Origin of the sequence: Actinotalea ferrariae (assembly GCF_019733465.1) — a bacterium.
GTDB classification, from domain to species: domain Bacteria; phylum Actinomycetota; class Actinomycetes; order Actinomycetales; family Cellulomonadaceae; genus Actinotalea; species Actinotalea ferrariae_A.
Genome location: NZ_JACVQL010000053.1, coordinates 1 through 42,224, shown reverse-complemented (window position 1 = coordinate 42,224; position 42,224 = coordinate 1). Strand labels below are relative to the sequence as shown.

Annotated in this window: 34 protein-coding genes and 1 pseudogene; 21 read left to right on the top strand and 14 right to left on the bottom strand. The window is 73.0% G+C overall.

Going from position 1 to position 42,224, the window contains the following annotated elements; genetic code table 11:
- A pseudogene (locus ICW40_RS05115) lies at positions 1-197 on the top strand (energy-coupling factor transporter transmembrane protein EcfT); the annotation flags it as partial.
- 52 nt (positions 198-249) lie between these two features.
- Here ICW40_RS05115 and trhA read toward each other — a convergent pair.
- Positions 250-909 carry a PAQR family membrane homeostasis protein TrhA gene (gene trhA / locus ICW40_RS05110; RefSeq protein WP_221652752.1) on the bottom strand — a complete coding sequence of 220 codons (660 nt, stop codon included), beginning with the start codon at positions 907-909 and terminating at the stop codon, positions 250-252.
- Between the two features lie 247 nt (positions 910-1,156).
- Between trhA and ICW40_RS05105 the strand changes: the two genes are divergently transcribed.
- On the top strand, positions 1,157-1,918 hold the full coding sequence (locus tag ICW40_RS05105) for an isoprenyl transferase (RefSeq protein WP_221652751.1): 762 nt from the start codon (positions 1,157-1,159) through the stop codon (positions 1,916-1,918).
- A gap of 283 nt (positions 1,919-2,201) precedes the next feature.
- Positions 2,202-3,512 carry a PhoH family protein gene (locus tag ICW40_RS05100; RefSeq protein WP_221652750.1) on the top strand — a complete coding sequence of 437 codons (1,311 nt, stop codon included), beginning with the start codon at positions 2,202-2,204 and terminating at the stop codon, positions 3,510-3,512.
- A 175-nt stretch (positions 3,513-3,687) separates the two neighbouring features.
- On the opposite strand, the gene ICW40_RS05095 is transcribed toward ICW40_RS05100, so the two are convergent.
- From ICW40_RS05095 to ICW40_RS05085, 3 genes are read right to left on the bottom strand one after another with little or no spacing between them, the layout of a single operon-like run.
- Complete coding sequence (locus ICW40_RS05095) at positions 3,688-5,148, bottom strand: class II fumarate hydratase (RefSeq protein WP_221652749.1); 1,461 nt, start codon at positions 5,146-5,148, stop codon at positions 3,688-3,690.
- A 42-nt stretch (positions 5,149-5,190) separates the two neighbouring features.
- Positions 5,191-5,847 (bottom strand): carbonic anhydrase, encoded by a 657-nt coding sequence (locus tag ICW40_RS05090; protein ID WP_221652748.1) that lies wholly within the window; start codon positions 5,845-5,847, stop codon positions 5,191-5,193.
- 43 nt (positions 5,848-5,890) lie between these two features.
- Positions 5,891-6,310 (bottom strand): DUF1761 domain-containing protein, encoded by a 420-nt coding sequence (locus ICW40_RS05085; protein ID WP_221652759.1) that lies wholly within the window; start codon positions 6,308-6,310, stop codon positions 5,891-5,893.
- A 295-nt stretch (positions 6,311-6,605) separates the two neighbouring features.
- Between ICW40_RS05085 and ICW40_RS05080 the strand changes: the two genes are divergently transcribed.
- Positions 6,606-8,120, top strand: coding sequence for a hypothetical protein (locus ICW40_RS05080; RefSeq protein ID WP_221652747.1), 1,515 nt, complete (start codon positions 6,606-6,608; stop codon positions 8,118-8,120).
- Between the two features lie 195 nt (positions 8,121-8,315).
- Here the strand turns inward: ICW40_RS05080 and ICW40_RS05075 are convergent, their stop codons facing one another.
- From ICW40_RS05075 to xseA, 3 genes are all read right to left on the bottom strand, one after another.
- Positions 8,316-9,377, bottom strand: a complete 1,062-nt coding sequence (locus ICW40_RS05075) for a carbohydrate kinase family protein (RefSeq protein WP_221652746.1) — start codon at positions 9,375-9,377, stop codon at positions 8,316-8,318.
- A complete protein-coding gene (locus ICW40_RS05070) occupies positions 9,374-9,658 on the bottom strand; it encodes an exodeoxyribonuclease VII small subunit (RefSeq protein ID WP_221652745.1) in 285 nt (94 codons plus the stop codon). Before ICW40_RS05070 ends, ICW40_RS05075 begins: the two co-directional genes overlap by 4 nt.
- Before the next feature lie 140 nt (positions 9,659-9,798).
- Positions 9,799-11,382: an exodeoxyribonuclease VII large subunit gene (gene xseA / locus ICW40_RS05065; RefSeq protein WP_308121636.1), complete on the bottom strand. Its 1,584-nt coding sequence runs from the start codon at positions 11,380-11,382 to the stop codon at positions 9,799-9,801.
- Positions 11,383-11,545: 163 nt separating this feature from the next.
- Between xseA and ICW40_RS05060 the strand changes: the two genes are divergently transcribed.
- A complete protein-coding gene (locus ICW40_RS05060; protein WP_221652744.1) occupies positions 11,546-12,574 on the top strand; it encodes a 4-hydroxy-3-methylbut-2-enyl diphosphate reductase in 1,029 nt (342 codons plus the stop codon).
- A 49-nt stretch (positions 12,575-12,623) separates the two neighbouring features.
- Here ICW40_RS05060 and ICW40_RS05055 read toward each other — a convergent pair whose 3' ends face one another.
- Together ICW40_RS05055 and ICW40_RS05050 are read right to left on the bottom strand one after the other, a co-directional pair.
- Positions 12,624-13,940 carry a DNA recombination protein RmuC gene (locus ICW40_RS05055; RefSeq protein ID WP_221652743.1) on the bottom strand — a complete coding sequence of 439 codons (1,317 nt, stop codon included), beginning with the start codon at positions 13,938-13,940 and terminating at the stop codon, positions 12,624-12,626.
- Complete coding sequence (locus tag ICW40_RS05050; RefSeq protein ID WP_221652742.1) at positions 13,928-15,487, bottom strand: HNH endonuclease signature motif containing protein; 1,560 nt, start codon at positions 15,485-15,487, stop codon at positions 13,928-13,930. Before ICW40_RS05050 ends, ICW40_RS05055 begins: the two co-directional genes overlap by 13 nt.
- A 237-nt stretch (positions 15,488-15,724) precedes the next feature.
- On the opposite strand from ICW40_RS05050, the gene ychF reads away from it, so the two are divergent.
- Positions 15,725-16,819, top strand: coding sequence for a redox-regulated ATPase YchF (gene ychF, locus ICW40_RS05045; RefSeq protein ID WP_221652741.1), 1,095 nt, complete (start codon positions 15,725-15,727; stop codon positions 16,817-16,819).
- A 25-nt stretch (positions 16,820-16,844) separates the two neighbouring features.
- On the opposite strand, the gene ICW40_RS05040 is transcribed toward ychF, so the two are convergent.
- A complete protein-coding gene (locus ICW40_RS05040) occupies positions 16,845-17,192 on the bottom strand; it encodes a DUF952 domain-containing protein (protein ID WP_221652740.1) in 348 nt (115 codons plus the stop codon).
- Positions 17,193-17,300: 108 nt separating this feature from the next.
- Here ICW40_RS05040 and ICW40_RS05035 point away from each other — a divergent pair, with 108 nt between their 5' ends.
- From ICW40_RS05035 to ICW40_RS05005, 6 genes are all read left to right on the top strand, one after another.
- The gene (locus ICW40_RS05035) at positions 17,301-18,032 is read left to right on the top strand and encodes a class I SAM-dependent methyltransferase (protein ID WP_221652739.1); all 732 of its coding nucleotides are present in this window, start codon (positions 17,301-17,303) and stop codon (positions 18,030-18,032) included.
- A gap of 47 nt (positions 18,033-18,079) precedes the next feature.
- Positions 18,080-18,325: a hypothetical protein gene (locus tag ICW40_RS05030; RefSeq protein WP_221652738.1), complete on the top strand. Its 246-nt coding sequence runs from the start codon at positions 18,080-18,082 to the stop codon at positions 18,323-18,325.
- A 56-nt stretch (positions 18,326-18,381) separates the two neighbouring features.
- On the top strand, positions 18,382-19,506 hold the full coding sequence (locus tag ICW40_RS20775) for a GNAT family N-acetyltransferase (RefSeq protein WP_308121635.1): 1,125 nt from the start codon (positions 18,382-18,384) through the stop codon (positions 19,504-19,506).
- Positions 19,507-19,924: 418 nt separating this feature from the next.
- Positions 19,925-21,757 (top strand): ABC transporter family substrate-binding protein, encoded by a 1,833-nt coding sequence (locus ICW40_RS05015; protein ID WP_308121634.1) that lies wholly within the window; start codon positions 19,925-19,927, stop codon positions 21,755-21,757.
- A gap of 201 nt (positions 21,758-21,958) precedes the next feature.
- Positions 21,959-23,488: an ABC transporter permease gene (locus tag ICW40_RS05010; protein WP_221652737.1), complete on the top strand. Its 1,530-nt coding sequence runs from the start codon at positions 21,959-21,961 to the stop codon at positions 23,486-23,488.
- Positions 23,485-24,498 carry an ABC transporter permease gene (locus tag ICW40_RS05005; protein ID WP_221652736.1) on the top strand — a complete coding sequence of 338 codons (1,014 nt, stop codon included), beginning with the start codon at positions 23,485-23,487 and terminating at the stop codon, positions 24,496-24,498. Before ICW40_RS05010 ends, ICW40_RS05005 begins: the two co-directional genes overlap by 4 nt.
- Here the strand turns inward: ICW40_RS05005 and ICW40_RS05000 are convergent.
- Positions 24,489-25,118 (bottom strand): PH domain-containing protein, encoded by a 630-nt coding sequence (locus ICW40_RS05000; protein ID WP_308121633.1) that lies wholly within the window; start codon positions 25,116-25,118, stop codon positions 24,489-24,491. The genes ICW40_RS05005 and ICW40_RS05000 overlap by 10 nt on opposite strands.
- A 97-nt stretch (positions 25,119-25,215) precedes the next feature.
- Here ICW40_RS05000 and ICW40_RS04995 point away from each other — a divergent pair, with 97 nt between their 5' ends.
- A complete protein-coding gene (locus ICW40_RS04995; RefSeq protein ID WP_221652735.1) occupies positions 25,216-27,033 on the top strand; it encodes an ABC transporter ATP-binding protein in 1,818 nt (605 codons plus the stop codon).
- Positions 27,034-28,524: 1,491 nt separating this feature from the next.
- Here ICW40_RS04995 and ICW40_RS04990 read toward each other — a convergent pair.
- The gene (locus tag ICW40_RS04990; RefSeq protein ID WP_221652734.1) at positions 28,525-28,803 is read right to left on the bottom strand and encodes a hypothetical protein; all 279 of its coding nucleotides are present in this window, start codon (positions 28,801-28,803) and stop codon (positions 28,525-28,527) included.
- A gap of 660 nt (positions 28,804-29,463) precedes the next feature.
- Between ICW40_RS04990 and typA the strand changes: the two genes are divergently transcribed.
- From typA to ICW40_RS04965, 5 genes are all read left to right on the top strand, one after another.
- Positions 29,464-31,374 carry a translational GTPase TypA gene (gene typA / locus ICW40_RS04985; RefSeq protein ID WP_221652733.1) on the top strand — a complete coding sequence of 637 codons (1,911 nt, stop codon included), beginning with the start codon at positions 29,464-29,466 and terminating at the stop codon, positions 31,372-31,374.
- Between the two features lie 81 nt (positions 31,375-31,455).
- The gene (locus ICW40_RS04980) at positions 31,456-33,225 is read left to right on the top strand and encodes a BCCT family transporter (protein WP_221652732.1); all 1,770 of its coding nucleotides are present in this window, start codon (positions 31,456-31,458) and stop codon (positions 33,223-33,225) included.
- Complete coding sequence (locus ICW40_RS04975; protein WP_221652731.1) at positions 33,222-34,130, top strand: PIG-L family deacetylase; 909 nt, start codon at positions 33,222-33,224, stop codon at positions 34,128-34,130. Before ICW40_RS04980 ends, ICW40_RS04975 begins: the two co-directional genes overlap by 4 nt.
- Positions 34,131-34,139: 9 nt before the next feature.
- The gene (locus ICW40_RS04970) at positions 34,140-34,514 is read left to right on the top strand and encodes a hypothetical protein (protein ID WP_221652730.1); all 375 of its coding nucleotides are present in this window, start codon (positions 34,140-34,142) and stop codon (positions 34,512-34,514) included.
- A 70-nt stretch (positions 34,515-34,584) separates the two neighbouring features.
- Positions 34,585-37,707, top strand: coding sequence for a VanW family protein (locus ICW40_RS04965; RefSeq protein WP_221652729.1), 3,123 nt, complete (start codon positions 34,585-34,587; stop codon positions 37,705-37,707).
- A 103-nt stretch (positions 37,708-37,810) separates the two neighbouring features.
- Here ICW40_RS04965 and ICW40_RS04960 read toward each other — a convergent pair whose 3' ends face one another.
- Positions 37,811-38,068 carry a putative acetyltransferase gene (locus tag ICW40_RS04960; protein WP_221652728.1) on the bottom strand — a complete coding sequence of 86 codons (258 nt, stop codon included), beginning with the start codon at positions 38,066-38,068 and terminating at the stop codon, positions 37,811-37,813.
- A 126-nt stretch (positions 38,069-38,194) separates the two neighbouring features.
- On the opposite strand from ICW40_RS04960, the gene fdxA reads away from it, so the two are divergent.
- The 3 genes from fdxA (at position 38,195) to ICW40_RS04945 (ending at position 41,293) form a co-directional block, all read left to right on the top strand.
- Positions 38,195-38,521, top strand: coding sequence for a ferredoxin (gene fdxA / locus ICW40_RS04955; protein ID WP_221652727.1), 327 nt, complete (start codon positions 38,195-38,197; stop codon positions 38,519-38,521).
- A 59-nt stretch (positions 38,522-38,580) separates the two neighbouring features.
- Positions 38,581-39,708 (top strand): succinyldiaminopimelate transaminase, encoded by a 1,128-nt coding sequence (dapC, locus tag ICW40_RS04950; protein ID WP_221652726.1) that lies wholly within the window; start codon positions 38,581-38,583, stop codon positions 39,706-39,708.
- A 286-nt stretch (positions 39,709-39,994) separates the two neighbouring features.
- Positions 39,995-41,293, top strand: a complete 1,299-nt coding sequence (locus tag ICW40_RS04945) for a citrate synthase (protein ID WP_221652725.1) — start codon at positions 39,995-39,997, stop codon at positions 41,291-41,293.
- Between the two features lie 43 nt (positions 41,294-41,336).
- Here the strand turns inward: ICW40_RS04945 and ICW40_RS04940 are convergent.
- The coding region (locus ICW40_RS04940; RefSeq protein WP_260458804.1) for a hypothetical protein at positions 41,337-42,224 on the bottom strand (888 nt) is incomplete at its 5' end.

Here is a 42,224-nt window from a genome sequence, read left to right as displayed (position 1 = left end):
CGGCGTTCGCGCTCCTCGCGACGAGCGTGCGCCGCGCCGAGCGGGTCGCCGTCGCGCTCGAGACGCGCGGGCTCGGCGCGTTGGCGCGCGGGGAGCGGACCGTCTGGGTGCCCGCGCGCGTGGGCCCGCGGGACGCGGTGCTCGTGCTCACCGTCGCCGCGGTCCTCGTGGTGGTGCTGCTCGGCGGGCCGAGCTGATCGAAGGACGGGCCTGGTCGGCCGGCCGGTCTGAACGGGCGGGCCTGTCCGGTCAGCCGGCCGCGGTCGTCGCGAGCAGCACCGCGGCGTAGTGGCAGCCGAAGCCGATGACGGTGAGCACGTGGAAGATCTCGTGGAAGCCGAACCAGCGCGGGCTCGGATTCGGTCGCTTGGTGCCGTAGACGACGGCGCCGGCGGTGTACGCGAGACCGCCGAGCGCGACGAGCCACACGATCGCGGGACCGTGCGTGCTCTGCCAGAACTGCGGCATGAAGCCCACCGACACCCAGCCGAGCGCGATGTAGACCGGGACGTACAGCCACCGCGGGGCGTCGAGCCAGAACACGCGCGCGAGCGTCCCGAGGATCGCGCCCGTCCAGGACACGATCAGCAGGACGCGCGCGAGGCCCGGCTCGAGGAGGAGCACGGCGAGCGGCGTGCCGGTCCCGGCGATGATGAGGAAGATGTTCGTGTGGTCCAGGCGGCGCAGCACGGCCGCGACGCGTGGCGACCACGTGCCGCGGTGGTAGACGGCACTCGTGCCGAACAGGAGGATCGCGCTGAGCCCGAACACCGCCGTGGACAGGCGCGCCTCGCGGGTCGGCGACAGCAGCACGAGCACGACGGCGCCGACGACGGCGATCGGCGCGGTCCCGGCGTGCACCCATCCGCGCAGGCGCGGCTTGACGGCGTCGGCGACCTCGGCGGCCATCGGTCCTCCTTCGGGGTGCGTCGCCCGGGCGGACGACGAGGTGGTTCGGTGGGTGCCACCGTGGCGAAACCTACGCTAGCGTAAGTTACTACTGCGTAGGTACGGCTCCGACCGCTCCGCGCGCCCTGCGGGCGGTCGCTCGTGGCGGCGCTGTACCGTGACGTCGACGCTACGCCCACCGTGCACCGTCGACCGCCCGCGCGGCGCGACGGCCCACGGTCCCGCCACCACGCCGACGAGGAACCGCATGCGCCTGCCGCACCCGTTGTACGGGCTGTACGAGCGTCGGCTCGCGGCATCCCTGCCGCGGGACGCCGTGCCGCGGCACATCGGGGTGATCCTCGACGGCAACCGCCGCTGGGCGCGCAGCCTCGGCGAGAAGGCGTCGACCGGGCACCGCCGCGGCGCGGACAAGATCTCGGAGCTCCTGCGCTGGTCCGAGGACGCCGGCGTCGAGGTCGTCACGCTCTGGATGCTCTCGACCGACAACCTCTCGCGCTCGCCCGAGGAGCTCGCGGAGCTCGTCGCGATCATCCAGGGTGCCGTGGCCGACCTGGCCGCGACCGGTCGCTGGCGCCTGCAGGTGATGGGCTCGCTCGACCTGCTGCCCGCCGCGGCGGCCGCGGCGCTCAAGGACGCGCAGGCGGCGACGGCGGACGTCGTCGGGCTGCACGTCAACGTCGCCGTGGGCTACGGCGGGCGACGGGAGATCGCCGACGCCGTGCGGTCGCTGCTGCGCGAGCACGCCGAGAGCGGCACGTCGCTCGAGGAGCTCGCGGACACGTTCGACGTCGAGCACATCGCCGCGCACCTCTACACCAAGGGCCAGCCGGACCCGGACCTGGTCATCCGGACGTCGGGGGAGCAGCGGCTCGGCGGCTTCCTGCTGTGGCAGAGCGCGCACAGCGAGTTCTACTTCTGCGAGGCGTACTGGCCGGACTTCCGGCGGGTCGACTTCCTGCGCGCGCTGCGCTCGTACGCGGCGCGCGAGCGACGCCTCGGGCGCTGACGGGCCGCCGAGGCGCCCGCCGCACCCGCCCGGGTGACGTCCTGGTGAACGCTTCGTGCGGCGGCGTGTCGCGACGCGCCCGTGTCGGCGGCCGGGCGTAGCGTCCGCGACATCGGACGACGCCTGTCGTCCCTCGGGAGGCCAGCCCATGGAGCACACGCTCCGGGAGGAGGGCCCGCGACCGGCCCTCGGGCCGGCCGACCGGGCCCGTCCAGCAGGGCGCCGGTCCGCGACCGGCGCCAGGCAGCCACAACGGCGCTGACCTGCGCCGGGAGGAGCTCCCGTGAGCCGTGTGTTCGTGCTCGACACCTCCGTCCTGCTGTCCGACCCGCGCGCGATCCTGCGCTTCGCCGAGCACGACGTCGTGCTCCCCGTCGTGGTGATCACCGAGCTCGAGGCCAAGCGGCACCACGCCGAGCTCGGCTACTTCGCGCGCAGCGCCCTGCGCATGCTGGACGACCTGCGCGTGCAGCACGGCCGGCTCGACGAGGCGGTTCCCATCGGGGAGGTGGGCGGGACGCTGCGGGTCGAGCTCAACCACGTCGACCCGGCCTGCCTGCCCGCCGGCTTCCGGCTGGGCGACAACGACACCCGGATCCTCGCGGTCGCCAAGAACCTCGCCGACGAGGGTGGTGACGTCACCCTCGTCTCGAAGGACCTGCCGCTGCGCGTCAAGGCGTCCGCCGTCGGGCTCACCGCCGAGGAGTACCGGGCCGAGCTCGCGGTCGACTCGGGCTGGACGGGCATGACCGAGCTGCAGGTCGCCGAGCAGCAGATGGCGTCGCTGTGGGAGCACGAGCGGTTGGACCTCGCCGACGTCGACCTCACGGGGCAGGACGTCGGGCCCCTCCTCGTGCACACGGGCGCCGTCGTCCACTCGCCGCGCGGCTCGGCCCTCGCGCGCGTGACGGCCGACAAGCAGCTGCGGCTCGTGCGCGGGGACCAGGACGTGTTCGGGCTGCACGGTCGCAGCGCGGAGCAGCGCATCGCGATCGACCTGCTGCTCGACGAGGAGATCGGCATCGTGTCCCTCGGCGGGCGCGCCGGGACGGGCAAGTCGGCGCTCGCGCTGTGCGCGGGCCTCGAGGCGGTGCTCGAGCGGCGTCAGCACCGCAAGGTCATGGTGTTCCGGCCGCTGTACGCGGTCGGGGGGCAGGACCTCGGGTACCTGCCCGGGTCCGAGTCCGAGAAGATGGGGCCCTGGGCGCAGGCCGTCTTCGACACTCTCGGGGCGCTCGTGTCCCAGGAGGTCGTCGAGGAGGTCATGGACCGCGGCATGCTCGAGGTGCTGCCCCTCACGCACATCCGCGGCCGGTCCCTGCACGACGCGTTCGTCATCGTCGACGAGGCGCAGTCGCTCGAGCGCAACGTGCTGCTCACCGTGCTCTCGCGGATCGGGCAGAGCTCGCGCGTGGTCCTGACGCACGACGTCGCGCAGCGCGACAACCTCCGCGTCGGGCGGCACGACGGCGTGGCGGCCGTGATCGAGGCGCTCAAGGGCCACCCGCTGTTCGCGCACACGACGCTCACGCGCTCCGAGCGGTCGCCCGTCGCCGCGCTCGTCACCGAGCTGCTCGAGGGCATCGAGGTCTGAGGGTCGGTCGGGCGACGGGCCGGCCCGCGAGCGCGATGCTGCTCGAGCACAGCCCGTCGCCGCCGTCGGGCAGCCCGTCCCCGCCGTCGGCCGCACCCCCGCGCACGAGCACGGGGACGCGGCCGACGGGTGGTGCGTGCGTGATCAGGCCGGGGCCCAGCCGCGTCGTGCGTCGTCAGGCCTGCGGCGGCCGCGTCATCGACATGACGTCGAGCGCCTCGTCGAGCTGCGCCTCGGTGACCTCGCCGCGCTCGACGAAGCCCAGGTCGACCACCGCCTGACGCACGGTGATGCCCTGCTTCACCGCGTGCTTGGCGACCTTGGCCGCGGCCTCGTAGCCGATGACGCGGTTGAGCGGCGTGACGATCGACGGCGAGGACTCGGCGTAGGCACGCGCGCGCTCCTCGTTCGCGACGATGCCGTCGACCGTCCGGTCGGCCAGCAGCCGCGAGGCGTTGGCGAGCAGCCGGACCGACTCGAGGACGCCCTGCGCGATGACGGGGATCTGCACGTTGAGCTCGAAGGAGCCGCTCGCACCGGCCCAGGCGACCGTCGCGTCGTTCCCGACCACACGAGCCGCGACCATGAGCAAGGCCTCGGGCACGACGGGGTTGACCTTGCCGGGCATGATCGACGACCCCGGCTGGAGGTCGGGCAGGAAGATCTCGCCGAGACCCGTGTTGGGGCCGGAACCCATCCAGCGCAGGTCGTTGCAGATCTTGGTGAGGCTCACGGCGATGGTGCGCAGGGCGCCCGACAGCTCGACGAGACCGTCCCGCGCGCTCTGCGCCTCGAAGTGGTCGCGCGCCTCGGTGAGGGGCAGGCCTGTGTCCTCGCGCAGCAGCTCGATGACGCGCTGCGGAAACCCGGCCGGGGTGTTGATCCCCGTGCCGACCGCGGTGCCGCCGAGGGGTACCTCCGCCGCGCGGGGCAGGGCCGCCTGCAGGCGCTCGACCCCGTAGCGGACGGCGGCCGCGTAGCCGCCGAACTCCTGGCCGAGGGTCACCGGCGTCGCGTCCATGAGGTGCGTCCGGCCGGACTTCACGACGTGCGCGAAGGCCTCGGCCTTGCGGTCGAGCGCACCGGCGAGGTGCTCCAGCGCGGGGACCAGCTCCCGCACGACGCCGGCGGTCGCCGCGACGTGCACGGAGGTCGGGAAGACGTCGTTCGACGACTGCGACGCGTTGACGTGGTCGTTGGGGTGGACCTCGCGGCCCAGGTGGCGCGTCGCGAGCGTCGCGAGCACCTCGTTGGTGTTCATGTTCGACGACGTGCCCGAGCCCGTCTGGAAGACGTCGACCGGGAACTGGGCGTCGTGCGCGCCGGACGCGACGTCGTCGGCGGCGGCCACGATCGAGGCGGCCACGTCCTCCGTGAGCACGCCGAGCTCGGCGTTCGCGCGGGCGGCGGCCTTCTTGATGCGGGCGAGGGCCTCGATGTGCCCGCGCTCGAGGCGCGTCCCGGAGATCGGGAAGTTCTCGACGGCGCGCTGCGTCTGCGCGCGGTACAGGGCGTCGGCCGGGACGAGGACGTCGCCCATGGTGTCGTGCTCGACGCGGAACCCGGCGGGGACGCCCTGCGCCTCGCGGACGTCCGGGGTGGCCTGGGCAGCGGTGCCCTCGGTGGAGTCGGTCATGGTCACCATCCTCGCACCGGTCGAGGGGGTGCTCGCGACCCGTCAGCCCTCGATCGGCCCGTTCGCCTCGACCAGGCGCACGCGCCCCTCGGCGAGCGCGTACTCGAGGCCGACGACGGCGCACCGGCCCTCGGCGACCGCGGTGCTGAGACCCGCCGAGTAGCTCTGCAGCATGCGCACGGTGTGACGGACGTGCTCGCGCCCGAGGTCGGCGGCGGAGGGGGCCAGGTGCGGCGCGGACGGGTCGATCGCGCTGTCGGTCGCCGGGTCGGGCAGGGCGACGATGCTCGGGATGACCCGGTCGACGATCGCGCGGACGAAGCCGGACGGCATGCGACCCGACCTCAGGGCCTCGGCGGCCGCGCCCACGGCGCCGCACGAGTCGTGGCCGAGCACGATGACGAGCGGGGCGCTGAGGACGTCGACGCCGAACTCGATGGAGCCGATGACGGTCGTGTCGACCACGTGGCCCGCGGTGCGGACCACGAACAGGTCGCCCAGCCCGCGGTCGAAGATGATCTCGGCTGCGACGCGCGAGTCGGAGCAGCCGAAGACGACCGCGAACGGGTCCTGCGCCGTGCTCACCTGCGCGCGGCGGGCGACGTCCTGGGACGGGTGCTGCATCTCGCCTCGGACGAAGCGGTCGTTGCCCTCGAGGAGCGCGGTCCAGGCCTGTGCGGGGCTGAGTCGGTGCGGCATGGCGACATAGTGGCAGCCGCGCTCACCGCGCCGCGCGACGTGATCAGATGCCGAAGAGGCCGATGATGAGCGCCATCACCAGCACGGTCACGAGCTCGTGGGCGACGTTGAGCAGGGTCAGCCGGCCGGGGCGGCCCTCGAAGGCGTCGTGCGTGACGAACCGGGCGGCGGTGAAGCCGGCCCACAGGAAGAGGCCCGTCACCAGGGCGTCCGTGAGGAAGGCGCCGTCGTAGAACTCGTGCGCGATCGACGTGGCCCCGGCGAGCACCCACGCGGACACGAAGCTCACGAGGACGGTCACGAGGATCGGCCGGATGCCGGCCGCTTCCGCCTTCGCGCGGTCCGCCTTGGCCGCCTGCATCCACCAGGTGCCGAAGACCTTCGGGGTGTACCAGATCGACCCGACCACCATGGTGGACAGGGTGGCGACCAGGACCGCCCAGATGTTGACCTCGGGAACCACGGTGACCTCCTGCGCGACTCGGGCGTCAGTCATCGTCCTCGCCGGCCCCGACCGCGTCCACCGTCGCCACGGCGCGCCGCGTCGGCGCCACGTACCGCCGCCTCGCCGCCACGCTGCGCCGCGTCATCGCCAGGACCGCCGCGTCACCGCCACGACGCGCCGCGTCGTCGACACGGGGAGCGCACGGCCGACGGCGACGGCCGCGGTTCGCGTCCGGCGCGTCCGGCGCGTCCCGCTCGTGCCGGGCCCGTGCCGCGGAGGTCACGAAGCGATCACGGCCCGGTACCGTCTCCCCGTGGCTCGTGCTGGCAGATGGCGTCTCGCGCTGGGTGGCGCGCTCGCGATCGTCGTGGTCGCCTCGTGCGGCGCCGCGTCCAGCCCGTTCGAGCCCGCGTTCGCTGCGATCCCGCTCTACTCCGACGGCGTCGTGCTCGACGCGTCCGGGCATCCCGAGATCGTCCTCGTGGGCGACACGGCGGAGTCCGACGCCACCCAGCAGCGCCGGCAGGACGCCTGGCTCGAGCAGGGCACGGTCCCCGGTCCCGAGCGCTACGCCGACCTCGCGGAGCAGGCGCTGCGCGACATCGACACGCTCGTCCTGCCCGGCGGCGCGGCGATCGCGGCGGCGAGCCCCGGCTGGCGGTACGTGTGGCCGCGCGACGCGTCGTTCACCGCCGTCGCGCTCGCCCGCACGGGCCACGCCGACGACGCCCACGAGATCCTGACGTACCTGCGCGACATGCAGCTCGCGCGGTCGACGCAGGGCGTGTTCGAGGCCCGCTACCTCCCCGACGGGGACGGCGACGTGCCCGACGACCGCGGGCTCCAGCTCGACGGCAACGGCTGGGTCCTGTGGGCGGTCGCGGAGTGGTACGCGGCCGCGGCCGACGGCAACGGCACGGAGAACGACAGCGACAGTGACGCTGACGGCGACGCTGACACCGACTTCGAGACCATTGCCGACGGCGACGGCGACGGCGACGGCGACGGGGACGGCGACGGCGACGGCGACGGCGACTCCGGCTCTGAGGCGGATGTCGATGCCGATGCTGACGGCGACCTGGATGCCGACGCCGACGCCGATGCCGACCTCGATGCCGACGCCGACGCCGACGCGCGGGCTGAGGTCCGCAACGCGCCGGACCGTGACGCGCAGCTCGAGGAGCTCCGGCCGCTGGTCGAGTCGTCGCTCGAGGCCATCCGCGCTCATGTGGACCCGGGGACGGGTCTGCCGGGCGTGTTCCCGGACTACTGGGAGGTCGGCGAACGGGTGCCGACGCTGGGGACCGCGGCGCCCCTGCTCGCGGGGGTGCGTGCGTCGGCCGACGTCGTCGACGCCCTCGACCTGCCCCCCACCGCCCCCCTCGAGCGGCTGCTCGAGCAGGGGGTGGAGCGGTTCGCGCCGATTTACCCCCGCCGGCTCGGCGGTCAGCAGCAGGACACGGCGGTCGCCTTCCTCATGCCCCCGTTCGCGCCGCTCGACCCCACGGTCGAGGCGGCGTGGCACGAGGCGGCCGCCTCGATGGCGCGCCCGGCGGGCGGGCTGGCCCCGGGCGCGGGGTGGAAGCGCGACGGTGTCTCGTGGACGCCCACGACGGCGATGTTCGCGCTCACCGCGGCGGCGTCGGGCGATACGGACCGTGCGACCGCGACCCTCGACTGGCTCGACGCCCACCGCACGGCGCAGGGCGCTCTGCCCGAGAAGGTGCTGTGGGACGGGAGCCCGTCCGCCGTCGCGCCGCTCGCGTGGACGGCGTCGCTGGTGCTGCTGACGCTCGACGAGCTCGACCGACAGGCCGCCGAGGACTGACGTCCGTCGACCTCACGCTCGCGGAGGCCCAGAGACGCCCCAACGCACACGCCTGGCGGCTGCCCGCGGCAGCGCGCGCCAGGCTCACCGCCGCCCGACCACGCGCCTTCTCGGGTACCAGCAGCACCGCGCGCCGGGCTCGGCGCTGGTCGATCACGCGTGTCTGCCAGGTACCGGCAGCACCGCGCGCCGGAGTCAGCGCTGCTCGAGCTCGGCGACCGTCGGGGGGTTGGCGCCCGGCCGGCTGACCGTGATCGCGGCGATCTCGGCGCAGCGGCTGAGCAGCGACCTCAGCGTGACCTCGTCGACGTCGCGCAGCGCGGTGCGCCGATCGGCTCCCAGCAGCCCTGCGGACCACAGCCCGTCGATGAGCCCGCCCATGAAGGAGTCACCCGCACCGACCGTGTCCGCGACCGTGACCGGCGGCGCGGCGATGTCGAGCTCGAACGCGGCCGTGATCGCGGTCGCCCCCTCGCCACCGCGCGTCACGACGACGAGGGCGGGACCCGAGGCCGCCCACCGACGGGCGACCTCGACGGGGACGCTCCCGGGCTCGAGCCACGCGAGGTCCTCGTCGGACACCTTGACCACGTCCGCCATCGCGACGAGCGCCTCCACGACGGGCCGCGTCTCCTCCGGCGGCGGCATGAGCGAGGGCCGGAGGTTGGGGTCGTAGGTCAGGGTCGCGGAGTCGCGGTGGGCGGCGAGGATGTTGGCGACGTCGGCGCCCCCGGGCTCGAGCACCGCGGCGATCGAGCCGGTGTGCACCACGAGCGGTGCAGCCGGCGGCGAGGCCCAGCGCTCGGGGACGTGCCAGGACAGGTCGAAGTCGTACGTCGCCGCGCCGTCGGCGTCCAGCACGGCGGTGGCGACCGACGTCCTCGACGCGCTGTCGCTCCCGGGCGCCACGGCGACGCCCGACGCCTCGAGGTGGCGGCGGATCATCGCGCCGCGCTCGTCGTCGCCGATCCACGTCAGCAGGTCCACCTCACGGCCGAGCCGCGCCAGCCCGAGCGCGACGTTCGCCGGGCTCCCGCCCGGGTGCTCCTCTACGGAGCCGTCGGCGGCGCGCACGGCGTCGACCAGCGCCTCGCCGACCACGAGCGCCCGGCGTTCGGCCGGCTCGGACGCCACGACGGCGCTGTCCTCGGGGGCGGGGTCGAACGCCCGCTCGGTGACGTCGCCCTCCACCACCCCCGACGGCGGCTCCGCGACACCGGTGGCGAGGTCGGGAGAGGGGGTGGTCGGCTCGGTCATCGCGCGTCCTCGTCGTCGGGGTCGTCGGTGGGCTCGTCGCCCGCTGCACGGTCACGGTTCGCGCCCGTGCGGCTCGTCCGTGCGGTCTCGAGCCGCTCACGGGCGCCGTCGAGCCACTCCTGGCAGCGCGCGGCGAGCGCCTCGCCGCGTTCCCAGAGCTCGAGCGAGCCCTCGAGGGTCTCGCCGCCCGCCTCGAGGCGTTGCACGACGGACACGAGCTCGTCGCGCGCCTGCTCGTAGCTCAGGTCGGCGACCGGTCGGGGTGGTGTGGGGGACGGCACGGGTCCAGTAAAGCGTGCGCCGCCGACAGCCCGCGGTTCGTCGCGCAGGTCGGGCGCGTGCTCGCCAGCCCGTCGGCGCGTCAGTCAGCCGGATCGCCCCTGCCAACCCCGGGTCGTCGGCCCGTCGGCGCGTCAGCCCGTCAACCGGCCGGCTTGGGGCGCGGCGCCCTCGCACGGCGCGGGCTCGACCCCGCGGACGCGCGTGACTTCGCCGCGGTCCCAACGTCCGCCGATCCGCCGGAATCGCCGTCGGTGGCGTCCGAGGGCTCGCCGGAATCGCCGTCGGTCACGTGCGGGGGCTCGCCGGGAACGCCGTCGGTCACGTGCGGGGGCTCGCCAGGAACGCCGTCGGTCACGTGCGGGGGCTCGCCGGGAACGCCGTCGATCACGTGCGGGGGCTCGCCAGGAGCGCCGTCGATCACGTCATCCGCATCCGCAGCGGGGCCCTGTGCGACGTCCACGGCCAGCTCGCCGTGCGCCACGCGCACGCGCAGCCTGTCCCCGAGCGCCACCTCGCCGGGCGACCGGACGACGGCGCCGTCGGCCGCGCGCTGGACGACGGCGTAGCCCCGCGCGAGCGTCGCGGCGGGGGACAGGGCGCGCACCTGCACGGCGAGGCGCTCGACGTCGGCGTCGGCGGTGCGCAGCGCGTCGTCGAGCGCACGAGCAGCGGCATCCCGCAGCCGGCCGACGTCGGCGTGACGGTGCTCCAGCATCGCCTCCGGCCGGGCGAGGCACGGACGGGACCGCACGGCGGCGAGGCGGTCGGACTCGCGGTGCAGCATCCCGGTGAGCGCGCTGCGCAGGCGCGTCCGGGCGGTGTGCACCTTGGACCGCTCCTCGGTGACGTCCGGCACCACCGCCTTGGCGGCGTCGGTCGGGGTCGAGGCACGGTGGTCGGCGACGAGGTCGAGCAGCGGCGCGTCGGTCTCGTGCCCGATCGCGCTCACGACCGGCGTGCGGCACGCAGCCACCGCGCGCACGAGCGCCTCGTTGCTGAAGGGGAGCAGGTCTTCGACCGAGCCACCGCCGCGCGCGACGACGATGACCTCGACGTCCGGCCGTGCGTCCAGCTCCGCGATCGCCGCGCCGACCTCGGGCACGGCGCGCAGGCCCTGCACGGCGACCTCGCGGATCTCGAACCGCACCTGCGGCCAGCGCGCCCGCGCGTTGACGACGACGTCGTGCTCCGCCTTGGACTCCCGCCCGCAGACCAGGCCGACGACGGCGGGCAGGAACGGCAGCGGCTTCTTGCGCGCGGCGTCGAAGAGGCCCTCGGACCCGAGCAGCCGCTTGAGGTGCTCGATCCGCGCGAGCAGGTCGCCGAGCCCGACTGCCCGGATCTCGTCGGCCTCCATCTGGAGGGTCCCGCGCTTGGCCCAGAACCGGGGCGTCACGTGGACCACGACGTGGTCGCCCTCGCTGATGGTGCTCGCCGCCGCGTCGAGGACCCGGGTGTGGAGGCTCACCGGCAGCGAGATGTCCGCGTCGATGTCCCGGAGCGTGAGGAAGGCGAGCGACGCGCCCGGCCGCCGGTTCAGCTGGACGACCTGCCCCTCGACCCACACACCGGGCATGCGGTGGACGTACTCGCCGATCCGCGCCGAGAGATGTCGCACCGGCCAGGGACGCGCGGGCGTGGTCTCGAGGGCGCGCGCAGGAAGCGGCTGGCGCCGGGCCGGAGGGTCGCTCAGGGCCGGCGCGGTCCCCACCTGCTCGCTCACGTCCCCAGCCTGCCATCCCGCACCGACGTGACCGCGCCGTCGCGTGAGGGCCGCGGTGGCGAGGTGGCGACGCGTGCCCCAGCCGGTGGCGAGCGTCACGTTGCGCTCTGAGCGCACGACCGGCCCGCGGGCCGGGGTCTGAGGGGCCCTTCCGTAGACTGAGGTGGTGACCCCCACCTCGACCGACGCCAAGCGCGTGCTCCTCGCCGCCCCCCGCGGCTACTGCGCGGGTGTTGACCGCGCGGTGATCGCGGTCGAGAAGGCGCTCGAGCACTACGGCGCGCCCGTGTACGTCCGCAAGGAGATCGTCCACAACAAGTACGTCGTCGAGACGCTCTCCGAGCGCGGCGCCGTCTTCGTCGACGAGACCGACGAGGTCCCCGAGGGCGCGCGCGTCGTCTTCTCCGCGCACGGCGTCTCGCCGGCCGTCCACGCCGCGGCGGCCGCCCGCTCGCTCCAGACCATCGACGCCACCTGCCCGCTGGTGACCAAGGTCCACAAGGAGGCCGTGCGCTTCGCGAGCGACGACTTCGACATCCTCCTCATCGGACACACGGGCCACGAGGAGGTCGAGGGCACCGCCGGTGAGGCACCGGACCACATCCAGGTCGTGAACTCGCCGGACGACGTCGACGACGTCGTGGTCCGGGACCCCGACAAGGTCGTCTGGCTGTCGCAGACCACGCTCTCCGTGGACGAGACGATGGAGACGGTGCGCCGGCTGCGCGAGCGGTTCCCCTCCCTGCAGGACCCGCCGAGCGACGACATCTGCTACGCCACGCAGAACCGGCAGGTCGCCGTGAAGAAGCTCGCGCCCGCGTGCGACCTCGTGATCGTGGTCGGCTCGGCGAACTCCTCGAACTCCGTGCGTCTCGTCGAGGTGGCCCTCGACGCCGGGGCACGGGCGTCGTACCGGATCGACCGCGCCGTGGAGATCGACCCCGCATGGCTCGAGGGCGTCACCACCGTGGGCGTCACGTCGGGTGCCTCCGTGCCCGAGATCCTCGTGCGCGACGTCCTCGACCGCCTCGCGGAGGCCGGCTTCGGCTCGGTCGAGGAGGTGCGCACCGCCACCGAGGACCTCATGTTCTCGCTGCCCCGGGAGCTCCGCGCGGACCTCAAGGCCGCCGGTCAGGCACCCCCGCGCCCCACGCGCGGCGCCCGCCGCGCGATCACCGTCGAGCCGGTCTGACCGTCGCCTCGGTCGCCGGGCGCTCCGGTACCCGGTGAGGTGACGCGCCTCACCCTGTCGCGTCGTCCACGTCGGCCTCGTCCCACGTGAGCACCCGCGGCCGGAGTGCTGACACGAGCTCGGGCGCCTGCACCTGACGTGTGGTGCGGTCGACCTGCGGCGGCGTCTCGAGCTCGTCGTCGGTCACCTTGAGCTCGGCGAGCCGGCGGGCGCTCACGAGGACCCGCGACTCGAGCGAGCTGACGGAGTCGTTGTAGGCGCGCACGGCTCCGTCGAGCTGCCGCCCCAGACGGGTCACGTGCCCGCTCAGCGTCGCGAGCCGACCGTGCAGCTCGCGCCCGAGCGACAGCACCTCCTGGGCGTTCGCCGCGAGCGCCTCCTGGCGCCAGCCGTACGCGATGCTCCGCAGCAGCGCGACCAGGGTCATGGGCGTCGCGAGCACGACGTTGCGCTCCATCGCGTACTCGTAGAGCGAGGGGTCGACCTCGAGCGCGGCGTGCAGGAACGGCTCCGCGGGGACGAACATCACGACGAACTCGGGAGCCGGCGCCATGTGCTCCCAGTACCGCTTCCCGCTCAGGTCGTCGACGTGCTTGCGCAGGTGGCGCGCGTGCGCCGCCATGCGGTCGCGACGGACGGCGTCGTCCGTGGCCTGCACCGCGTCGAGGTAGCCGAGGAAGGCGACCTTCGCGTCGACGACGACGTGCTTGCCACCGCCGAGCCTGACGACCAGGTCGGGCCGCTGGAGGCCCTCGTCCGTGCGCACCGACGCCTGCTCGACGAAGTCGACGTGCTCGAGCATCCCTGCCGCCTCGACCACGCGACGCAGCTGCAGCTCGCCCCACCGCCCCCGGACCTGGGACGACCGCAGCGCCGTGACGAGCCGGCTCGTCTCGCCGCGCAGCAGCTCCGACGTCTCGTGCATCGCGCGCACCTGCTCCGCGAGCGCCGCGCTGCCGGCCGTCCGGTGCTGCTCCACGGTGGTCATCTCGGTGCGGATCTGGTCGAGGACGTGCGCGATCGGCTCGACCAGCGCCTTCACAGCGCGCTCGCGCTGCGCCAGCTCGCCGACCTGCACCTGGTGGCTCGCCGCGAGTCGCTGGTCGGCGAGCGCGAGGAACTGCTCGTTGTTCGAGGCGAGCGCGTCGGCCGCGAGCGCGCGGAAGTGCTCGTCCATGCGCTCACGCTCGCGGTCCGCGAGCTCGGCACGCTCGGCGGCGAGCCGCCGCTCGGCGAGCAGGTCGGCGCGCGCCGCAGCGTGCGCGGACTCCGCCCGCCGGACGCGTTCGGCGGCGCGCTGGGCAGCGGCCCATCCGCCGGCGACGAGGCCCAGCACGAGCGCGACCAGGGCGATCAGGATCTCCATGGCGGCACCGTCCCAGACGCCTCCGACACGTCCGGCGGGGACGCCGTCGGTAGCGCCCCGGCCAGTGGCGGCCTGGTCGACGGCGTCGAGCCCGGTGGCGAGGGAGAACTCGGCGGTGGGGCAGCGCTCGGTGTCCGCCTACCACCCGGCGGTGCGGCAGCGCTCGGTGTGCGCCCAACACCCGGTGGCGCGGCAGCGCTCGTGAAGGAGTAGGTCATCCGGCCGTCGGTCGCCGCGGGTCCCACCCGTCGGATCGCCAGGTCCAGGCGGTGCACCTCGTGGTGGTGGAACGTGCACAGCAGCACGCCGTTCTCCACGGACGTCGGGCCGTCGTCGCGGTCCCACCACCGGATGTGGTGCACCTCGCACCAGCGAGCCTGCGCGTCGCAACCGGCCCAGCCGCAGCCCCGGTCGCGTGCGACCACCGCACGCCGGTGCGCACCCGTGTACGTGCGGCGAGCGCGACCGATGTCGAGCGGGACGCCGTCCGCGTCGATGACCATCCGCGTGAACTCGCAGTCGCACAGGGCGCGCGCCACCTCGCTGGGCGGCACCGGCGTGCCGTCGTCGAGGGTGACGGGCTCGACCGGAGGCGCGCTGGCGGCTGCGCCATTCCCGGCGTCACTGTCGACGCCGCCGTCGGCTCCGTCAGGCCCGGCCGACCGCGCGTCCTCCGCCGCGCGCGCTCGCCGCTCCGCGCGGATCGCCGCCCAGGTGCTCTCGCTCATGTGGAACGACACGTGCGGCCGCACGGCGGCACCGCCGGCGGTCCGAGGGTCCGCGAGCACGGCCTCGGCGAGGACGTCGAGAGCGTCCGCGCGCCGCTGCTCGGAGGTCCGCTCGTCGTCGGCGGCGGGCCGCGGACTCACCGCCTCGAGCGCGAGCCGCAGCCGGTGGCCGGCCATCCGGTCGAGGAGACCACTCACCCTCGTGCCGTCGGCTGCGTCGGTGACGTGCAGGTACCTCGCCGCCCGCTGCGCCTGGTGCGAGCGCTCGAGCCCGCGTGGGTCGAGGCGCGCCGCGATCCGCGCGGCGGCGCGGCCGAAGGTGCCCGCGTCGACCCTGCTCGCCACCGCCAGCAGCTCCTCCTGCACCTCCGGCTGTGCCAGCGCGTCCTGGACCGGCGCCGCCGCATCGCTCACCACCCGGGCGAGGGCCTCCATGTGGTCCGCGGTCACCGCCCCTTCCCGCGCTGCGGCGCCGAGCCGGGGGAGGAGCGCGGCCGTGTCCGCCTGCCGCAGCTGAGCGAGCACCGGCCGCGCGCCCGCTCTGGACGTCCGTGCCCGCCACGACGCGAACGTCGGGTCACCACGTCCCCGCCACGTGCCGGCCGAACGCTCGGCGACCAGTACCTGACCACGCAGCGCGGTGAGGGTGCTGACGGCGCGGTCGAGTGCGGAGAGCAGGTGCCCGCGCGCGCCGGGGCCCAGCTCGGCGGCGCCCTGCGTGAGGGAGGACAGCTCCCGCACGGCCCGCTCGAGGCTCCCGACCACCGTCGCGGTGCGCGCCTCGGACGAGTCGAGCGCCGTCGTGGTGCTCACCGCCATGACCACCTCCTCCGCCGGATCGAACTGACGTTCGAACGCTATCGCGAGGCACTGACACGCGGCGCGGCTCGTCGTCGCCCCGTGGACAGCACCGCCCGGGCACAGCAGCGCGCGCGTGACATCGCCGCGCGGACGGCACCGCGTGCCCCCGCGACGGTGCACGGCCTGCTGCACCACCCGCCACCCGCGACCGTGCACGGCCTCCTGCACCACCCACCGCCCGTAGACTCGTCGCCCGTGGCTCTCACCATCGGCATCGTCGGCCTGCCCAACGTCGGCAAGTCCACCCTCTTCAACGCCCTGACGCGCAACCAGGTCCTCGCCGCGAACTACCCGTTCGCGACGATCGAGCCCAACATCGGGGTCGTGCCGCTGCCCGACCCGCGTCTCGAGACCCTCGCGGGCATCTTCAGCAGCGAGCGGATCGTCCCCGCCGTCGTGTCCTTCGTCGACATCGCCGGCATCGTGCGCGGCGCGAGCGAGGGCGAGGGCCTCGGCAACAAGTTCCTCGCGAACATCCGCGAGGCGGACGCGATCTGCCAGGTCGTGCGTGCCTTCGCCGACAGCGACGTCGTGCACGTCGAGGGCCGCATCGACCCGGCGGACGACATCGAGACCATCAACACCGAGCTCGTCCTCGCCGACCTCCAGACGGTCGAGCGCGCCATCCCGCGCCTCGAGAAGGAGGTGCGCGGCAAGAAGACGGACGCCGCGGTCCTCACCGCGGCCCAGCGTGCCCAGGAGGTCCTCGCCGAGGGCAGCACCCTCTTCGCAGCCCAGGACCGCCTCGCGAAGGCCGGCGTCGACCCGGCCGCCCTGCGCGAGCTCCAGCTCCTCACGACCAAGCCCTTCATCTACGTCTTCAACACCGACGACGCCGGCCTCGCGGACGACGCGATGAAGGCGTCGCTCCGCGAGCTCGTCGCGCCGGCGGACTGCATCTTCCTCGACGCCAAGCTCGAGTCGGAGCTCGTCGAGCTCGAGCCCGAGGACGCGGCCGAGATGCTCGCGGAGTCGGGGCAGGACGAGGCCGGGCTCGACCAGCTGGCGCGCGTCGGCTTCCACACCCTCGGCCTGCAGACCTACCTCACGGCCGGGCCGAAGGAGGCCCGCGCGTGGACGATCCGCAAGGGCTGGACGGCCCCGCAGGCCGCAGGCGTCATCCACACCGATTTCGAGCGCGGCTTCATCAAGGCCGAGGTCATCTCGTTCCAGGACCTCGTCGACGCCGGCTCGATCGCGGCGGCGCGCTCGGCCGGCAAGGCACGCATCGAGGGCAAGGACTACGTCATGGCCGACGGCGACGTCGTGGAGTTCCGTTTCAACGTCTGACCCCGCGGTCTCGCGCGACGGCGTGTCAGAAGTGGAAGCGACCGTCGGCGTCGAACGCGGCCGGGCGGACCTCGGTGACGAACGCCGGCTGGATCGGGCCGTAGATGTGGGGGTAGAGCTCTCCGTCCCCGCCGTCCTCGTCCACGACCGCCGTGCCGGCAGCCCGGATCGCGGCCGGGTCGAGCACCAGCACGCAGAGCTCGGCCGGATCACCGGCGTGGACGAGCTCGGCGACGGCGCCCAGCTGGTGAGCGTACGAGGCGTGGATGAACCCCACGTCCGCCAGCTCGGCGCCGCGGGTCGAGACCTCGTACGAGCCGCGCACCGCTGCCGCGTCCCAGTCCTCGCGGTGCGCCAGATGGAAGATCGCCATGCCGGCATACAACCCCTCAGTCGGCCGGCTCGGTCTCAGCGCAGGCGGGCGCGGGCAGGGCAGCGAACTCGATCGCCTCGCGGGGCGACGTCTGCCTAGCCTCGGGACGTGCCCGACGCCGCCTTCGCCGATCCCCGCCTCGCACCGCTCTACGACCCGCTCGACCCGGACCGCAGCGACCTCGACCACTACGTCGCCCTCGTCGAGGAGCTCGGCGCCCGCTCGGTGCTCGACGTCGGCTGCGGGACGGGCACGTTCGCGTGCCTGCTCGCATCGCGCGGGATCGAGGTCGTCGGTGTCGACCCCGCCGCGGCCTCGCTCGACGTCGCGCGCGGCAAGCCGTGCGCGCACCAGGTGCGCTGGGTGCACGGCGACGCGACGACCCTCCCGCCGCTCCGGGTCGACCTGGCCAGCATGACCGGGAACGTGGCGCAGGTCTTCGTCGGGGACGACGAGTGGGCGGCGACGCTGGACGGTCTGGCGCGGGCCGTGCGGCCCGAGGGGCACCTCGTCCTCGAGAGCCGCGTGCCCGAGCGTCGCGCCTGGCTCGAGTGGGATCGCGAGCGCACGTACGACGTCACCGAGCTCGACGGCGTCGGCCGCGTCGAGACGTGGACCGACGTGACCGAGGTCGCGGGTGACGTCGTCTCCTTCCGCTCGACGTACGTCCTGGGCGCCGCGCGGACCGTCCTCACCTCCGAGTCGACGCTGCGCTTCCGGACCCTCGAGCAGCTGGTCGGCTCGCTCGACCGTGCCGGCTTCGTCGTGGACGACGTCCGCGACGCCCCGGACCGGCCCGGGCGGGAGATGGTGCTCGTCGCCCACCGCTCGACCACGTGAGGTCCCCAGCGGTGGAACGCCGGACCGACCCCGCGCATCATCGGGGGATGACGACCTACCGCATCTCCGGCACCGCACAGACCAGCTCGTGGCTCGGCGACGTGTCGCCGCTCGACGAGGCCGTCGCCGACGAGGAGGGCGTCACCGTCGAGCACGCGCTCCGCACGGACGACGGCGGCGTGGACTTCACGCTCCACGTCGACGCCGACTCGCGTGACGCGGCGCTCGCGACCGCTCAGCGGGTCGCCGACCGGCTGAGCCCCGGGTCGAGCGTGACAGCCCTCGACGCGTAGAGGGCGCGCAGCGAGGGGACGGCGAGCGGCGGACGACGCCGACCTACTCTCGTCCCGTGACCGTCACGCTGCGACCCCTCGACGCCCGCGGCGCCGACCGTGCGGAGCTCGTCGCCTTCCTCGCCGCGAGCGACTTCCCGTTCCACGTCGGGGAGCGCCTCACCGAGGACGAGGCCGACGCCCGCATCGAGGCTGGCGCGTACGACCCGCCGGACCGGGCCGCGTGGTGGGTCGAGGCGCGCGGGAGGAGGCGCGTCGGTGTCGTCGTGCTGCACGACCTGACCGACGACGGGCCGGTCCTCGACCTCCGGCTCGCCGCGGAGCACCGCGGCACCGGGCTCGCCGCGCCCGCCCTCCGAGCGCTCGCCGACGTCGTCTTCACGACGATGCCCCGGGTGCACCGGCTCGAGGGCACGACGCGGGAGGACAACCTGCCCATGCGACGCGCGTTCGCGCGGGCTGGGTTCGTCCACGAGTCCTTCTACCGCCAGGCGTGGCCGCGTCCGGACGGTCCTCCGCTCGGCGCCGCCGGGTACGCGCTCCTCCGGACGGACTGGGCGGGCGCGACGACGACGCCCGTGCCGCCGCTCGAGCGCCCGCCGCGGACGTCGACGGACCTCGTGCCCACGCTGCCCCTGCCGGTCCGCACCGAGCGGCTGGTGCTGCGCCGCCCGACGCCTCACGACGTCGACGCCGTGCTCGCGTACCGCTCGCGGCCGGACGTGACCCGGTTCCTGTACCAGGACGCCTGGACCCGCGAGGTGGCGACGGCGAAGCTCGCCGCGTGGTCCACCGCGCCCTTCGCCGAGACCGACGACGCCCTCGTGCTCCTGGTCGAGCGTCGTGACGCGCCCGGCGTGCTGGGGGAGGTGGTCCTCATCTCACGGGGATGGGCCGCAGGCCAGGTCGAGGTGGGTTACGCCTTCCACCCGGATGCGGCGGGCCGGGGCTACGCGACCGAGGCGGCCGCGGCGGCGGTCGGGCTCGCCTTCGACCGGCTCGCGGCCCACCGCGTCTTTGCGCGACTCGACGAGCGCAACGAGGCCTCCGAGCGTGTGTGCCTGCGGCTGGGAATGCGCCACGAGGCGCGGCTCGTCGAGAACGACCTGCTCGACGGGCAGCCGTCCACCGAGCTCGTCTTCGCCGTGCTGGACCGGGAGTGGCCCCGACCGTCGGCGTGACCGGCGCGGCCGTCACACGGCCAGGTGCCCCGACGGAGGGAAAGGGCTGTCCGAAAGACGCCCGGTCTCAGCCAGTGCTTCTCTTGACTCCGACGTGCTACCAGCACTCCATCCGGCGAGGGACGGAGCAGATCAGCGCCGCGATGCCCGCCTGGCGACGAATTCCGTCGTCAGGTGCGCCGACCCTTGCGCCCTCACCCGGTCGACGCCTCGGGCCTCGTCCCAGGATCCGAGACGTACCAGCCAGTATCGAATGTGTAACGATCACCGCCCGAGTCTGTTACGCGTCCCGTATGCCGGAAATTCGAGTTGTAGTGTCGCCGCATCCATGGTGGATGCCCTGGACCGCTCGTGCTGCCGGCCCGCCGGCGCCCCTGCCGCCCACAGGCCTCGCACCGCATCCTTGTCAGGAGGAACAGTGAGAATCAGGCGAATCGGCGCCGCGGGCGCTCTCGTCGCAACAGGCGCCCTGGTGCTGTCTGCGTGCGCGACGCCCACCCAGTCCGCGATCGAGGAGGACACCCGCCTCACGGTCGGCTGGAACCAGCCCTTCTTCTCGTACAACGAGTCGACGTCGAACGGGAACGCGACCGCGAACGCGGTCATCAAGTACCTGACGGTCGGGTCGTTCCAGTACTACAACAACGAGCCGGCGCTGGTGAAGGACGAGAGCTACGGGACGATCGAGAAGCTCTCCGACGACCCGCTGACGGTGAAGTACACGATCGCCGAGGACACGCAGTGGTCCGACGAGGTGCCGGTCGACGCCGCTGACCTGCTGCTCCAGTGGGTCGCCGACTCGGGCAAGTACAACGAGGGCGAGGTCACCTACGACGAGGAGACCGGCGCGATCATCGAGCACGAGAACCTCTACTTCGACGCGGCGGCCCTCGGTGGCGGCCTGTCGAACGTGACCGAGGTCCCGGAGATCGACGACGACGGCAAGTCGATCACGCTGGTCTACGACGCCCCGTTCGTCGACTGGGAGGTCGCCCTGGCCGCCCCGACGGTGCCGGCGCACGTCGTCGCGCAGCAGGCGCTCGACATCGAGGACGCGGAGGAGGCCAAGGACGCGCTCATCACGGCGATCCAGGAGGGCGACACCGAGACCCTCAAGCCGATCGCCGACGTCTGGAACTCGGCCTTCGACTTCACGGATCTCCCGGATGACCCGAGCCTGTACCTCGCCTCGGGCCCCTACGTCATCTCGGAGCTCTCGGCCGACGACGCGTACATCACGCTCACGGCAAACGAGAACTACCAGGGCGACCTCGAGCCCAAGGTCGAGACCATCACGGTCCGGTACAACGAGGACCCGATGGCCCAGGTCCAGGCTCTCCAGAACGGTGAGCTGGACATCATCAACCCGCAGGCGACGGCTGACGTCATCACGGCGCTCGAGGGCGTTGAGGGCGTGACGGTCCAGACGGGCAGCGAGGGCACCTACGAGCACATCGACCTGACGTTCAACAACGGTGGCCCGTTCGACCCGGCCACCTACGGCGGTGACGCCGAGAAGGCGCGCATGGTGCGTCAGGCGTTCCTTATGGCGATCCCGCGCCAGGAGGTCATCGACAAGATCATCCAGCCGCTCAACCCCGACGCGGAGATCCGCAACTCGCAGACCCGCGTGCCCGGCTCGCCGGGCTACGACGACATCGTCGCGTCCAACGGCTCGGACGTGTACGACGAGGTCGACATCGAGGGCGCCAAGGCGCTCCTGGCCGAGGCCGGCGTCACGACGCCGATCGACGTCACGCTGCTCTACGGCAAGTCGAACGCCCGTCGTGCCGCCGAGTACCAGCTGTTCGCCGAGTCGGTCGGCGACGCCGGGTTCAACCTCATCGACGGCGGCGACGACAACTGGGGGTCGCTCCTCGGCAGCGGCACCTACGACGCCGCGCTGTTCGGCTGGCAGTCCACCTCGCTGGGCATCAGCGAGTCGGCCGCGAACTTCCGTTCCGACGGTGGTAACAACTACAGCGGCTACGCCAACGAGAAGGTCGACGAGCTCTATGACGAGCTCGAGACGACCTTCGAGGAGGAGGACCAGCTGCGCATCCTCGGCGAGATCGAGGCCGAGCTGTGGGCCGACGGGTTCGGCGTCACGATCTTCCAGTTCCCGGGCGTCGTCGCGAACCGCGACACGGTCTCGGGCGTGAAGAACGGCGTCCTGTCGCCGAGCGTCTTCTGGAACTTCTGGGAGTGGGACCCGAGCGAGAGCGCGGTCCAGGAGTCCGAGGAGGGCTGACCTCACCCTGAGCGGCCCTCGGGTCGCCGAGCAGCACCGGGGGCGCCGGGACACCTGTCCCGGCGTCCCCGGGTGCGTCAGGCCTGGCCAGGGCCTCAGACTGGTCGTACGACGACGGCGGACGGGCCATCGGTTACCCGCCGGTAGTATTCCTGCGTTCTGCGCGCCTCCCCCTTCCTCAAGCGAGGTTTGACGGATCCGATGCTCACCTTCCTCGTGAGGCGACTCGCCTCGGCAGCGGTCGTGCTGCTCGCGTCGACCTTCGTCTTCTTCATGCTCGTCGACTTCGCGACGGATCCTCTCGAGGAGCTGCGCGAGAGCAGTCAGATCAACCGCGAGGCCCAGATGGAGCAGCGCACGCGGCTGCTCAACCTCGACACCCCGCCGGTGCTGCGCTACTTCCTGTGGCTCAAGGGGCTCGCGGGCTTCCTGTGGGGCCAAGGCACGCTCGGCGAGAGCTGGCGGACCAACCGCGAGGTGACGGACATGCTCGCCGGCGCGGTCGGCGTCACGCTGCGCCTCGTCGTCGTCGCGACGCTGCTCGCCATCATCACCGGCGTCACCGTCGGCATCGCGAGCGCGTTGCGCCAGTACACGGGCTTCGACTACTCGATCACCTTCGCGTCGTTCCTCCTGTACTCGCTGCCGACGTTCTGGGTCGCCGTGCTGCTCAAGCAGTGGGGCGCCATCGGCTTCAACGACTTCCTGCGGGACCCGACCATCGGGCTCTGGGGGCTGATCGGCATCTCGCTCGTCGCCGGACTCGTGTGGTCCGCGCTGGTCGGCGGGGAGGTCAGGCGTCGCCTCATCACGTTCGCCGTGGCGACCGCCGCGACGGCAGCGGTCCTCTGGTTCGTCTCGTCGACCGGCTGGTTCCTCGACCCCAGCCTCGGCCCGGTACTCATCGCCGTCACCGGCTTGGCCATCGCGTTCGGCGTGACCGTGCTGAGCACGGGGCTGCGGAACCGGCGCGCCCTGTATTCGGCGGTCACCGTCGTTGCGATCGGCGTCGCTCTCTGGCTACCGCTCCAGTACGTCTTCCCCTACGCGACCACCTGGCTAATCCTGGGCCTGCTCACCGTCACGCTCGCCGTCGCCGCCGTCGTCGGGTGGGCGTTCGGCGGGCCTGACCGCGCCCAGTCCATCCGCACAGCGGCCCTCACGGCCGTCGGTGTGGCGCTGCTCATCTTTGCCGACCGCGTCATGCAGGTCTGGCGAATCTATTCGGACTACAGCGACAACCGGCCGATCGCGACGATCGGTGCGGCGACGCCCGGCCTCAACGGCGACTTCTGGGTCGAGACGCTCGACCAGTACACGCACCTCATCCTGCCGACGACGTCGCTCCTGCTGATCTCGTTCGCGAGCTACACCCGCTACTCGCGCGGCAGCCTGCTCGAGGTACTCAACCAGGACTACATCCGCACCGCGCGCGCCAAGGGCCTCACCGAGCGCACGGTCGTGATGCGCCACGCCTTCCGCAACGCTCTGATCCCGCTTGCGACGATCATCCCGCTCGACATCGCGGCGATCCTCAGCGGTGCAGTCATCACCGAGCGCATCTTCGGCTGGACCGGCATGGGGAACATGTTCATCACCGCGCTCAACGGTGACGACCCGTACCCGGTGATGGGCTTCTTCATCGTCACCGGCACGGTCGCCGTGCTCGCCAACCTCGTCGCAGACCTCGTCTACGCCGGCCTCGACCCACGGATCAGGGTGAACGCATGACCCAGACGCCCATTACCACGCCCCCGCCCCCGGAGGACGCGACCGAGCGGCTCGAGAACGCCATCGAGCTCAAGGAGGTCGAGGGCCTCTCGCAGGGCCAAATCGTGTTCCGCCGGTTCGTCCGCCACAAGGGCGCGATGACGGCCGCGGCGGTGCTCTTACTGGTCATCCTGCTCGCGACGACGTCCATCGGCATCGGCCCGATCGACGGCTGGTGGCAGTTCGACCACATCCGCACGCACCCGACGGCGATCCCCGGAGGCCGCCCGACGCTGCAAGTCGGGCTCGACGGGATCACCATCGGCGCCCACCCGTTCGGTCAGGACGACATCGGCCGTGACCTCTTCGCGCGCGTGATGTTCGGCACGCAGCGCTCGCTCTTGGTCATGGTGCTCATCGGTGTGCTCGCGACGACGATCGGGATCACGTTCGGGGCGCTCTCCGGCTTCTTCCGCGGTCGCGTCGACACCTTCCTCATGCGCCTCACCGACATGGTCATCACGATCCCGATCATCGTGGTGGGCGCCGTCCTCGGGAAGGCCTTCGGTGGGGGCAACGCGGTGCTCCTCGGCCTCGCTCTGGGACTCGTGACGTGGACCACGATGTCGCGCCTCGTGCGGGGCGACTTCCTCTCCCTACGCGAGCGCGAATTCGTCGACGCCGCCCGCGTGGCGGGTGCGAGCAACGGCCGCATCATGTTCAAGCACATGCTGCCGAACGCGATCGGCGTGATCATCGTCAACACCACGCTGCTCATGGCGTCGGCGATCATCCTCGAGACGTCGCTCAGCTACCTCGGCTTCGGCGTGAGTGCACCGGACATCTCGCTCGGCCAGCTCATCAACGACTACCAGTCGGCGTTCGCGACCCGCCCGTGGCTGTTCTGGTGGCCCGGCCTGTTCATCATCATCATCGCCCTCTGCGTCAACTTCATCGGCGACGGCCTGCGTGACGCGTTCGACCCGCGGCAGCGCAAGATCCCGAGCAAGCGCAAGATGCGTCAGGGCTGATGGACCGCCAGCAGGGCGACCACGGTCGCCACCGTGAGCACCCCGAGCACCGTCAGGGTGCCCCGGTGCCAGGTGGTGCGGGGCGTGGGGCGCTCGAGGCGCGGGTCGTCGAGGTGACCGGCATCGCGCAGCTCCTCCCAGCGCCGGCGCACGATCGCCGCGGCGGCGCCCGAGGGGCTGCTCGGCAGGTCGCCGGGCCGCACGCTGCCGCCGGCGCCGTACGTGGTCTCGGGCAGGCCGCGCAGCTCGGCCGCCGGGGTCTCCCGGTGCGAGCGGCGGTTGCCCGGGGCGGGTGCCGCCCAGGCGGAGTACGTCCCGTAGGCGGTCACGAGCGTCAGGGCGTAGCGGGTGTCGATCCGCTGGATCGACGGCCACGGCAGCTCGACCGTCCGCAGCACGTTGCGCAGGGTGACGCCGGCCGCGGAGACCTCGACCGCGGGCAGCCAGTAGGCCGCCCACACGAGCGCCGCGACGAGCACCAGCACGGACCCGTAGCGCAGCACCTCGGCCGGCTCGCCCTCGACCACCAGGCTCACGAGACCGAAGGCGGCGAGCGCCGCCACGGTGCCGGCAAGCCATCGGCCCGACGTCGGCCGGAACACCTGAGTCGTCTCGTCCACCCCGCCAGTTTCCCAGACCGCGCCGGTCGCGCCCGCACAGCGGGCCGGCACCTGCAGCACGGCGACAGCGCCGCCCCCGTGACCGGAGGAATGACCCGTGACCACTGAGACGACCGCCCCGGCGACCGAGCCGATCCTCGCCGTCGACAACCTCGGCGTGGACTTCTGGGTCGACGGCGAGTGGTACCCCGCCGCCGTCGACGTGTCCTACGAGGTGCGGCCGGGCGAGGTCCTGGCGATCGTCGGCGAGTCCGGCTCGGGCAAGACGCAGTCCTCCATGTCGCTCATCGGCCTGCTGCCGGCGAACGGCCGGGCGACCGGAAGCGCCAAGCTCGCCGGTCGCGAGCTCATCGGCCTGAGCCACTCGCGCCTGCGCCACGTGCGCGGCAACGACGTCGCGGTCATCTTCCAGGAGCCGATGACCGCGCTGAACCCCGTGTACACGGTGGGCTTCCAGATCATCGAGACGCTCCGCACGCACCGCGAGATCGGGCCGAAGCAGGCGCGCGAGCGCGCGATCGAGCTGCTGACGATGGTCGAAATCCCCAACCCGGAGCTCTCGGTCGACAAGTACCCCCACCAGCTCTCGGGTGGCCAGCGCCAGCGGGCGATGATCGCGCAGGCGCTCGCGCTCGACCCCAAGCTGCTCATCGCGGACGAGCCGACGACGGCGCTCGACGTCACCGTGCAGGCGGAGATCCTCAAGCTCATGCGGGACCTGCGTCACCGCATCGACTCCGGCATCGTCCTTATCACGCACGACATGGGCGTCGTCGCCGACCTCGCCGACCGCATCCTCGTGATGAAGGACGGCCGCATCGTCGAGCGCGGCACCGCGGACGACATCTTCAACCGGCCGCAGCACGCCTACACCCAGCAGCTCCTGTCGGCCGTGCCGCACCTGGGGTCGCAAAGCTTCTCCCAGGACACCGTGGTCGGGACGGCGCGCGTCACCGAGCGCGCACGGCCCGCAGCGCACGGCTCCGCCGAGGGCGGCGCGGACGTCTTCGTCGCCAAGGACCTCGTCATCGAGTACCCGAAGCGCGGGCGCATCCCCGCGTTCCGCGCGGTCGACGGCATCGACCTGACCATCGGTCAGGGCGAGGTCGTCGGCCTCGTCGGCGAGTCGGGTTCGGGCAAGACGACGGTCGGCCGCGCCGCCGTCGGTCTGCTGCCCGTCGTGGGCGGGAGCTTGACCATCGGTGGGCACGAGATGCGGGGGATCGGCAGCAAGGAGCTGCGCCAGGTCCGCGACCACGTCTCGATCGTCTTCCAGGACCCGGGCTCCTCGCTCAACCCGCGACTGCCGATCGGCGAGTCCATCGGTGAGCCGCTCTTCCTGCACAAGATCGCCAAGGGCGCCGAGCTCGACCGCCGCGTCGAGTCGCTCCTCGACCAGGTGCACCTCGCGCGCGGCATGCGCAACCGCTACCCGCACGAGCTCTCGGGCGGCCAGCGTCAGCGCGTCGGCATCGCCCGCGCGCTCGCCCTCTCCCCCAAGCTGCTGGTCGCCGACGAGCCGACGTCGGCCCTCGACGTGTCGGTCCAGGCGCGGGTGCTCGAGCTCTTCCAGGAGCTCCAGCGCGAGTACGGGTTCGCCTGCCTCTTCATCAGCCACGACCTCGCCGTCGTCGAGATCCTGTCCGAGCGCATCGCGGTGATGCACAAGGGCAAGCTGGTCGAGCAGGGGCCGCGCGAGCAGATCCTGCGCTCGCCCGAGCAGGACTACACGCGACGCCTGCTTTCAGCGGTCCCGGTTCCAAATCCCGCGGAGCAGCGCAAGAGGCGTGAGATGCGCGACCGTCTGCTCGAGGAGGCGGCTGCGCGGACGGGCATGCGAAAGACGGTGGTGTCCGTGGACGAAATCGAGGCGGCCGGGGGAGGAATCCAAACCCGCTCCGACACTAACCCCTAGGTCTTCGACCGTATTGCATTGGCGGCGGTCCGCGCAGCCGTGAGCATGGCGATCAGTCGCCCTTGGCGGTCGTGACGTCGATGGCCCTCGTCGTGGAATTTGGGACTTGGATCGCGGCGGCTCGTTCGGTCACTGAGACTTAGTCCGGGGCGCGGAGGGGGCTCCCGGGCGAGAATGGGTTGTAGCGCCCGACCTCGCCGTTGTGCCCGGTGTGTTGGGCCGGATTCGCTCGTGGCGGGGGCGAACCCGGCGTTACCGCGGGCGTCAATGATCCCTCAGACCGGTCGGTGGATGCCGTGAGCCGCGAAGAGCGCCCTCGCGCAGTCGAACAGCTCAATCACGGTGTCTTCTCGTCAGGCGAGTGCTCGGTGTGGGCCAGGTGGGCGATCCCATCGGCCGCGGAGTGCAAGTAGATGCTGCTCACCCCGGCGCAATGGTCTTCGTCCGCTGGGCGGTTCGCTCGTAGACCGAGCTCCCGCCGCGGATGTGCTATCTGCAACCGTCAGGGATCTGCTCGACGTTCCTTATGTAGAGGTGGACAAGGAGCCCACAGGTAGCGGGCGGTGATCGCGCGTCGGGTGTAGTTGCTCGGTGCGTCCGGGCGGTTTCTGATCGACGGTTGATGGTCGAGCGGACCAGCCGCCGCGTGACTGGAACGCCCACGGCTCAGTGGAGGCGCTCAAGGTCAACGACGGCGGCAAGCGGACCGAGCCGACTCACGATCCCGGACACCTGTCCTGAGGTGACGATGTCATCTCAAAGAGGTGTTCTTTTGGCTGCAGCCAGGCCGCCGTGGTTCTGGGGGTCGAGCAGTGGACTGACCCGCAGCGGTCAGTTCCCGGTCGCGAAGGTCGCGCCTCAACTTGGCATCAGCGCGTTGTGCCTAGGACGGTGGATGGCGCAGGAGACGTCGACGCGGGCCCGCGAGGGACGGTCCATTGACGAGCGCGGAATTGGTCGAGCTGCGCCGGCGGAACCGGGTGCTAGAGGTGGAGAACGAGTCCTTAAGCGCGCCAGTGCCTACTTCGCTAGAGAGAATCCCCCCTTCCGGGGTGATCGCCCGGCCCGTCGGGAAGTTGGCGGCCGACGGGTGTCCGTCGCGCTGACCTGCCGGGTGCTTGGCATCGCCCGGTCGGGCCTGTATGAGGCGCTCACTCGGGCGCCGAGTGCCTGTCAGGTCGCCGACTAAGCCCCGACCCCGACGATCCTGGACATCCACGAGGGTTCTCGGGCGAACCAAACGCTACTGGCGCAATGCGCGCCGCGGGGACATTTGATGATCCGCTTGCGGCGAGCCATGGCACGTCCGCCCGGCGCGTCGGGCCCGTCGTGACCATTGTGCAGGGCTCGAGCAAGTGCGCACCCGGCGGCTGTAGTAGCACGATCCCAGCTGCTTATTACCAAGGATGGCGGGGTGGGACGCGTCCCCGGGGCTAGAGTGGCCCGGGGACGCGTCGGCGGAGCCGAACGGCGGTCAACCCCGCACTTGAATCATGCGCAGCTGATCCATGTGTTCGGCGACTCGAAGTAGTAGATCGTGCCCTTGTTGAGTCGCATCATGTAGTTTCCGCCGGGCTGGTGAACGATGATGTCGAAGGTGCCGCTCGCGACAATGTAGCGCCATCCCTTCCGCCAGCCCGACTTAACGGTGTGCATGGCGGGCTGCACGCAGGTAACTTCCCCCGCCGCCGCTGGAGCTGCTGCGGCCACCGGAAGCACAAGCCCGCCAACCGCCAGCGCGGCTGCTATGAGAACCGACCAGATCTTCATATGACCTCCAAATGGGCGCGTCCCGGCGTGATTGCCGCTGGACAGGGCACAGCATGGCGGAGCGCGGAGTGGCGCGTCTACCCTCGATTTAGACGCCCAGGGTAATGACGCGGGCCGGACGCGCTCCGTACTTCTTCATTGGCCACAAGCTCGCGGTCGTCGAGGTCCTTCCCGAGCGGATCGCGGTCATGCACAGGGGAGGCTTGTCGAGCGGGGTTCCCGCGAGCAGATCACGCGGCGCCTGCTGGCCGCCGTCCCCGTGTTCGCCTCCCGCGGAGCAGCGCAAGCGGCGCGAGACGTGCGACAGCCCGCAGCGAGGAGGAGGCCGCGGATGGGCACACGCGAGCGAGATCGTGCCGCCGCTCGACCGCTTCGTCGTCAAGGCCTTGAGGAGCAGAACCGGACCGACCAGGACTGACGCGAACGGCAGGCGGCACAGCGCCTCGGCCGGCACCGCACGACCACGGCTGCTCACCGCTCGGGGGAGGGGCCTCGGCCCGCACCGCACGACCACGGCCGCTCACGCCTCGGGGCGAGCGCCCGTTCGCCGTCCGCTCGCCCCTCCGGGTGAGCGCGGTTCGTCGTGCAGGTAAGATTGGTCGGCGCGCCCGACGACGCGGCGCCGAACAACCCCCTTTCTTCTCCTGAGATGAGTCCCGCATGCCTGTGCGCTCCGACCTGCGCAACGTCGCGATCGTCGCCCACGTCGACCACGGCAAGACCACCCTCGTCGACGCCATGCTCTGGCAGTCGGGCTCCTTCGGGTCGCACGCGCACGTCGACGAACGCGCCATGGACTCGGGTGACCTGGAGCGTGAGAAGGGCATCACGATCCTCGCCAAGAACACCGCCATCCGGTACCGCGGGCCGGCCGCGGCGGCGGCGGGTCAGCCCGACGGCATCACGATCAACGTCATCGACACCCCGGGCCACGCCGACTTCGGCGGCGAGGTCGAGCGCGGCCTGTCGATGGTCGACGGCGTCGTCCTGCTCGTCGACGCGAGCGAGGGTCCGCTCCCGCAGACGCGGTTCGTGCTGCGCAAGGCGCTCGCCGCCAAGCTCCCCGTGATCCTCCTGGTCAACAAGGTGGACCGGCCCGACTCGCGCATCGAGGAGGTCGTCCACGAGGCGACCGACCTGCTGCTCGGCCTCGCGAGCGACCTCCACGACGACGTCCCGGACCTCGACCTCGACGCGATCCTCGACGTCCCGGTCGTCTACGCCGCGGCCAAGGCCGGCCGCGCCTCGCTCGAGCAGCCCGCCGACGGCACGATGCCGGAGAACCCGGACCTCGAGCCGCTGTTCGCGACGATCCTCGAGAAGATCCCGGCACCCACCTACGACGAGGGCGCACCGCTGCAGGCGCACGTCACCAACCTGGACGCCTCGCCGTTCCTCGGACGCCTCGCGCTCCTCCGCGTCTTCAACGGCACGATCCGCAAGGGCCAGACGGTCGCGTGGGCCCGGGCGGACGGCACGCTCCAGAACGTGCGGATCACGGAGCTGCTCGAGACCAAGGCGCTCGAGCGGGTGCCGACCGACGAGGCCGGCCCGGGCGACATCGTCGCCGTCGCCGGCATCGCGGACATCACCATCGGCGAGACGCTCACCGACCCGGCGGACCCGCGTCCGCTGCCGCTCATCACGGTCGACGACCCGGCGATCTCCATGACGATCGGCATCAACACGTCCCCGCTGGCCGGCAAGGGCGGCAAGGGGCACAAGGTCACGGCGCGTCAGGTCAAGGACCGCCTCGACTCCGAGCTCATCGGTAACGTCTCGCTGCGGGTCCTCCCCACCGAGCGGCCGGACGCGTGGGAGGTCCAGGGCCGCGGCGAGCTGGCGCTCGCCATCCTCGTCGAGCAGATGCGTCGCGAGGGCTTCGAGCTCACCGTCGGCAAGCCGCAGGTCGTCACGCGGCAGATCGACGGCAAGGTGCATGAGCCCATGGAGCACATGACGATCGACGTGCCGGAGGAGTACCTCGGCGCCGTCACCCAGCTGCTCGCCCAGCGCAAGGGCCGCATGGAGACCATGTCGAACCACGGCACCGGCTGGGTCCGGATGGAGTTCGTGGTGCCGGCGCGCGGCCTCATCGGCTTCCGGACGCAGTTCCTCACGGAGACCCGCGGCACGGGCATCGCGTCGTCGATCTCGCACGGCTACGAGCCGTGGGCGGGCACGATCGAGACCCGCACGAACGGCTCGCTCGTGGCCGACCGCGCCGGCAAGGTGACGCCGTTCGCCATGATCAACCTGCAGGAGCGCGGCTCCTTCTTCGTGGAGCCCACGCAGGAGGTGTACGAGGGGCAGATCGTCGGCGAGAACTCGCGCAACGAGGACATGGACGTGAACATCACCAAGGAGAAGAAGCTCACGAACATGCGCTCGTCGACGGCCGACAACTTCGAGAACCTCGTGCCGCCGCGCAAGCTCACGCTCGAGGAGTCGCTGGAGTTCGCGCGCGAGGACGAGTGCGTCGAGGTCACCCCGGAGATCGTCCGCATCCGCAAGGTCGTGCTCGACCAGACCGAGCGGGCGCGCATCACCGCACGGTCCAAGCGCGCCTGAGCCGACCTCCCGGCGGCCGCGACGGCCGGGCGTCCTGCGCCCGGCCGTGCGCGCCGCGGCCTCCTCTGCGAGCCTGGCGGCATGGCTGAGCCCACGAACGTCGCGGTCCGCGGCGGTGTGGCGACGCGTGTCTTCTGGCCGTCGCTCGCCGTCATCGTCGTCGTCTCGCTCCTCGCGATCCTCTTCCCCGCGCAGGCGGAGAGCGTCGTGGGGAGCATCCAGACCAACGTCATCGGCGCGTTCGGCTGGTACTACGTGCTCCTCGTCGCCGGGTTCGTGACCTTCGCCCTCTGGGTGGGGCTCAGCCGGCTCGGCGACATCGTTCTCGGGTCGGACGACGACGAGCCGGAGTTCCGGCTCGGCACGTGGTTCTCGATGCTCTTCGCCGCCGGCATGGGCATCGGCCTCGTATTCTGGGGCGTCGCGGAGCCGCTGTCCCACTTCGCCTCGCCCAAGCCCGGTGTGACCGGCACGCCCGAGACGCTCGCGCAGACGGCCGTCGCGCAGACCTACGTGCACTGGGGTGTGCACGCGTGGGCGATCTACGTCGTCGTCGGGCTCTCGCTCGCCTACGCGATCCACCGCAAGGGCCGGCCGGTCTCGATCCGCTGGGCGCTCGAACCCCTGCTCGGCGACCGCGTCAAGGGCCGGCTCGGCGACGCCATCGACGTCGCCGCCCTCGTCGGGACCGTCTTCGGCGTCGCGACCTCGCTCGGCCTCGGGGTGCTGCAGATCTCGGCCGGGCTCGAGCACATCGGCGTGATCGACTCGTCGGTCGGCGTCCAGGTCGTGCTCATCGTCGTCATCGCGCTGCTCGCGATGGTGTCGGTCGTCTCGGGCCTCGACCGTGGCCTCAAGTGGCTGTCGAACATCAACGTGACGACCGCGGGCATCCTCATGGTCGTGGTCCTGCTCCTGGGACCGACGCTCTTCCTGCTCCGCGAGTTCGTGCAGTCGATCGGCACCTACCTGGCCCAGGTCCTGCCGTTGACGTTCAACGTCAGCGCGTTCGCCGGCGCCGAGGGCGAGGCGTGGCAGGCCGCGTGGACGACGTTCTATTGGGGCTGGTGGATCTCGTGGGCGCCCTTCGTGGGCGTGTTCATCGCGCGCATCTCGCGCGGGCGCACGGTCCGGCAGTTCGTCGTCGGCGTGCTGCTGGTCCCGACGCTCGTGACCTTCCTGTGGTTCTCGGTGCTCGGCGGCAGCGCGCTCTACCGCGAGCTCTTCGGCGAGGGCGGGCTTGTGGGCGAGGACGGCTCGGTCGTCCCCGAGAACGCCCTGTTCGACCTCCTCGGCGGCCTGCCGTGGGGCTCCGTGCTCTCGGTGATCGCGATCGTCCTCATCGCGCTGTTCTTCATCACCTCGTCGGACTCCGGCTCGCTCGTCGTCGCGATGCTCGCCGCGGGCGGCGACCCCGAGCCGCGGACCTGGAACCGGGTCGTGTGGGCCTCGCTCAGCGGCCTGCTCGCGGTGTCGCTCCTGGTCGCAGGCGGCCTCGTGGCGCTCCAGACGGTGGCCGTGCTCATCGCCCTGCCGTTCAGCGTCGTCATGATCGGCATGGTCGTGGCGACGTCCCGCGCACTCGGTGGTGAGCACCGCGAGATGGTCCGCGCCGAGCGCCTGCTTCTGCGCGCTCGCCTCACGGAGCACGTGAGCGAGCAGGTCGCCAGCCGGGTCACGGCCCAGGTGACGAGCATGCTCGCCGACAGCGGCCAGACGTCGACGGAGGCATCCACGGTCCCGCCGACCGGGCCGCCGGGGGCACCCCGGGCCCAGGCCGCGGACGCGCCCTTCCGAGAGCGGGTCGCTCGCGCCGCACGGGCGGTGCGCCGGCGGGACGACCGCGCGTGACGGGCCTGCTCGCCGTCCACGCGCACCCCGACGACGAGACGCTCAGCACGGGCGCGCTCCTCGCCACCTGGGCGGCCGCGGGCCGCCCGGTGACGCTCGTGACCTGCACGCGCGGGGAGCGCGGGGAGGTCATCGGCGCCGAACTCGCGCCGCTCGAGGGCGACGGTCCGGCGCTCGCCGCCCACCGGACCGGGGAGCTGGCCGGTGCGCTCTCGGCCCTCGGAGTGCGCGACCACGTCTTCCTCGACCGGCTCGTGGGCGTGACCGGCCCGGTCGAGGACTCCGGGATGGAGTGGCTCGACGTGGGGCGCGCGGGTCCCTCGAGCGACCGCAGCCAGAACGCCTTCGTCGACGTCCCGGTGGACGTGGCGGCGCGCGCGGTGGCCGAGCTCGTGCTCGACCGCCGGCCGGACGTCGTCGTCGGCTACGAGCCCGGCGGCGGCTACGGCCACCCCGACCACGTGCACGCCCACCGGGTCATGCAGCGCGCGGTCGAGCTGGCCGCGGCCGCCGGCCACCGCGTGCCCGCCGTCCTGTGGGCCGCCCTGCCGGAGGACGACCTCCGCTCCGGCTACCGCGTCGTGGCGGAGGCGCCGTGGGACGGCATGGCGGCACCCGACCCCGACGGGCCGCTGCCCTCGGCGGCCGTGCCGGCCGAGCAGGTCGACGTCGAGGTCGACGTGGAGCCCGTGCTCGACCGGCTCCTCGCTGCGTTCGATGCGCACCCGACCCAGATCCAGGCCGTGCGGAGGCTCCCGCACCCCGGCACGGTCGCGGGGCTCGCTCTCAGCAACGCCGTGCTGCAGCCCGTGCTCGCCCGGGAGTGCTACCGGTTCGCCCCCGGCAGGCCGCCGGGGGACGTCCGCTGGCCCGCGGGCGTCAGCGCGCGCGCTGCGCGGCGGTAGCGTGGCGGCGTGATCGACCTGACCGACGGCCGCACCCTGGCCCGCCTCGCCGGCACGTTCGTGATCGGCGTCGTCGTCGGTGTGGTGGGGACCGCGGTCCACCGCTGGCAGGTCCCATGGGGACTCGTGCTCGCGCTGGTGACCGTGCTGTGCGCCGGTGTGCTCGCCCGCGCGTGGGTCGGCTGGGCCGGGATGCTGCTCGTGGCGCTCGCGGTCGTGACCACCGTCGCGATCCTCGCCGGGCGGGGACCGGGTGGCGACCTCCTCGTCGCCGCGCAACCCGTGGGCTATGTCTGGTACGGGGGCGCCCTCGTGGTCGCGCTCGCGGGCCTCGCGCCGCGTCGCTGGTTCAGCGACCGGCCGCTGGGCGGCTCCCAGGGCTGAGCGTGCCCGGCACGTAGAATCGCGCGGGCGGGCGACGGGCTCGCTGCCGCAGCAGGGGAGAAGCACAGCGATGACCGACGGACGCCAGTCGCCCGCCGTCCCGGACACGGACGAGCCGGGGCGCACGACCGACGGGTTCGAGGACGTCGCGCCCGAGCCGGAGACCACCCCCGGGACCGACGCCTCTCCCGACGACGCGCGCTCCGAGCAGGGCGGCGCCGACTCCGCCGGTGAGCCTGATGCGGACGCAGGCGCGACGGGCGTCGAGACCGCACCGGCGCTCGGGACGGACGCCGGCACGTCCGACGTGACGGCCGCCGACGTGACGGCCCCCGAGGCGACGGGTCCCGAGGCGGCGGTTCCCGAGACGACGACGCCGGAGGCGGCGGCCCCCGAGACGACCGCCGCGGACGCGACGACGCCCGAGGCGGCGGCCCCCGAGACTACGACGCCCGAGGCGGCGGCCCCCGAGACGACAACGCCGGAGCCGACGGCCCCCGAGACGACCGCCGCGGACGCGACGACGCCCGAGGCGACGGCCCCCGACGCGACGGCCCCTGAGACGACGCCGGAGCCGACGGCCGCGGACGCGACGACGCCCGAGGCGACGGCCCCCGACGCGACGGCCCCTGAGACGACGCCGGAGCCGACGGCCGCGGACGCGACGACCCCCGACGCGACGACCCCCGAGGCTTCGCCTCCGGTTGCGGTCGAGGAGCCGGTGGCTGAGGAACCGGCTGTCGAGGCGCCGGTGGCCGATGACGTGGCTGCCGAGGAGCCCGTGGCTGCCGAAGAGCCTGTGGCCGAGGACCCGGCAGCCGAGACGACGGTGGCGCCGGAGTCGGTGGCTGAGCAGTCCGCTGTCGAGGAGCCGGTGGCTGAGGAGCCGGCCGCCGAGGAGCCGGTGGCTGAGGAGCCGGCCGCCGAGGAGCCGGCATCCGAGAAGCGGCCCCCGGCGCAGACCGGGTCCGAGCGCCCGGTCGTCGAGGGACCCGACACCGAGCAGTCGACCGATGAGAAGCCGGCCGACCAGAAGCCGGCCGACGAGACCCCGGCCGACGAGAGCCTGGTCGAGGCCGCGGTTGACCCGGACCCCGAGGACGCCCCGAGCGCGTGGCGGCCCCGCCCCTGGGAGGCGCCCACGGTCGTCATCCCGCCGGTGGCCCTCGACGACGACGGGCCGCGGTACGAGCCCGAGACCGCTGCCGCGGCGCCGGCGGGCAGCGTCCCCGCACGCGTGAGCCGCCTCGACCGGACGCCGGACAGCCCTCGGGCACCGGAGGCGCTCGCGGAGACGGGTGCGGCGACGGGCGCGTCGTCGGACGCGGCGTCGTCGTCGTCGGACTCCACCGAGGTGCTCCACGCGCCCGCCGCGCCGGCCGAACGCGTCGACCCCGCGGCTGCGCCCGAGCGGTCGCGTCCCGACCGGTCCCCGCGCGACCGCGCGTCGGCGGCGCCGACCGTCGCACCCGACCGCCCGTCGTCCCCGATGGACGAGTTCCCGGACGAGGAGCGACGCCGCCGGTGGCCGCGCGTCGTCGGCATCTCGGCCGCGGTGCTCGTGGTGCTCGCCGCCGCGTACGTCGGGGCCCTCTGGCTGTGGGCCGACCGCGTCCCGCCGGGCGCCACCGTCGCGGGGGTCGAGCTCGGGGGCATGTCGGCCGACGACGCGGAGGCGGCGCTCGTCGACTCCCTGGCGACCGCGACGACCGAGCCCATCCCTGTCGCGGCGGGTGACAACCGCACGACGCTCGACCCCGCGGCCGCCGGTCTCACGCTCGACGCCGAGGCCACGATCGCCGGGCTGACCGGCTTCGACCTGCACCCGCAGAACCTGTGGGAGCAGCTCTTCGGCACCGGCGCGGCGGAGCCCGTGACGCAGGTCGACGACGCCGCCCTGGCGTCCGCCGTCGAGGACGTGGCGGCGGCGCTCGCCGTGCCCCCGGTCGACGGCGCCGTGCTGTTCGTCGACGGCGAGCCGCAGACGACCGACGCCGCGACCGGCTCGACCGTGGACGCCGACGCGGCCGCCGACGTCGTCCGCGACGGCTGGCTCACCGACGCCCGGCCCCTCGACCTCCCCACCGAGGTCGTCGAGCCCGCCATCAGCCAGGACGAGGTGGAGCGGGTCGTGGCCGAGGTCGCCCGTCCGCTCGTCGCCGGCCCGGTGACCGTCGCGGTCTCCGACCAGCTCGCCGAGCTGCCGCCCGAGGTCCTCGCGGCCACCGCGTCGTTCGTGCCCGAGGGCTCCGAGCTGCGGCTCCAGCTCGACGGCGCAGCGCTCGTCGAGGCGGTGACCGCGCGCACGACCGACCTCCTCACGAGCCCGTCGGACGGCTCCTTCGCCTTCCAGGACGGCGTCCCCGTGATCGTGCCCGGGACGCCCGGCACGACCCTCGACCCCGCGGCACTCGCGGACGCCGTGGCCGCGGCCGGCACCGGTGCGGACCGCACCGCGCGCGTCGAGCTGGTCGAGGTGGCGCCCACGGAGTCGACGGCCGAGCTCGAGGCGCTCGGCATCGTCGAGGTCGTCGGCGAGTTCCGGACGCCGCTCAACAGCGAGCCGCGGCGCACGCGCAACATCACCAACGGTGCCGAGAAGATCAACGGCACGCTGGTGCGCCCGGGGGAGACCTTCAGCCTCACCGAGGCTCTCGGCCCCGTCGACGGTGCGCACGGGTTCGTGCAGGCCGGCGCGATCGTCAACGGCGAGCACTCGGACGCGTGGGGCGGCGGCCTCTCGCAGCTCTCGACGACGACGTACAACGCCGCGTTCTTCGCGGGCTTCGAGGACGTCGAGCACCACCCGCACAGCGAGTGGTTGAGCCGGTACCCCGAGGGGCGCGAGGCGACGATCTTCACGGGGTCGCTCGACATGCAGTGGAAGAACAACACCCCGTACGGCGCGCTCGTGCAGTCGTGGGTCGAGGGCGGCTACACGTACGTGCGGATCTGGGGCACCAAGTACTGGACGGTCGAGGAGTCGACGAGCGGTCGCAGCAACGTGGTCTCGCCGACGACCGTGTACTCCCAGTCGCCCACGTGCGAGCCGCAGAGCGCCGGCAACCCGGGCTTCAGCGTGACCGTCACCCGGCGGGTCCTGCTCGACGGCGCCGAGCAGTGGACCGACCGGTGGAACGTGCGCTACAAGCCGCAGAACCGCGTGGTCTGCGGTCCGCCGCCCGCGGGCTGACGCGACGCGCGGACCCGGGGGACCACCGGCCGACGCCGGGCACCCAGATCCGCTCGGGCGTGCGCAGCCGCGTCCTGGCGGGCGCGGGCACGTTCAGCTGTCGTCAGCCGTCGTCAGCGGTCCGGGAGCGCCGTGGCGGCGGCGCGGGCGGCACGACCTTGCCGAGCGCGATGTCCTCGGCGGGCACGGCGACGTCCCCGCGGCGCGTCCGCACGACGACGCCGTCGGCCCCGACTTCGAGCAGCTCGCCGAGCACGTCCGACCAGCCACCCTCGGCCAGCCGGCGGCGGACCACCACCCGGACGCCCACCGGCCACGCGGCCCACGGGGGCGTCGCAGGGGGCGTCGGCGGGGGCGTCATCGGGGCCGGGCGCGGCGCGCGGCCGGGCCGATCGGCGGACACAGGGGCACGTGGGGGATACTAGGCACGGCGTGACCGCGCCGACCTCGTCCGAACGGGCCGTCGCCCTCTGGAGGGACCACAGCTGTGACCTACGTGATCGCCCAGCCCTGCGTCGACGTCAAGGACAAGGCGTGCATCGAGGAGTGTCCGGTCGACTGCATCTACGAGGGCAAGCGGTCGCTGTACATCCACCCCGACGAGTGCGTGGACTGCGGCGCCTGCGAGCCGGTGTGCCCGGTCGAGGCCATCTACTACGAGGACGACGTCCCCGAGCAGTGGACCGAGTACTACAAGGCCAACGTCGAGTTCTTCGACGTCCTGGGCTCCCCGGGCGGCGCCGCGAAGATGGGCATGATCGAGCAGGACCACCCGATCATCGCCGCCCTGCCGCCGCAGAACGGCACGGCGTGAGCCCTGCGGCTCGCGCCACGACGCACGCCTGCACGTCCCGCCCGCGCCGGGCGGCCTGAGTGGGGCTGATCACGGCCGGGCTGCCGGACTTCCCGTGGGACGCCCTGGCGCCGTACGCGGCGACGGCGCGCGCCCACCCGGACGGCATCGTCGACCTCTCGGTCGGCACCCCGGTCGACCCGACGCCGGGCGTGGTCCGCGACGCGCTCGCCGCGGCGGCCGACGCTCCCGGCTACCCGACCGTCCACGGCTCCGCGGCGCTGCGCGAGGCGGTCGCCGCGTTCTACGCGCGCCGCCGCGGCGTCCCGGACCTCGACCCGGCCGCCGTCCTGCCGACCGTGGGCTCCAAGGAGCTGGTCGCGTGGCTGCCGTCCATGCTCGGTCTCGGTCCGGGCGACGTCGTCGTGCACCCCGAGACCGCGTACCCGACGTACGACGTCGGCGCGCGCCTCGCGGGTGCGGAGCCCCTGCCCGCCGACGACGTCGCCGCGTGGGCCGACCGTGACGACGTGCGCCTGGTCTGGGTGAACTCGCCCGGCAACCCGACCGGTGCGGTGCTCGGCGTGGACGAGCTCCGCGCCGTCGTCGCGGCGGCCCGGCGCATCGGCGCCGTCGTCGCGAGCGACGAGTGCTACGCGCTCCTCGCGTGGGACGAGCCGTGGGCGAGCCAGGGCGTGCCGAGCATCCTCGACCCGCGCGTCACCGACGGGAGCCACGAGGGCCTGCTCGCGGTCCACTCGCTGTCCAAGCAGTCGAACCTGGCCGGCTACCGGGCGGCGTGGGTCGCGGGCGACCCCGCGCTCGTCGCACCCATGGTCCAGCTGCGGCGGCACGCCGGGATGATGGTGCCCGCCCCCGTGCAGGCCGCGACCCTGGCGGCGCTGGGCGACGACGCGCACGTGGCCGAGCAGCACGAGCGGTACCGGCGCCGCCGGGAGGCCCTGCGGGCCGGGGTGCTCGCGGCCGGCCTCGAGGTCGACGACTCGCCCGCCGGCCTGTACCTGTGGGCGCGTGCGGCGGGGCCGGGGCAGGACTGCTGGCGCACCGTGGCGGACCTCGCCGAGCTCGGGATCCTCGTCGCGCCGGGCGCGTTCTACGGTCCGAGCGGGGCCCTGCACGTGCGGATCGCCCTGACCGCGTCCGACGCGGCGGTCGCCGAGGCCGCGGCGCGCCTCAGCGGCGCGTGAGGCACGCCTCGACCAGGGGCGACCGCGGCCGTCCTGACCGGACGGCTTGACCGGCCCGTGGTCTAGGGTTTGACCACCGCTGACGTCGACGTGGCGGTACCCCGAGGCGTCGACCGGCGACCGTGTGATGGGGATCACCCCCGACAAGGGACGTTTTGCCCATCGCCGATTGGGTCCGCGCGTCCACGCGCAGGTACCGTCATCGTGGCCGACGAGGGCCAGCACGCACGTCAGGACCGCAGCGCAGGGGGCCTCCCCGGACCGCGCGGACCGCCGAGGAGGAACCATGACCGAGACGACGAGCAGCCCGGTGGAGCTGCGTGTCGCGGACCGGGCGCTCTCGCTGCCCGTCGTCGACGCGACCATCGGCAATGACGGGATCGTGGTGTCCTCCTTGCTCAAGGAGACCGGGCTCGTGACGGTCGACCCGGGGTTCATGAACACCGCGTCGTGCGAGTCGGAGATCACCTACATCGACGGCGACCAGGGCGTGCTGCTCTACCGCGGCTACCCGATCGAGCAGCTCGCCGAGCGCTCCTCCTTCCTCGAGGTCGCCTACCTCCTGACGCACGGCGAGCTGCCGTCGTCCGACCAGCTCTCGGCGTTCGTCGAGCGGGTCGAGCGGCACACGCACCTGCACGACAACTTCAAGGCGCTCATCGGTGCCTTCCCGACCAACGCGCACCCCATGGCGGTGCTCTCGAGCGCCGTGTCCGCCCTGCCGGGGTACTACCCCGAGAGCGTCGACCCGTTCGACCCCGCGACGGTCGAGCTCGCCACGGTGCTGCTGCTCGCCAAGACCCCGACCATCGCGGCCTACGCGCACCGCCGCGCCCTCGGCCAGGAGATGATCGGCCCCGACCAGGGCCGGGGCTACGTCGCCGACTTCCTGCGCATGGCGTTCCAGCCCAACGGCACCCCGTACGACGTCGACCCGGCCATGGTCAAGGCGCTCGACGTCCTGCTCCTGCTGCACGCCGACCACGAGCAGAACTGCTCGACGTCGACCGTCCGGATCGTCGGGTCGAGCCACGCGAACCTGTACGCGTCGGTCTCGGCCGGCATCAACGCCCTCTCGGGCCCGCTGCACGGCGGCGCCAACGAGGCGGTGCTGCGCATGCTCACCGAGATCCAGGAGGGCGGCGGCGACGCGAGCGACTTCATGCGCCGCGTGAAGGACAAGGAGGACGGCGTCCGCCTCATGGGCTTCGGCCACCGGGTCTACAAGAACTACGACCCGCGCGCCGCCATCGTGAAGAAGGCGGCCGACGACGTGCTCTCGGCCCTCGGCGCCCGCGACGACCTGCTCGACATCGCGATGGGCCTCGAGGAGATCGCGCTCAACGACGAGTACTTCATCCAGCGCAAGCTCTACCCGAACGTCGACTTCTACACGGGTTTGCTCTACAAGGCGATGGGCTTCCCGACGCAGATGTTCACGCCCCTGTTCGCCGTCGGCCGGATGCCCGGCTGGATCGCGCAGTGGCGCGAGATGATGAGCGACCCGGCGACGAAGATCGGCCGGCCGCGCCAGGTCTACACGGGCCCGACGACGCGCGACTACACGGAGATCGACGCCCGCTGACGGTCCCGCCGTCGGGCCGGGAGAGGCCGGCGAGCCGGTCGGGTCAGGCGGCGAGCTCGATCCGCACGACGCCGGTCGGCGCGGGCTCGGTCTCGGCCGGGGCCCAGGCGCCGTCGTCGCGCTGCCAGGCGGTCGCGCCGTGCTGGACGCGGACGACGTCGTGCGTGCCCGCCACGGACACGGCCCAGTGCGCGACGATCCACGCCATGCGCTCGGCGTCCTCGGGAGCGCCGCCGAGGCCGCTCGCGTCGACGTCCACCGTGCGCTGGTCCGGGGTCGTCGTGGGCAGCGCGCCGAAGTCGCGCTCCACGCGCGTCGTCAGCGCGGCGACGTCCCCGGCCTGCTCGGCCCGCGGCAGCGTGCACGTCACGGCGCCCGGGCTGAAGCCGTACATCGCCGAGGCCCACGCGCGTGCCCGGCCCTCGTGCTGCGCGTACGCCTCCGGGAAGCCCGAGCGCTGGACCGCCTGCGCCGCCTCGGTGACGGGCAGGTCCTGGTAGCCGTCCACCTTGACGAGCGCGTCGTAGAACGCGTTGGTCGCGTACACCGGGTCCAGGACCTGGTCCTCGGTGCCCCAGCCCTGCGACGGGCGCTGCTGGAAGATCCCGAGGGAGTCGCGGTCCCCGTAGGTGATGTTGCGGAGCTTGGACTCCTGGAGCCCCGTCGCGATCGCGATGGTGGTCGCGCGCGCCGGCAGGCTGCGGCGCACGCTCGTGGCCGCGAGCAGCGCGGCCGTGTCCGCCTGGTCGGGCTCGAGGTGCCACGCCGTGCCCTCCGACGTGGCCGAGCACCGCGCGACGAGCGGCTCGGCGTCGAGGTGGCGCAGCCACGCCGCGACACCCGCGCCGGCCCCGACGACGACGCCCGCGAACACGACGGTCCCCACGAGCGCTCGCGCCGCGCGTCGCGGGCGGCGCGGAGGGTGCGGCTC

Coding starts and splice junctions, on each gene's coding strand:
- ICW40_RS04990 (WP_221652734.1), bottom strand. CDS start 28,803: ATGAAGATCTGGTCGGTTCTCATAGCAGCCGCGCTGGCGGTTGGCGGG.
- ICW40_RS05055 (WP_221652743.1), bottom strand. CDS start 13,940: ATGGAGATCCTGATCGCCCTGGTCGCGCTCGTGCTGGGCCTCGTCGCC.
- ICW40_RS04980 (WP_221652732.1), top strand. CDS start 31,456: ATGGCTGAGCCCACGAACGTCGCGGTCCGCGGCGGTGTGGCGACGCGT.
- ICW40_RS05010 (WP_221652737.1), top strand. CDS start 21,959: ATGCTCACCTTCCTCGTGAGGCGACTCGCCTCGGCAGCGGTCGTGCTG.
- ICW40_RS05075 (WP_221652746.1), bottom strand. CDS start 9,377: ATGACCGAGCCGACCACCCCCTCTCCCGACCTCGCCACCGGTGTCGCG.
- ICW40_RS05030 (WP_221652738.1), top strand. CDS start 18,080: ATGACGACCTACCGCATCTCCGGCACCGCACAGACCAGCTCGTGGCTC.
- ICW40_RS04960 (WP_221652728.1), bottom strand. CDS start 38,068: ATGACGCCCCCGCCGACGCCCCCTGCGACGCCCCCGTGGGCCGCGTGG.
- ICW40_RS05090 (WP_221652748.1), bottom strand. CDS start 5,847: ATGCCGCACCGACTCAGCCCCGCACAGGCCTGGACCGCGCTCCTCGAG.
- ICW40_RS04965 (WP_221652729.1), top strand. CDS start 34,585: ATGACCGACGGACGCCAGTCGCCCGCCGTCCCGGACACGGACGAGCCG.
- ICW40_RS04945 (WP_221652725.1), top strand. CDS start 39,995: ATGACCGAGACGACGAGCAGCCCGGTGGAGCTGCGTGTCGCGGACCGG.
- ICW40_RS05105 (WP_221652751.1), top strand. CDS start 1,157: ATGCGCCTGCCGCACCCGTTGTACGGGCTGTACGAGCGTCGGCTCGCG.
- ICW40_RS05040 (WP_221652740.1), bottom strand. CDS start 17,192: ATGGCGATCTTCCATCTGGCGCACCGCGAGGACTGGGACGCGGCAGCG.
- ICW40_RS05095 (WP_221652749.1), bottom strand. CDS start 5,148: ATGACCGACTCCACCGAGGGCACCGCTGCCCAGGCCACCCCGGACGTC.
- ICW40_RS05005 (WP_221652736.1), top strand. CDS start 23,485: ATGACCCAGACGCCCATTACCACGCCCCCGCCCCCGGAGGACGCGACC.
- ICW40_RS05050 (WP_221652742.1), bottom strand. CDS start 15,487: ATGGCGGTGAGCACCACGACGGCGCTCGACTCGTCCGAGGCGCGCACC.
- typA (WP_221652733.1), top strand. CDS start 29,464: ATGCCTGTGCGCTCCGACCTGCGCAACGTCGCGATCGTCGCCCACGTC.
- trhA (WP_221652752.1), bottom strand. CDS start 909: ATGGCCGCCGAGGTCGCCGACGCCGTCAAGCCGCGCCTGCGCGGATGG.